Origin of the sequence: Mycobacterium sp. E3339 (assembly GCF_001666915.1) — a bacterium.
In the GTDB taxonomy this organism is placed as follows: domain Bacteria; phylum Actinomycetota; class Actinomycetes; order Mycobacteriales; family Mycobacteriaceae; genus Mycobacterium.
Genome location: NZ_LZIZ01000258.1, coordinates 1 through 57671 on the forward strand (window position 1 = coordinate 1; position 57671 = coordinate 57671).

The 57671-nt window shown below is 68.8% G+C and carries 50 protein-coding genes and 1 pseudogene (1 of these 51 running past the window's edge); 27 read left to right on the plus strand and 24 right to left on the minus strand.

Annotated elements, in window-relative coordinates:
- From A5702_RS24885 to A5702_RS24895, 3 genes are all read right to left on the minus strand, one after another.
- Positions 1-881, minus strand: an 881-nt coding sequence (locus tag A5702_RS24885) for an Nramp family divalent metal transporter (RefSeq protein ID WP_369817983.1), incomplete at its 3' end; no start/stop codon positions are given.
- An 87-nt stretch (positions 882-968) separates the two neighbouring features.
- Positions 969-2045, minus strand: coding sequence for a diacylglycerol kinase (locus tag A5702_RS24890; protein ID WP_068224658.1), 1077 nt, complete (start codon positions 2043-2045; stop codon positions 969-971).
- A 103-nt stretch (positions 2046-2148) separates the two neighbouring features.
- Entirely contained in the window at positions 2149-2940 is a 792-nt protein-coding gene (locus A5702_RS24895; protein ID WP_055404756.1) for an SDR family oxidoreductase, read from the minus strand.
- Positions 2941-3208: 268 nt separating this feature from the next.
- Between A5702_RS24895 and pstS (A5702_RS24900) the strand changes: the two genes are divergently transcribed.
- The 4 genes from pstS (A5702_RS24900) (at position 3209) to pstA (ending at position 7522) form a co-directional block, all read left to right on the plus strand.
- Positions 3209-4321: a phosphate ABC transporter substrate-binding protein PstS gene (pstS, locus tag A5702_RS24900; RefSeq protein WP_055404757.1), complete on the plus strand. Its 1113-nt coding sequence runs from the start codon at positions 3209-3211 to the stop codon at positions 4319-4321.
- A 184-nt stretch (positions 4322-4505) separates the two neighbouring features.
- On the plus strand, positions 4506-5618 hold the full coding sequence (gene pstS / locus A5702_RS24905; RefSeq protein WP_068224660.1) for a phosphate ABC transporter substrate-binding protein PstS: 1113 nt from the start codon (positions 4506-4508) through the stop codon (positions 5616-5618).
- A gap of 6 nt (positions 5619-5624) precedes the next feature.
- Complete coding sequence (gene pstC, locus A5702_RS24910; RefSeq protein ID WP_067822036.1) at positions 5625-6623, plus strand: phosphate ABC transporter permease subunit PstC; 999 nt, start codon at positions 5625-5627, stop codon at positions 6621-6623.
- Positions 6620-7522, plus strand: coding sequence for a phosphate ABC transporter permease PstA (gene pstA, locus A5702_RS24915; RefSeq protein WP_055404760.1), 903 nt, complete (start codon positions 6620-6622; stop codon positions 7520-7522). Before pstC ends, pstA begins: the two co-directional genes overlap by 4 nt.
- Before the next feature lie 10 nt (positions 7523-7532).
- Here the strand turns inward: pstA and A5702_RS24920 are convergent, their stop codons facing one another.
- Complete coding sequence (locus tag A5702_RS24920; RefSeq protein ID WP_068224663.1) at positions 7533-8441, minus strand: Ku protein; 909 nt, start codon at positions 8439-8441, stop codon at positions 7533-7535.
- A gap of 90 nt (positions 8442-8531) precedes the next feature.
- Entirely contained in the window at positions 8532-9467 is a 936-nt protein-coding gene (locus A5702_RS24925) for a carbohydrate kinase (RefSeq protein WP_068224666.1), read from the minus strand.
- Between the two features lie 36 nt (positions 9468-9503).
- Here A5702_RS24925 and A5702_RS24930 point away from each other — a divergent pair, with 36 nt between their 5' ends.
- Both A5702_RS24930 and A5702_RS24935 read left to right on the plus strand, forming a co-directional pair.
- Entirely contained in the window at positions 9504-11771 is a 2268-nt protein-coding gene (locus A5702_RS24930) for an ATP-dependent DNA ligase (protein ID WP_068224670.1), read from the plus strand.
- Positions 11768-13708, plus strand: a complete 1941-nt coding sequence (locus A5702_RS24935) for a fumarylacetoacetate hydrolase family protein (RefSeq protein WP_068224673.1) — start codon at positions 11768-11770, stop codon at positions 13706-13708. The genes A5702_RS24930 and A5702_RS24935 overlap by 4 nt, the downstream gene beginning before the upstream one ends.
- On the opposite strand, the gene A5702_RS24940 is transcribed toward A5702_RS24935, so the two are convergent.
- Positions 13705-14622 carry an SAM-dependent methyltransferase gene (locus tag A5702_RS24940; RefSeq protein WP_068224676.1) on the minus strand — a complete coding sequence of 306 codons (918 nt, stop codon included), beginning with the start codon at positions 14620-14622 and terminating at the stop codon, positions 13705-13707. The genes A5702_RS24935 and A5702_RS24940 overlap by 4 nt on opposite strands.
- An 83-nt stretch (positions 14623-14705) precedes the next feature.
- On the opposite strand from A5702_RS24940, the gene A5702_RS24945 reads away from it, so the two are divergent.
- Positions 14706-15503, plus strand: a complete 798-nt coding sequence (locus A5702_RS24945) for an enoyl-CoA hydratase/isomerase family protein (RefSeq protein ID WP_197506697.1) — start codon at positions 14706-14708, stop codon at positions 15501-15503.
- A gap of 66 nt (positions 15504-15569) precedes the next feature.
- On the opposite strand, the gene A5702_RS24950 is transcribed toward A5702_RS24945, so the two are convergent.
- From A5702_RS24950 to A5702_RS24965, 4 genes are all read right to left on the minus strand, one after another.
- Positions 15570-16436, minus strand: a complete 867-nt coding sequence (locus A5702_RS24950; protein WP_055402690.1) for an LLM class flavin-dependent oxidoreductase — start codon at positions 16434-16436, stop codon at positions 15570-15572.
- An 87-nt stretch (positions 16437-16523) separates the two neighbouring features.
- Complete coding sequence (locus A5702_RS24955; protein ID WP_231633805.1) at positions 16524-17291, minus strand: STAS domain-containing protein; 768 nt, start codon at positions 17289-17291, stop codon at positions 16524-16526.
- A 430-nt stretch (positions 17292-17721) separates the two neighbouring features.
- Entirely contained in the window at positions 17722-18711 is a 990-nt protein-coding gene (locus A5702_RS24960; RefSeq protein ID WP_231965212.1) for a DUF4873 domain-containing protein, read from the minus strand.
- Between the two features lie 224 nt (positions 18712-18935).
- Positions 18936-19841: a diiron oxygenase gene (locus A5702_RS24965; protein ID WP_055402692.1), complete on the minus strand. Its 906-nt coding sequence runs from the start codon at positions 19839-19841 to the stop codon at positions 18936-18938.
- A gap of 122 nt (positions 19842-19963) precedes the next feature.
- Between A5702_RS24965 and cobF the strand changes: the two genes are divergently transcribed.
- The 4 genes and pseudogenes from cobF (at position 19964) to A5702_RS24980 (ending at position 22367) form a co-directional block, all read left to right on the plus strand.
- On the plus strand, positions 19964-20707 hold the full coding sequence (gene cobF, locus A5702_RS24970; protein WP_067822048.1) for a precorrin-6A synthase (deacetylating): 744 nt from the start codon (positions 19964-19966) through the stop codon (positions 20705-20707).
- A 5-nt stretch (positions 20708-20712) separates the two neighbouring features.
- A pseudogene (locus A5702_RS27115) lies at positions 20713-20955 on the plus strand (DNA-formamidopyrimidine glycosylase family protein); the annotation flags it as partial.
- A 150-nt stretch (positions 20956-21105) separates the two neighbouring features.
- A complete protein-coding gene (locus A5702_RS27120; protein WP_231633807.1) occupies positions 21106-21576 on the plus strand; it encodes a zinc finger domain-containing protein in 471 nt (156 codons plus the stop codon).
- Between the two features lie 41 nt (positions 21577-21617).
- Positions 21618-22367: an SDR family oxidoreductase gene (locus A5702_RS24980; RefSeq protein WP_067822052.1), complete on the plus strand. Its 750-nt coding sequence runs from the start codon at positions 21618-21620 to the stop codon at positions 22365-22367.
- Here A5702_RS24980 and pgi read toward each other — a convergent pair.
- Together pgi and A5702_RS24990 are read right to left on the minus strand one after the other, a co-directional pair.
- The gene (pgi, locus tag A5702_RS24985; protein ID WP_055402701.1) at positions 22364-24028 is read right to left on the minus strand and encodes a glucose-6-phosphate isomerase; all 1665 of its coding nucleotides are present in this window, start codon (positions 24026-24028) and stop codon (positions 22364-22366) included. The genes A5702_RS24980 and pgi overlap by 4 nt on opposite strands.
- 181 nt (positions 24029-24209) lie before the next feature.
- Positions 24210-24539 (minus strand): chorismate mutase, encoded by a 330-nt coding sequence (locus A5702_RS24990; RefSeq protein ID WP_082459827.1) that lies wholly within the window; start codon positions 24537-24539, stop codon positions 24210-24212.
- A 544-nt stretch (positions 24540-25083) separates the two neighbouring features.
- Between A5702_RS24990 and pcrA the strand changes: the two genes are divergently transcribed.
- The gene (pcrA, locus tag A5702_RS24995) at positions 25084-27417 is read left to right on the plus strand and encodes a DNA helicase PcrA (RefSeq protein ID WP_068224691.1); all 2334 of its coding nucleotides are present in this window, start codon (positions 25084-25086) and stop codon (positions 27415-27417) included.
- Positions 27418-27438: 21 nt separating this feature from the next.
- On the opposite strand, the gene A5702_RS25000 is transcribed toward pcrA, so the two are convergent.
- Together A5702_RS25000 and A5702_RS25005 are read right to left on the minus strand one after the other, a co-directional pair.
- A complete protein-coding gene (locus A5702_RS25000; protein WP_067822058.1) occupies positions 27439-28005 on the minus strand; it encodes a hypothetical protein in 567 nt (188 codons plus the stop codon).
- A gap of 1 nt (position 28006) precedes the next feature.
- Complete coding sequence (locus tag A5702_RS25005; RefSeq protein WP_156669747.1) at positions 28007-29056, minus strand: M23 family metallopeptidase; 1050 nt, start codon at positions 29054-29056, stop codon at positions 28007-28009.
- A 323-nt stretch (positions 29057-29379) separates the two neighbouring features.
- Between A5702_RS25005 and sucC the strand changes: the two genes are divergently transcribed.
- From sucC to A5702_RS25020, 3 genes are all read left to right on the plus strand, one after another.
- Positions 29380-30543, plus strand: coding sequence for an ADP-forming succinate--CoA ligase subunit beta (sucC, locus tag A5702_RS25010; protein WP_068224698.1), 1164 nt, complete (start codon positions 29380-29382; stop codon positions 30541-30543).
- A 12-nt stretch (positions 30544-30555) separates the two neighbouring features.
- Positions 30556-31458: a succinate--CoA ligase subunit alpha gene (gene sucD, locus A5702_RS25015; RefSeq protein WP_055402714.1), complete on the plus strand. Its 903-nt coding sequence runs from the start codon at positions 30556-30558 to the stop codon at positions 31456-31458.
- Positions 31459-31568: 110 nt separating this feature from the next.
- The gene (locus tag A5702_RS25020; RefSeq protein ID WP_068224701.1) at positions 31569-33092 is read left to right on the plus strand and encodes an acetyl-CoA acetyltransferase; all 1524 of its coding nucleotides are present in this window, start codon (positions 31569-31571) and stop codon (positions 33090-33092) included.
- A gap of 39 nt (positions 33093-33131) precedes the next feature.
- Here A5702_RS25020 and A5702_RS25025 read toward each other — a convergent pair whose 3' ends face one another.
- Positions 33132-33980: an LLM class F420-dependent oxidoreductase gene (locus A5702_RS25025; protein ID WP_067822066.1), complete on the minus strand. Its 849-nt coding sequence runs from the start codon at positions 33978-33980 to the stop codon at positions 33132-33134.
- A 243-nt stretch (positions 33981-34223) separates the two neighbouring features.
- Here A5702_RS25025 and A5702_RS25030 point away from each other — a divergent pair, with 243 nt between their 5' ends.
- The 7 genes from A5702_RS25030 to A5702_RS25060 are packed head-to-tail and all read left to right on the plus strand — an operon-like array spanning position 34224 to position 43067.
- Positions 34224-35096: a DUF5336 domain-containing protein gene (locus tag A5702_RS25030; protein ID WP_055402720.1), complete on the plus strand. Its 873-nt coding sequence runs from the start codon at positions 34224-34226 to the stop codon at positions 35094-35096.
- Positions 35097-35135: 39 nt separating this feature from the next.
- Complete coding sequence (locus A5702_RS25035) at positions 35136-36503, plus strand: DUF6350 family protein (RefSeq protein WP_082956195.1); 1368 nt, start codon at positions 35136-35138, stop codon at positions 36501-36503.
- 21 nt (positions 36504-36524) lie between these two features.
- The gene (gene purN / locus A5702_RS25040) at positions 36525-37172 is read left to right on the plus strand and encodes a phosphoribosylglycinamide formyltransferase (RefSeq protein WP_055402724.1); all 648 of its coding nucleotides are present in this window, start codon (positions 36525-36527) and stop codon (positions 37170-37172) included.
- On the plus strand, positions 37169-38752 hold the full coding sequence (gene purH / locus A5702_RS25045) for a bifunctional phosphoribosylaminoimidazolecarboxamide formyltransferase/IMP cyclohydrolase (protein WP_055402725.1): 1584 nt from the start codon (positions 37169-37171) through the stop codon (positions 38750-38752). Before purN ends, purH begins: the two co-directional genes overlap by 4 nt.
- Before the next feature lie 41 nt (positions 38753-38793).
- Complete coding sequence (locus A5702_RS25050) at positions 38794-40179, plus strand: ATP-binding protein (protein WP_068224705.1); 1386 nt, start codon at positions 38794-38796, stop codon at positions 40177-40179.
- Complete coding sequence (locus tag A5702_RS25055; protein WP_068224707.1) at positions 40172-42163, plus strand: VWA domain-containing protein; 1992 nt, start codon at positions 40172-40174, stop codon at positions 42161-42163. Before A5702_RS25050 ends, A5702_RS25055 begins: the two co-directional genes overlap by 8 nt.
- A 55-nt stretch (positions 42164-42218) precedes the next feature.
- Entirely contained in the window at positions 42219-43067 is an 849-nt protein-coding gene (locus tag A5702_RS25060) for an aldo/keto reductase (RefSeq protein WP_068224709.1), read from the plus strand.
- Between the two features lie 9 nt (positions 43068-43076).
- On the opposite strand, the gene A5702_RS25065 is transcribed toward A5702_RS25060, so the two are convergent.
- The 7 genes from A5702_RS25065 to A5702_RS25095 all read right to left on the minus strand — a co-directional run bounded on the left by A5702_RS25065 (position 43077) and on the right by A5702_RS25095 (position 52171).
- Positions 43077-43679, minus strand: coding sequence for a DUF1707 domain-containing protein (locus A5702_RS25065; RefSeq protein ID WP_055402732.1), 603 nt, complete (start codon positions 43677-43679; stop codon positions 43077-43079).
- 106 nt (positions 43680-43785) lie between these two features.
- Entirely contained in the window at positions 43786-44565 is a 780-nt protein-coding gene (locus A5702_RS25070) for an enoyl-CoA hydratase family protein (RefSeq protein WP_068224711.1), read from the minus strand.
- The gene (locus A5702_RS25075; RefSeq protein ID WP_068224713.1) at positions 44565-45731 is read right to left on the minus strand and encodes an acyl-CoA dehydrogenase family protein; all 1167 of its coding nucleotides are present in this window, start codon (positions 45729-45731) and stop codon (positions 44565-44567) included. The genes A5702_RS25070 and A5702_RS25075 overlap by 1 nt, the downstream gene beginning before the upstream one ends.
- Complete coding sequence (locus A5702_RS25080; protein WP_068224717.1) at positions 45728-47710, minus strand: biotin carboxylase N-terminal domain-containing protein; 1983 nt, start codon at positions 47708-47710, stop codon at positions 45728-45730. Before A5702_RS25080 ends, A5702_RS25075 begins: the two co-directional genes overlap by 4 nt.
- A gap of 5 nt (positions 47711-47715) precedes the next feature.
- On the minus strand, positions 47716-49311 hold the full coding sequence (locus tag A5702_RS25085; protein ID WP_068224720.1) for an acyl-CoA carboxylase subunit beta: 1596 nt from the start codon (positions 49309-49311) through the stop codon (positions 47716-47718).
- Positions 49308-50456: an acyl-CoA dehydrogenase family protein gene (locus tag A5702_RS25090; RefSeq protein ID WP_068224723.1), complete on the minus strand. Its 1149-nt coding sequence runs from the start codon at positions 50454-50456 to the stop codon at positions 49308-49310. Before A5702_RS25090 ends, A5702_RS25085 begins: the two co-directional genes overlap by 4 nt.
- Positions 50453-52171 (minus strand): acyclic terpene utilization AtuA family protein, encoded by a 1719-nt coding sequence (locus A5702_RS25095; protein WP_068224726.1) that lies wholly within the window; start codon positions 52169-52171, stop codon positions 50453-50455. The genes A5702_RS25090 and A5702_RS25095 overlap by 4 nt, the downstream gene beginning before the upstream one ends.
- A gap of 291 nt (positions 52172-52462) precedes the next feature.
- Here A5702_RS25095 and rpmF point away from each other — a divergent pair, with 291 nt between their 5' ends.
- From rpmF to A5702_RS25120, 5 genes are all read left to right on the plus strand, one after another.
- The gene (rpmF, locus tag A5702_RS25100) at positions 52463-52636 is read left to right on the plus strand and encodes a 50S ribosomal protein L32 (protein ID WP_007168835.1); all 174 of its coding nucleotides are present in this window, start codon (positions 52463-52465) and stop codon (positions 52634-52636) included.
- A 66-nt stretch (positions 52637-52702) separates the two neighbouring features.
- Positions 52703-53392, plus strand: coding sequence for a two-component system response regulator MprA (mprA, locus tag A5702_RS25105; protein WP_055402744.1), 690 nt, complete (start codon positions 52703-52705; stop codon positions 53390-53392).
- A 16-nt stretch (positions 53393-53408) separates the two neighbouring features.
- The gene (locus tag A5702_RS25110) at positions 53409-54947 is read left to right on the plus strand and encodes a HAMP domain-containing sensor histidine kinase (RefSeq protein WP_067822098.1); all 1539 of its coding nucleotides are present in this window, start codon (positions 53409-53411) and stop codon (positions 54945-54947) included.
- 18 nt (positions 54948-54965) lie between these two features.
- Positions 54966-56498, plus strand: coding sequence for a S1C family serine protease (locus A5702_RS25115; protein WP_156669748.1), 1533 nt, complete (start codon positions 54966-54968; stop codon positions 56496-56498).
- Entirely contained in the window at positions 56498-57055 is a 558-nt protein-coding gene (locus tag A5702_RS25120) for a molybdenum cofactor biosynthesis protein B (protein ID WP_055402749.1), read from the plus strand. The genes A5702_RS25115 and A5702_RS25120 overlap by 1 nt, the downstream gene beginning before the upstream one ends.
- Before the next feature lie 16 nt (positions 57056-57071).
- Here the strand turns inward: A5702_RS25120 and mscL are convergent, their stop codons facing one another.
- Both mscL and A5702_RS25130 read right to left on the minus strand, forming a co-directional pair.
- A complete protein-coding gene (gene mscL / locus A5702_RS25125; RefSeq protein ID WP_067822104.1) occupies positions 57072-57530 on the minus strand; it encodes a large-conductance mechanosensitive channel protein MscL in 459 nt (152 codons plus the stop codon).
- 68 nt (positions 57531-57598) lie between these two features.
- Positions 57599-57671: the 3' portion of an SAF domain-containing protein gene (locus A5702_RS25130; protein WP_067822107.1), read on the minus strand. 590 nt of this gene lie beyond the right edge of the window; 73 of the gene's 663 nt are visible here — the last part of the coding sequence; its start codon lies beyond the right edge, outside the window; it ends in the stop codon at positions 57599-57601.

Consider the following 57671-nt stretch of genomic DNA (forward strand, 5'->3'; position numbering starts at 1 on the left):
ACGTCAGCGCCTCCATCGAGGGCGCCTACTCGGCGATCCACAACACGCTGGGCGCCACGATCGCGGTGCTGCAGGTTGATCGCGGCGACCAGCAGCATCGCGGCGTTCACCGTTCCCGCGACGGCCATGGCGAGCACCACGTCCAGTCGGGTGACCCGCAGCAGCAGGCGTCGATGCGAGCCCTCGGCGGGATGCCCGTGCCGGTCCAGGACCAGGCCGGAATGCATATAAACCGCGTGCGGCATCACGGTGGCGCCCAGGATGGCGGCGGCCAGCAGCACGCTTTCGGTGCCCTGGAATCGCGGCACCAGCCCGCCGAGCACGGCATCCGGCGGCGGGGTCTTCACGAAGAAGCTGGCCGCGAACCCGACGGCGATGACCAGCAGCAGCCCGGTGATGACGCGCTCGAAGATGATCTGCCCGCGCCGGTCCTGGATGGCCAGCAGCAGCAGGGACACCACCCCGGTGATGATCCCGCCGAGCAGCAGCGGGAAACCAAAGAGGATGCGCAAAGCGATTGCACCGCCGACGATTTCGGCCATATCGGTGGCGATCGCCACGAGTTCGGCCTGAACCCAGTACACCAGCCGCACCGGACGGCCCATCCGCTTGCCGATGGCCGCGGGCAGCGAGCGCCCGGTCACCAGACCGAGTTTGGCGGACAGGTACTGCACCAGCCCGGCCAGCGCGTTGGCCACCACGATGACCCACAGCAGCAGGTACCCGAACTGCGCGCCGGAACTGACGTTGGCCGCGACGTTGCCCGGGTCGACGTAGGCGATCGCGGCGACGAAGGCGGGCCCGAGCAGATACCAACTGCTTTTGAGCGAGTCCTGGCTGCTCCGCGTCAACGTGTCGCCCCTCGATTCTTGCGGCCGAATAGAAAAGTGAGGTTAGCCGAACACTACGGGTTCACCGGAGGGCTACCCGTCATTCGGCCGAATAAGCCTCGGCCGTCGGTGCGCCAGTCAACCGGGCAGGTAGAGCCCCTTGCCGGTGATCAGGGGGAGGTCCAGCGTGGTCACGATTCCCGGCGGGGCGGCCACCACGGCGGGGATCGCGTTGACTACCCGCATCGCGGTGGCGACCAGCCCGGCGTGGTTGTGGTCGCCCTTGCGGCTGCTCAGGCAGACGTCCATGGCATACGACGGTTCGCCGGTGATCTCGATCCGGTAGGAGCCGCCGTGCTGGGCGGGCTGCGGCCAATCCGGGCACAGGTCCTCGCGCAGCCGGGTGACGTGCTCGAGAACCACGACGGGGTCGCCGTCGACCATGCCGAACACCTCGAACCGCAGCGCGGCGGCGCTGCCCTTGGGGATGTGCCCCGACGCGATGTCGAAGTCCTCGGGCGCCGGCACGCGCACGTACTCCTGCGCGACCGAGTCGAGGGATAGACCCAGGCCCGCCGCCAGTTGCCGCACCACCGATCCCCACGCCAGGCTGAGCACGCCGGGCTGCAGCAGCATGGGTATCTCGTCGAGCGGCTTCCCGAAGCCCATCACGTCGAACATGACGGCCGCGCTGTCGTAGGTGGCGTAGTCGACGATCTCCATGCAGCGGATCTGCTGGATGTTCTGACAGGTGCCGGCCAGCGCCATCGGCAGCAGGTCGTTGGCGAAGCCGGGATCGATCCCGTTGACGTACACGCTCGAATTCCCTTCGCGCGCGGCGTCTTCGATGGGCTTGATGAGCTCCTCGGGGATCACCTCCCACGGGTACTGCAGAAAGACCGGACCGCTGCCGACGATGTTGATCCCGGCGGCCAAGACGCGCCGGTAATCCTCCAGCGCCTCGGGCAACCGGTTGTCGGCCAGCGCGTTGTAGACGGCGCACTGCGGGCCGGTGGCCAGCACGGCGTCCAGGTCGGTGCTGGCCAGCACGCCGGTCGAATCGTCAAGTCCGGCAAGCTCAGCCGCGTCCTTGCCGGCCTTGGCCTCCGATGACACCCAGACGCCTCTGAGCTCGAACTCGGGGTTGGTGATGAGCGCCCGCAGCGCGTGGACGCCGACATTGCCGGTACCCAACTGGACGACGGGGATGGGCATGACAGGCTCCTTCGGGGTGGTTGGTTCACGACCGCGAGCAGACGCAAAATCGCATGAACTGGGGGGGCGCAGGCGAGTTTGCGTCTGCTCGCGCGTCAAGGGGTCACAGGTCCGGGACGGGGATGTCGAGGTTGGGGTAGGTGAGGCCGCCGTCGACCTCGAGCGTCTTGCCGGTCAGGAAGCTGCCCGCCGGTGACGCCAAATAGACTGCGGCGGCGGCGATGTCGACGGGATCGCCGAGGCGGCGCAGCGGGGTCGCCTTTTCCATCGGTGCGCGCAGTTCGTCGTTGGACGCGACCACATCCAGCGCGGAGGTCAGGATCGACCCTGGCGCGATCGCGTTGACGCGGATGCGCGGGCACAGGTCCAGCGCGGCCGACCGGGTGTAGTGCGCCAGCGCTGCCTTGGCGGTGGCGTAGGCGGCGAAACCCCGTCCGGCCAGCCGGCCCATGGTCGAGGTGATGTTGATGATGCTGCCGCCGCCGGAGTGCTCCAGCATCAGGGGCACCGCCGCGATGGTGAGCGCGTGGGCGGTGGCGACGTTGAAGGTGAACGCGTCCTTGAGGTCTTTGGTCGAGGTGGTCAGCAGCGTGTTGGGCATGGTGCCGCCGACGTTGTTGACGACGATGTCTAGTTTGCCGAAGGCCTCGACGGCCTGGCCGGCCAGCTCCGCGGTCGCCTCCGGGTGGGCCAGGTCGGCGGCGACGATGTGCGCCCGGCGGCCGGCGGCGCGGACCTCATCGGCGACGGCTTCTAGTTGCGATTCCGTGCGCGAGGCGATCAGCACATCGGCGCCCGCCTCGGCGAAAGCCACCGCCATGGCCGCCCCGAGGCCGCGGCCGGCACCGGTGATGACGGCGACTTTGTCGTCGAGACGAAATCTGTCAAGGATCATTGCGGCCTCTCTTCGCCCAAGTTGTCAGCCGACACGGTAGCAAGCCCGGCCGTCTCGGATGCGGCATTTCTGGAACAGGTTCTACTTTTGCACATCGGCGGGGCGATGTAACGCCCCCTGCCCATCGGCCGCCGGACGGTCCGGCCGCCTTTCGCGTCCACTGCGAGATCATTCGCGCGGCGTTAGCCTTAGTGCTGAAAAGTTTGCCGGCGCGCGGCGGCTAGCGAATGGTGGCGATCATGGTTGAATTCTCCCGTCGGGAATCATATTGCGGCTGAAGCGATTTCGAGCGACGCTGGGCGTCGCGACCGTTGTTGCCCTGGCGTTGTCGGGCTGCGGAAGTAACGAGAACGGGGCCGGAGACCGCGGCGGGCCGGGCACGTCGACCAGCAAGGTGAGCTGTGGCGGGGCGAAGTCGCTGAAGGCGAGCGGTTCGACCGCCCAGGCCAACGCGATGACCCGCTTCATCAGGGCCTTCGAGCAGGCCTGCCCCGGCCAGACGCTGAACTACACGCCGAACGGGTCGGGCGCGGGTATCGGCGAATTCACGGGAAATCAAACGGATTTCGCGGGATCCGACTCGCCGCTCGCGTCCATCGAATACTTCGCGGCCCGGCAGCGCTGTGGTTCGCCGGCCTGGAATTTGCCGGTGGTGTTCGGCCCGATCGCGATCGCCTTCCACGTTGCCGGCGTCGCGTCGCTGAACCTGGACGGCCCCACGGCCGCGCGAATGTTCAAAGGCGCGGTCACCGCGTGGAACGATCCGGCCATTGCGGCGTTGAACCCGGGCGTCGCGTTTCCCGCCGAGCCGATCCGGGTGATCTTCCGCAACGACCAGTCCGGCACCACCGACAATTTCCAGAAGTACCTGGACTCGGCCGCCAACGGCGTCTGGGACAAGGGCACCGGAAAGACGTTCAACGGCGGCGTCGGTGAAGGGGTCAGAGGCAACGACGGCGCGTCCGCGGCGGTCAAGGCCACCGAGGGCTCGATCACCTATGTCGAGTGGTCGTTCGCCCAGGCGCAAAAGCTCGACATGGCCAAGGTCGTCACCTCGGCCGGGCCGGACGCCGTGGCCATCAGCGCCGACTCGGTCGGCAAGACGATCGCCGGCGCCGACTTCACCGAGGAGGGAAACGACCTGGTCGTCGACACCTTCTCCTTCTACAAGCCGACCCAGCCCGGCTCCTACCCCATCGTGCTCGCGACGTATGAGATCGTCTGCTCGAAATATCCCGACCCGCAGGTCGCCACGGCCGTAAAGGCGTTCCTGCAGAGCACCGTCGGTGCCGGTCAGGACGGCTTGACGAACAACGGTTACGTTCCCGTCCCGCAGTCGTTCAAGTCCCGGCTGTCGGTGGCGATCGACGCCATTTCGTGAGCACCCTCGCGCGGGCGTGCGGGGCTCCCTCAAGCCGCCTTGGCCAGCGACAATCAGCCGACAGCAATTTGCCCAACGTTAACCTTCTTGCTGTTAGCTTCCTTGCTGCGAGAGACGCCGGTCGACGCTCGATTGCCATCAGGACGTCGGCACACCTGTTTCCTCCCTACCGTTAGGAAGTGACTTGAAACTCAACCGATTCGGTGCCGCGCTGAGCGTCGTGACCGCCGGCGCGCTGGTGTTGTCGGGGTGCGGAAGTGACAAGAACGCCACGGGCGAGAGCGGTGCGACGAGTGGCTCGTCGGGCAAGGTCAGCTGCGGCGGGAAGAAGACGCTGAAGGCCAGCGGGTCGACCGCGCAGGCCAACGCCATGACGCGGTTCGTCAACGCCTTCGAACAGGCCTGCTCCGGCCAGACGCTGAACTACACGGCCAACGGCTCGGGTGCCGGAATCAGCGAATTCAACGGCAACCAAACCGATTTCGGTGGTTCCGATTCGCCGCTCGCCGCGAAGGAATACGCCGCGGCACAGCAGCGCTGTGGCTCGCCGGCGTGGAACCTGCCGGTGGTGTTCGGCCCGATCGCCATCACCTACAACGTCAAGGGGCTGAGCTCGCTGAGTCTCGACGGGCCCACGGCGGGGAAGATCTTCAACGGCGCGATCACGACCTGGAACGACCCGGCCATCGCGGCGCTGAACCCCGGCGTCGCGCTGCCCGCCGAACCGATTCACGTGGTGTTCCGCAACGACGAGTCCGGCACCACGGACAACTTCCAGAAGTACCTGGACGCGGCCTCCGACGGCGCGTGGGGTAAGGGCGCCGGCAAGACGTTCAAGGGCGGCGTCGGCGAGGGCGCCAAGGGCAACGACGGCACGTCGGCGGCGATCAAGGCCACCGAGGGGTCGATCACGTACAACGAGTGGTCGTTCGCCCAGGCGCAGAAATTGAGCATGGCCAAGGTCGTCACGTCGGCCGGCCCGGACGCCGTCGCGATCAGCTCCGACTCGGTCGGCAAGACCATCTCCGGGGCCAAGATCAGCGGCCAGGGCAACGACCTGGTGCTCGACACGCTGTCCTTCTACAAGCCGACCCAAGCCGGGTCCTACCCGATCGTGCTGGCGACGTACGAGATCGTCTGCTCGAAGTATCCCGATTCACAGGTCGGCACCGCCGTGAAGGCGTTCCTGCAAAGTACGATCGGTGCGGGGCAGAGTGGCCTGGCCGACAACGGGTACATTCCCATTCCCGACTCGTTCAAGTCGAGACTGTCGGCCGCTATTAACGCCATCACGTGATTTGAGGTGGTAGTGACCCGAGGAGCGGTAGCCAGCCCGTCGACCCCGAAAAAACCCGGGCTCAAGGCGCTGGGCGCGCCCTCCGCTCGGCGGGGGGACCGGCTCTTCAAGCTGACGGCCGCCGCCGCCGGGTCGACGATCGTGGTCGCGATCCTGCTGATCGCGGTGTTTCTGCTGATTCGTGCCGTTCCGTCGTTGCGGGTCAACCACGCGAACTTCTTCACCAGCGCACAGTTCAGCACCACCGACCCGGCGAAGCTCGCCTTCGGCATCCGCGATCTGTTGATGGTCACGGTGCTGAGCTCGCTGACCGCGCTGGTGCTCGCGGTGCCGGTGGCGGTCGGGATCGCGGTGTTCCTCACCCAGTACGCGCCCAAGCGGCTGGCCCGCCCGTTCGGCGCCGTCGTCGACCTGCTGGCCGCGGTGCCCTCGATCATTTTCGGGTTGTGGGGCATCTTCGTGCTGGCGCCCAAGATCGAGCCCGTCGCGGCGTTCCTCAACCGCAACCTGGGCTGGTTGTTCCTGTTCAGGCAGGGCAACGTGTCGCTGGCCGGCGGCGGAACCATCTTCACCGCGGGCATCGTCCTTTCGGCGATGATCCTGCCGATCATCACCTCGGTGTCCCGCGAGGTGTTCCGTCAGACCCCGCACATCCAGATGGAAGCGGCGCAGGCGCTGGGAGCCACCAAGTGGGAGGTGGTGCGGATGACCGTGCTGCCGTTCGGCCGCAGCGGTGTCATCGCCGCGTCGATGTTGGGGCTGGGCCGCGCGCTCGGCGAGACGGTGGCGGTGCTGATCATCTTGCGCTCGGCCGCGCGCCCGGGAAACTGGTCGCTGTTCGACGGCGGCTACACCTTCGCCTCCAAGATCGCCTCCGCCGCAGCCGAATTCAGCGAACCGCTGCCCACCGGCGCCTACATCGCCGCGGGATTCGCGCTGTTCGTCTTGACCTTCGTCGTCAACGCGCTGGCGCGGGCCATCGCCGGCGGGAAGGTCAACGGATGACGGCCAGCGTGTTCGACCGGCCGGTCAAGACCCAGGCGTTCCGGCCCGTGAGCTTCCGGCGGCGGATCACCAACAGCGCGGCCACCGTCTTCTTCGTCGCCTCCTTCCTCATCGCGCTGGTCCCGCTGGTCTGGGTGCTGTCGGTCGTGGTGGCCCGCGGCTGGTATGCGGTCACCCGGACCGGCTGGTGGACGCATTCGCTGCACGGCGTGCTACCGGAGCAGTTCGCCGGCGGCATCTATCACGCGCTGTACGGAACCGTGGTGCAGGCCGGGGTGGCCGCCCTGCTGTCCGTGCCGCTCGGGCTGATGACGGCCGTCTTCCTGGTGGAATACGGTTCCGGGCGGCTGGTGCGGCTGACGACCTTCATGGTCGACGTGCTCGCCGGGGTGCCCTCCATCGTGGCGGCGCTGTTCATCTTCAGCCTCTGGATCGCCACCCTGGGATTCCAGCAGAGCTCGTTCGCGGTGTCGCTGGCGCTGGTGCTGCTGATGCTGCCCGTGGTGGTGCGGTCCGCCGAGGAGATGCTGCGGCTGGTGCCCGACGATCTGCGGGAAGCCAGCTACGCGCTGGGCGTGCCTAAATGGAAGACCATCATGCGGATCGTGTTCCCGATCGCCATGCCCGGCATCGTCTCCGGGGTCTTGTTGTCGGTCGCCCGGGTCGTCGGCGAGACCGCCCCGGTGCTGGTGCTGGTCGGATACAGCCGGTCGATCAACGTCGACATCTTCCACGGCAACATGGCCTCCCTGCCGCTGCTGATCTACACCGAGCTCACCAACCCCGAACACGCCGGTTTCCTGCGCATCTGGGGTGCGGCGCTGAGCCTGATCATCATCGTCGCGGTGATCAACCTGATCGCTGCGGCGACCCGGTTCCTGGCGACCCGACGGCGCTGAGCGCGCTGGGTCAGGACTTCGAAGCGGCCTTCTTGGCCGGTGCCTTCTTGGCCGCGGTCTTCTTGGCGGCGGTCTTCTTCACGGCCGTTTTCTTGGCCGACGCCTTCTTGGCTGGAGCTTTTGCGCCACCGGAGCGCGCCTTGACGCTGGCCTCCAGCTTGGCCAGCAGGTCCGAGACGTCCTCGGTCTCGTCCAGCTCCTTGGGTTGCTCCTCGGTGGTAAACGCCTCTCCGCCTTCGAGTTTGGCGTCGACCAGCTCCTGCAGCTGCTCCTGGTAGGTGTCGTGGTAGCGGTCGGGGTTGAAGTCTTCGGCCATCGACTCCACGACCTGACCGGCCATCTTGAGTTCGGCCGGCTTGATCTCGACCTTCTTGTCCAGCACCGGGAAATCCGGGTCGCGGATCTCGTCGGGCCACAGCAAGGTGTGCACCACCATCACGTCGCGCTTCCCGAAGTCCTTGACGCGCAACGCCGCCAGCCGCGTCTTGTTGCGCAGCGTGAAGTGGACGATCGCCATCCGATCCGTCTCGGCGAGCGTCTTGGCCAGCAGCACATAGGATTTCGATGACTTGGAATCGGGCTCCAGGAAGTAGCTGCGGTCGAACAGCATCGGATCGACTTCGCTGGCCGGCACGAACTCCAGCACCTCGATCTCGCGGCTGCGCTCCTCGGGCAGGGTGGCGATGTCGTCGTCGGTGATGATGACCATCTGGCCGTCGTCGGATTCGTAGGCGCGGGCGATGTCGCGGTATTCGACGACCTCGCCGTCCAACTCGCACACGCGCTGATACCGGATGCGGCCGTTGTCCTTGGCGTGCACCTGATGGAACTTGATGTCGTGGTCCTGGGTGGCGCTGTACACCTTCACCGGGACGTTGACCAGTCCGAACGCAATCGAGCCCTTCCAGATGGAGCGCATGTAAGTCAGTATGCCCATACAGTTCGCCGGCTAACAGGACGCGGGGCCGTCGCGCCGCAGCTCGTGACCGCATCGAAGCCTGCCGGCGGGCTAGGGCCCGTTTGCCTGGGCGCGCAGCGCGGCGCGATCGGGGAGGTCCGCCCCGGCGCGGCCGACGGTCAGCGCCGACGACAGGCCGGCCGCCTCGAGCGCGGCCGTCAGGGCGTCGACGGGAATGTTGCGCAGGGCGGCTCGCCGGTCGGCGCCCAACACTCCCATTCCCCACAGCGCGTCGATCAGGCCGACCGTGAAGGCGTCGCCGGCGCCGACGGTGTCCACCACCCGCACCGGCCGGGCCGCCGCCCGCGCCTCGCCGGCCGCGCAGAACGCCAACGACCCGCGGGCGCCCATCGTCACGACGACGATCGCCGGCCCCGAGGCCAGCCAGCTTCTCGCGGTGCGTTCCGGTTGGTGATCGGGGTCGACCCACCTCAGGTCCTCGTCGCTGGCCTTGACGATGTCGCTGCGCTCCACCAGGTGCGCGATGCGCGCGCGGGCGAGCGTCGGGTCGGCGATCAGCGACGGGCGCACGTTGGGATCGAAGCTCACGGTGGCCGACACGTGGTACGCGTCGAGCAGCGCCGCGACGGCGAGGCAGCCGGGCTCGCGCACGGCGGCGATGGACCCGGTGTGCACCAACAGCGGCGGCGCGGCCTCGGGCGTACCGGCGAGCCGCCAATCCAGGTCGAATGTGTAGGTAGCCGTGCCATCCTCACCGATCGTCGCGCGCGCGGTCGGCGTGCGGCGCGCCGACGTGCTTCCCGGAACCAGCTGGACGCCAGCGGATGTGAGGTGTTCGGTGATGCGCCGCCCGGCTTCGTCGTCGGCGATGTGGGTCAAGAAGTCGATTTCGTGGCCGAGGCGGGCGAGCCCGACCGCGACGTTGAGCGGGCTGCCGCCGACATGCTCCGCGATTCCGCGCTCGGCGTCACCGGGGTTTTCGACCCTGTCGATCAGCGCCTCGCCGATCACCAGCCCGCGGGCCATAACCTCACCCCTCGCCAGACGACGTACGTTGACACTATGAGTGCGACGGCGGCGCCCCTGGTGCGGCTGACCAACGCCGAGAAGGTGCTGTACCCCGCCACCGGTACCACGAAGCGCGACGTCTTCGACTATTACACCCGGATCGCCGAGGTGATGATCCCGCACGTCGCGGGGCGCCCGGCCACCCGCAAGCGCTGGCCCAACGGCGTCGAGCAGGATTCGTTTTTCGAAAAACAACTGGCCTCGTCGGCGCCGGACTGGCTGCCGCGCGCCAGCGTGACGCACCGGTCCGGCACCACGACGTATCCGATCATCGACACCCCGGAGGGGTTGGCCTGGATCGCGCAACAGGCCGCCCTGGAAGTGCACGTGCCCCAGTGGCGATTCGTCGCCGAGTGGACGCGCAGCAAGGCCGAGGAGCTCAAGCCCGGCCCGGCCACCCGCCTGGTGTTCGACCTGGACCCCGGCGAAGGCGTGACCATGGCGCAGCTGTGCGAGGTGGCCCACGCCGTCCGCGATCTGATGGACGGGATCGGGTTGACGCTGTTCCCGCTCACCAGCGGCAGCAAGGGCCTGCACCTGTACGCGCCGCTGGCGGAGCCGGTGAGCAGCAAGGGCGCCACGGTGTTGGCGAAACGGGTTGCCCAGCAACTGGAGCAGTCGATGCCCAAGCTGGTCACGTCGACCATGACCCGCAGCCTGCGGGCGGGAAAGGTGTTCCTCGACTGGAGCCAGAACAACGGATCCAAGACGACCATCGCACCGTATTCGTTGCGCGGACGCGAACATCCTACGGTCGCGGCGCCCCGCACCTGGGCGGAGATCGGCGATCCGGAGCTGCGCCAGCTGCGCTACGACGAGGTGCTGGAGCGGGTGGCGCGCGACGGCGATCTGCTGGCGGCCCTCGACCAGGACGTCGCCGTCCCGGACCGGCTGAGCAAGTACCGCAGTATGCGGGACGCGTCGAAAACCCCAGAGCCGGTTCCGCGGACCAAACCCACCACCGGACAAGGCAATTCGTTCGTCATCCAGGAGCACCACGCCCGCCGTCTGCATTATGACTTTCGGCTGGAACGTGACGGCGTGCTGGTGTCGTGGGCGGTGCCGAAGAACCTGCCCGAAACCACCTCGGTGAACCACCTGGCGGTGCACACCGAGGATCATCCGCTGGAATACGCCACCTTCGAGGGCAACATCCCCAAAGGGGAGTACGGCGCCGGGAAGGTGATCATTTGGGACGCCGGCACCTACGAGGCGGAGAAGTTCCTGGAGGACGAGGTCATCGTCAACCTGCACGGCAGCAAGGTCTCCGGCCGCTACGCGCTGATTCAAACGAACGGCAACCAGTGGCTGGCGCACCGGATGAAGGAGCAGAAGGCCTTCGACTTCGACGGGATCGCGCCCATGCTCGCCACCCACGGCTCGATCGCGGCGCGCAAGGCGGGCCAATGGGCCTTCGAAGGCAAATGGGACGGTTACCGGCTGTTGGTCGAGATCGACCACGGCGACCTGCGGGTGCGGTCCCGGCGGGGCCGCGAGGTGACCAACGAGTATCCCCAATTGCGGGCGCTGGCAGCCGATCTCGCCGACCACCACGTGGTCCTCGACGGCGAGGCCGTCGTCTTGGACGCGCACGGGGTGCCGAGCTTTCACGCGATGCAGAACCGGGGGCGGGGGAGCCGGGTGGAATTCTGGGCGTTCGACCTGCTGTACCTGGACGGCCGGTCGTTGCTGCGGGCGCGCTACCAGGACCGCCGAAAGCTGTTGGAAACGCTGGCCAGTGGCGGCGGCCTCATCGTCCCCAAGTTGTTGCCGGGCGACGGCAAGCAGGCCCTGGAGCATTCCCGCAAGCACGGTTGGGAGGGCGTGGTCGCCAAGAAGCGCGACTCCACCTATCAGCCCGGCCGCCGCTCGGCGTCGTGGATCAAGGACAAACATTGGAACACCCAGGAAGTCGTGATCGGCGGGTGGAAGGCCGGGGAGGGCGGGCGCAGCAGTGGCATCGGCTCACTGCTGATGGGCATCCCGACCGACGGGGGCCTGCACTTCGCCGGGCGGGTTGGGACCGGCTTCACCGAACGCGACCTGGCCAACCTGAAGAAGACCCTCGCGCCGCTGCACACCGACCGATCCCCGTTCGACCCGCCCCTTCCCCGCAGCGAGGCCCGCGGCGTGACGTACGTCGAGCCCGTGCTGGTGGGCGAGGTGCGCTATAGCGAGTGGACCCCGGATGACCGGTTGCGCCAATCGAGTTGGCGCGGGCTGCGGCCGGACAAGGATCCGAGTGAGGTGGTGCGCGAATGAAATGGGTGACCTACGCCGACGCCGACGTTGAACGCACCGGGGTGCTCTCCGGTGACGCCATCCACGCCATGCCCGCGGGCGTGACGCTGCTCGAGCTGATCGGGCGCGGCGCCGACGGCTTGCGCGCGGCGGGCGAGGAGGCGCTGCGCGTCGCGGCGCCGGTGCCCGTGAATGGGGTGCGGCTGCTGGCGCCGATCCCGCGCCCACCGTCCATCCGCGACTCGTTGTGCTTTCTGGATCACATGCGCAACTGCCAGGCGGCGCTGGGCGCCGGGCGGACGCTCGCCGACACCTGGTATCGCATTCCGGCGTTCTACTTCGCCTGCCCTGCAACCGTTTTGGGCCCCTACGACGACGCGCCGACCGCGCCCGGAAGCGCGTGGCAGGACTTCGAATTGGAGATCGCCGCGGTCATCGGCACCGGCGGGCGGGACCTTTCGGTCGACGAGGCCGAACGGGCCATCATCGGCTACACCATCTTCAACGACTGGTCGGCGCGGGACCTGCAGCAAATGGAGAGCCAACTGGGGATCGGCCAGGGCAAGGGCAAGGACAGCGGCGTCACGCTGGGCCCGTACCTGGTGACGCCGGACGAGCTCGAGCCGTATCGACGAAACGGCAAGTTGGATCTGCAGGTCACCGCCCTGGTCAACGGCGCCGTGATCGGATCGGGTTCGACCGCCCAAATGGATTGGAGCTTCGGCGAAGTCATCTCCTACGCCTCGCGCGGCGTGACGCTCGCCCCCGGCGACGTCATCGGGTCGGGCACCGTGCCGACCTGCACGCTGGTCGAGCACCTGAACCCGTCGGCGCTGGACGCGTTCCCCGGCTGGCTGCACGACGGTGACGTCGTCACGCTGCAAGTCCAGGGACTCGGCGAGACCCGGCAGACCGTGCGCGCCAGCGGCGCGCCGCACCCGTTGGCGGCCCGGCCCAACCCGGACGCCGCGCCCGGCGCGCCCCGGGTGAACCGCGCGCCGGCGAAGGTGCCCTACACCCGCGGCCTGCACCTGGTCGCCGACCGGGTGTGGGCCTGGACGCTGCCGGACGGCGGCTACGGCTGGAGCAACGCCGGGCTGGTCGCCGGCGATGGGGCGTCGCTGCTCGTCGACACCCTGTTCGACCTGGCGCTGACCCGCGAAATGCTCACCGCCATGCGAGATCTCACCTCGACGGCACCCATCACTGACGCGCTGATCACGCACTCCAACGGGGACCACACCCACGGCAATCAACTGCTCGACGCCTCGGTGCGGATCATCGCCGCGCGGGGCACGGCCGAGGAGATCGCGCACGGCATGGCGCCTGAGATGCTGGCGATGGCGCAGACCGCGAACCTCGGGCCGGTCGCGACGCCCTACACGCGAGACCGGTTCGGGCACTTCGACTTCAGCGGCATCACGGTGCGCAACGCCGATCAGACCTTCGAGCGGGACCTGACCATCGAGGTGGGCGGGCGGCGCGTCGAACTGCTGAACCTGGGTCCGGCGCACACCGCCGCGGATTCGGTGGTGCACGTGCCCGATGCCGGGGTGCTGTTCGGCGGCGACCTGTTGTTCATCGGCTGCACCCCGATCGTGTGGGCCGGCCCGATCGCCAACTGGATCACCGCGTGCGACACCATGATCGGGCTCGACGCGCCGACGGTGGTGCCCGGCCACGGGCCCGTCAGCGACCCGGACGGAATCCGCGCCGTCCGTGGGTATCTCGCGCATGTGTCCGAACAGGCCGAGGCCGCTTATCGCCGCGGCCTGTCGTGGTCCGAGGCGGCGGACACCATCGACCTCGGCGAGTACGGGACCTGGCTGGACGCGGAGCGCGTCGTCGTCAACGTCTACCAGCGTTACCGCGAACTGGACCCCGAGACCCCGCAGCTGGAGGTGATGGCCTTGCTGGTGATGCAGGCCGAGTGGCTGGCCAAGCGGGGCGCCGGCTAAACCCGAACGGCCCGAACGAAATTGATCGTGGTCGCCGGAACCTGCTGGGCCGTCGGCCCCAGATCGGGCAGCCCCGCGGCGGCGAACAGATCGGTCAGCCGGGATTGGGTGGTGTCCCACCCGTTGTCGTGCAGATGCGCGGCGACGTCGGTGTGCTCGCCCGGGTACGTCAACTTGCCAAGGTCCATGTCGAGTCCCCATCGTCGCCAGCCCTCGTTCATCAGCCGGGCTTGTTCCTGGGCCTCCGGCGAAGTCCCGGTCACCGTTCCGTAGTCGGCGGCGAACCGGCTGCCCTCGGCGGACAGCGGGATGATGGAATCCAGCAACCGAACCTCGGCCTCCGGGGGCAGCCATCCGATCAGCACCCCCTCGGCGAGCCATGCGGTGGGATGGGCCGGATCGAAGCCCTCGTCCTGAAGCGCCGCCGGCCAATCCTCGCGCAGATCGATCCCGACCTCGCGAAGCTTGGCGGTGGGCGCCGCCCCGATCGCCGACATCGTCGCGGCCTTGAACGCGATCACCTCGGGCTGATCGATCTCGTACACGATCGTTCCGATCGGCCAGCGCAGCCGGTAGGCGCGCGAATCCAGACCCGACGCCACGATCACCACCTGCAGCAGCCCCGCTTCGCCGGCGGCGGCGAGGTAGTCGTCGAAATACCGCGCGCGGGCCGCGAACGTGTCGACCATCCGGGCGAAGCCCACGGTCCGCTCGAGTTCGTCGGGATCCAGTTCACCGCTGGCCAGCTTGGTGAAGACGTCCAACCCGACGGCACGCACCAAGGGTTCGGCGAAGTCATCCGTGATCACCGGCTGCGGCCGCTTGCTCGCGGCGGCCCGGGCGGCGGCGACCATGGTGGCCGTCGCTCCCACGCTGTTGGCCAGGTCCCAGCTGTCACCTTCGGTTCGCGCCATGGTTCTCCTTCGACGTCGCGGCAAAACCACCGTATGCCCCTTCCGTGAACTTCCGCGTCGCTACGGTTTCTCCCATGCCCGCAGTGGAATTGGAAACCCTCGAAGACGACATCGCCCTCGTCACCCTGAACCGGCCCGAGCGTCTCAACGCCATCGACGGATCGCTGATCGACGGCGTGCACACCGCCCTGGCCGAACTCGCCGCCGGCGAGTTCAGGGCCGCGATCCTGACCGGCGCCGGTCGCGGATTCTGCGCGGGTGCCGACCTGAGCGGCACCGGCGAGCCGTGGACCAAGCCCAGGCCGTCGACCCCGCCGTTCAAGGTCAACTACGACTCCCAGGTCCGGCTCGCCGACCTGTTCGTCCGGATCTACGAGTTGCCCATTCCGGTGGTCGCCGCGGTCAACGGCGTCGCCGTCGGGGGAGGGCTGGCGTTCACACTGGTCTCCGATGTCCGGGTCGCGTCCGAGCAGGCCAGGTTCGGGTCCGCGTTCATCAAGGCGGGCTTCTCGTCGATGGACATGGGCACCAGCTACCTCCTGCCGAAGATCGTCGGCGCGGGGGTGGCGCGCGAACTCATGCTGTCCGGACGGATCATCGACGCGGCCGAGGCCTACCGCATCAAGTTGGTGCACGAGGTGGTGGCCGCCGACGAGCTGATGGCGGCCGCGCTGAAGGTGGCCCGCTCGATCGCCGATAACAACGCCTACGGCGTGTGGCAGACCAAGATCGGCCTCAACGCGGCGCTGGACGCGCCGAGCTTGCGCCACGCCATCGAGATCGAGAACCGCACCCAGATCCTCAGCGGTTTCACCAACAATCCCGTCGAGGCGGCCATGGCGCACCGGGAGAAACGGGCCCCGAAGTGGGACCCGCTATAAGCGGCCGGGTTTGATGGCGGCGGCCCGCTCCGCCCGGCCTGATGGCGGCCGCGCTCGCGACCGCCGCTAGACCTTCGCGATCACGTTCTCGGCGAACATCTCCAGATTGCGGATCTTGGTCTCCAGCGGCTCGGTGTCCTTGCCCTTGATGTAGGGAATGCGGAAGCCGACGATGGCGTCGGTGACGCCCTTGTCCTCGAGGCGTTTGATGCCGTCGACGGTGTAGGCGTCGACCGAGATGACGTGAATCTGGAACGGCCCGGTCTTGCCGGCTTCCTCCCGATACCGCTTGAGCTTGGCGATCAGCCCGTCGAGTTCCTCCGGGTCCCCGCCGCCGTGCATCCAGCCGTCCAGCCGCGCGGCGCGGCGCAGCGCCGCGTCGGCGTGCCCACCGATCAGGATCGGGATCGGCTGGGTGGGCGCCGGCGTCATCTTGGTCTTCGGGATGTCGTAGAACTCGCCGTGGAACTCGAAGTAGTCACCCGTGGTGAGGCCCTGAATGATCTCGATGCATTCGTCCATGCGCTTGCCGCGCTTGGCGAACGGGACACCCAGCAGCTCGTAGTCCTCCGGCCAGGGGCTGGTGCCGACGCCGAAACCCACCCGGTTGTTGGTCATCGCCGCCAACGAGCCGATCTGCTTGGCCACCAGCGCCGGCGGCCGGATGGGCAGCTTGAGGACGAAGAAATTGAAGTGCAACTTCGTCGTCACCGCGCCCAAAGCCGCTGTCAGCACGAAGGTTTCGATGAACTCCTTGCCGTCCAGAAATTCGCGGTCGCCGTCCGGCGTGTACGGGTACTTCGAGTCGGACTCGAAGGGATAGGCGATGCTGTCGGCGATCGTCATCGCGTGATAACCCGCCGCCTCGGCCGCCTGGGCCAGCGGGATGTAGTACCGGTGGTCGGTCATCGCCTCCGCGTAGGTGAACCGCACGTCATCCGCCTTCCTGGAACGGGTCTTCACACGAGATTAGAACGTGTTCTAGTTCTACCCGTGCGCGGGTTCCCAGACAATAAGGCGTCAGAGCTGGTTTTCGGGGCCGATGACCGCCCACACCGTCTTGCCGGACGAGGTGGGGGTGCTGCCCCACGCCCGGGACAACGCATCGACGATCGCCAGGCCGGAGACGTCGATGCCGGGGCCCGGCGACGGCAGCCGCAGGGCTGGGGCGTGGCTGCTGTCGGACACCGCGATGGTCGCGGTCGCGCCGTGGCTCTCGATCCGCATCACGGGCATGCTCGCGGTGTGCTCCAGCACGTTCTCGACGAACACGTTGACCACGACTAGCGCGACGGGGATGAGCGTGGACTGCGACCAGGCGGTCAGCCATTCGCGGACCAGGCGCCGTGATTCGCGCAGGCTGGTCAGGTCGGCGGGCAGCTGCGCGTCGGCGCGGCGCACCGCACGCCGGCTCTGCTGACCCAGTGCCTTCATCGCCGCCTTCTCGGTCGAGTAGACCGGCATGAAGTAGGCGACGCCGCTGCGGGCGATCGCCTCGCGGGTGCCGCGGTGCGCGCAGACCAACACGATCGGCACATTGGGGTTGCTGCGGACTTGCCAGTGCGCCCCGATGAAGGTCGACCACGCCAGTTCGGCTATCACCTTGAGCGCCGAGATGTTGACGACGACGGCGGCGGGTTCGTCCAGCGTGGCCTGCAGGATGTGGTCGCGCAGGGCCGCGGAGTTGGTGGTGTCGAGCACGCCGTCGACGGTCAGCACGGTGACCGATTCGTCCGTCCGCGTCGCGACGGCCAGCGTGCTGGGGGACTCAGCTACCGAGCTCGCCACCGCGACCCCTCTCCATGGCCGGACCGCGTGGTGTCGAGGCGCTCGAATACCCGGGCGGGCGACGACGGATGGGACGTCGCAACGCGGCTGCCCACCTGGGTCCTGCCGTCGGGTTCCATCGCTGCTCCTCGAATCGCTGCCGGGCCGACTGCTTGAGTATCCGCCCTCAGCGGCAAAAGTCTAATTCGGGTGCAGCGGCCAAGACGCCAACGGAAAGAGCAGCCCACGGGCGCGGCGCCCCGAGCGCGCGACGCAGGGGGCGCGGTATGAGTGAGGCGCGTGCGAGTCCCCACCCGTTCGAGGCCCCCGCCTCTACCGCACCGAACATATCGTTCGAATTCGCTGCGCAGCACGCGCACTCGCCGGGGTTACCCCGTCGCGGGGGTCCCCAAACGCCCGGAAAATATCGCGATAAGCAGGCGAAAAGGGGTCAGCGGGATGCGTACGGCGGCGCGCCCACGCCGGCGATCGAGTGCGTGCCCCACGGCGTTTGTTCGACGATGCGCGCGGCGGCGCTGCGCCGGCCGACCGTCAGCGTCGCGGTCCTTGCTTGCTTGAGCGCATCGTCGGGCAGCGGCCGCGACGGCGAACCGGACACCGTTCCCTGCCAGTGGTAGCGGCCGTCGATCGGGTCGAGATGGCCGGCGAGCCGCACCCGGACCGGATGACGCGCGCCGGCGATCTCCAGCGTCGCCGCCCCGTCATAGGTGTCGTCGCGCTCGGGTGCGCTCGCCGACACGTCGAAGACCGCCGCGGCCGCGGGAGGCCGGTCGGGTGCCAGCTGGGCGCGGTCGTTGAACACCCGCAGGCTGCTGGCGCGCACCTCGATGCGGCTGCTGGACGTGCGCTCCATCAGCCGCAGGCACTCGGCGAGGTAGCGGGCCTGCGCGTCGGTGTCGGGGCCGGTGAGGAAGAAGTAGTTGGGAAATCCGCACACCGCCACCCCGTAGAACGGCTCCATGCCGTCGCGCCACGCCCGCCGGAGGGTCAGCCCGCCGGAACCGACGAGGGCTCGATCGGGCAGTTCGTCGGCGATCGAGAACCCGGTGCCGTAGACGATCGCGTCGAGGTGGTGCTCGACGCCGTCGCGGCTGCGCAGGCCCGTCGCGGTCACCGCGTCGATCGCCGAACTGGCCACCTTGACCGTTGGGCGCGCCGGCCGGATGCGGCGCCGCAGCCAGCGTTTGGCGCGGGTCGGCCACCGCGGGAGTTCGGTGACAACGCGGCGCGGCGAGTGCGCGAAGACGGTGACCGACGCCGCCGATTCGATCAGCCCGCGGATGTGGTGGCCGGCCGTGGCGTCGACGCCGACGACGGCGATGCGCTTGCCGGACGCATCGAAATCCGGGTCCCAGGCGGCGGCGTGAAACGACGCGCCAAGGAACTCATCGCGGCCCGCGATGTCCGGCAGCCAGGGCACGAACGGCGCCGGGCCGGCGGCGACGACGGCCCGCGCCTGCACGTCCTCCCCGTCGGCCGTGGTCAACAGCCAGGTATCGGTGGCGTCGTCGAACGTGCATTGGACCGCCGAGGGGACGACGACGAAGTCGGTGAGGCCGGCCGCCAGCAACGCCGAGCGGGGGCCGTCGGGCGCGCCGAGGACGGCGATCGGGTGGCGGGGCTCGCCGGGGCCGGGCGGCCGCGTCACAGAAACCTGCTGCGCTTCCAGCCGCGGCGTGCGAGGGGGCCCAGCAGCCCCACTTCGGTCAGGAACGCCGCCAGCGGGGCGAAGCCGGCGACCTGCATGTCGCGGCGATGCGGGCTGGTCCGCGCGGCCCGCCGCGCCCGCTTCGGGTCCAGGCCCGTGCGCGCGTACGGGATGGGGTTGCTGAACAGGTAATTGAAGAAGTACCCGCCCAGCCCGTTGATGTTGGCCATGAACCACCGGTTGAGGCGCGGCATCTCGGCGACGCGCTTGCGCGCGCCGTCGCGGGCGAACTGGATGTGGCGCGCTTCCTCGGTGACGTGAATTCGCATGAGCCGCTGGATGATCGGCTGTAACTCCGGGTCGTCCATCATCTGCCGCTGCAGCGAATCGAAGATCTCCTCACCGATCAGCGCCGCCACCCACAGCATCGAGCCGCGCTGGAAGGCCAGGGGCAGCGCGTTGATGATCGTGCGGTGAAACCGCCCGGGGCGCACCGGCTTTGCGCCAATGCGCTCGATGGCCTTACCGAACATGACCATGTGTCGGGTCTCGTCGCCGAGCTCGGTCAGCTTGTAGTGCGTCGACCGGCTGGTCGGGTCCTCGTGCAGGATCGTCCGCAGCAACGACTGATTGAGCATGTTCTCGAACCAGATCCCGGCCGACAGGGTGTTGACCAACTCCTGACGCGACAGCTCGATCTGCTGTTCGCGGGTCATCTCGTCCCACATCGGCGTGCCGTACAGCGACACCAGCCGAGGCGGCAGGTAGAACTTGTCGGGATCCAGCGGGGCGTCCCAGTCGATGTCGACGACCGGCTCGTAAGACTTCTTGACCGAGCCCTTCAGCAGACGCTCCGAGAACTCCTCCCGGCTGGGCCCATCCGGTTTTACCGCAGTAGTCATTCTCGCTGGCGTCCCTTCATTGGGTGCTGCAGACGGTACCCATGGTACTGGGTACTTTTGGTCCCGACTAGGCCCTTTCGATATCGATTCGGCAATCTGGGCTCAGCGAGGAGGAGGTTTTCGTGGGCCGGCACATCCACGTCATCGGCATCGGCGCCGGCGACCCCGACTACCTGACCGTCCAGGCGATCGAGGCGCTCAACGACACCCAGGTGTTCTTCGCGATGGACAAGGGCGAGCGCAAGAGCGACCTGGTGGCGCTGCGCCGGGCCGTCTGCGCCCGATTCATCCGCGAGCCCGGCTACCGCTTCGTCGAGCTGCCCGACCCCGAACGGGCGACCGACGCCGACTACCGCGAGGCGGTTTCGGACTGGCACGCGGCGCGGGCGCGGGTCTGGGCAGCGGCCATCGCCGCCGAACTGGGACCCGACGGCGTCGGCGCCTTCCTGGCCTGGGGCGATCCCTCGCTCTACGACAGCGCGCTGCGCATCCTGGACGCCGTCGGTGCGCAGCTCGACTTCACCTTCGACGTCATCCCCGGAATCACCGCGGTGCAGGCGCTGACCGCCCGGCACCGCATCCCGCTCAATGAGGTCGGCGAGCCGGTCCTGATCACCACCGGCAGGAAGCTGCGCGCGCACGGGCTGGCCGGCTCCGCGGTCGTCATGCTCGACGCCGAGTGCTCCTTTGCGGCGTGCCCGCCCGACACCCGGATCTGGTGGGGCGCCTACCTGGGCACCGACGACGAGCTGTTGGTGGCGGGAACGATCGGCGAGGTCGCGACGCGCATCGCGGAGCTGCGGGCGCAAGCCCGCGCGCGGCACGGCTGGATCATGGACACCTATTTACTGCGACCGGCAGACTGAAGAGCGTGCCCGAACTGCCCGAGGTCGAAGCGCTGGCCGACCATCTGCGCCGCCACGCCGTCGGCCTGACGATCGGACGCGTCGACGTCGGCGCGCTGTCCGTGCTGAAAACCTTCGACCCACCCATCAGCGCGCTGCACGGCCAAACCGTGACGGGAGCCCACCGCTGGGGCAAGTACCTCGGACTGCAGGCCGGCGAGCTGTACCTGATCGCACACCTGTCGCGGGCGGGGTGGTTGCGGTGGTCGGAAAAGCTGGCCGCCGCGCCGCTACGACCGGGTAAGGGCCCGATCGCGCTGCGCGTGCACCTGGGCACGCCCGGCGAGGCGCCCGGTTTCGACCTCACCGAGGCCGGCACCCAAAAGCGGCTGGCCGTCTGGCTCGTCGACGATCCGCAGCTGGTGCCGGGGATCGCCGCCCTCGGGCCCGACGCGCTGGAACTCAGCGCCGACGACCTCGCCGGCCTGTTGGCCGGAAACACCGGGCGGATCAAGACCGTCATCACGGATCAGAAGGTGATCGCCGGCATCGGCAACGCCTACAGCGACGAAATCCTGCACGTCGCCAAGATCTCCCCGTTCGCCACCGCGGGCAAGCTGACCGACGAGCAGCTCGCCACGCTGCACGACGCGATGGTGTCGGTGCTGCGCGACGCGGTGACCCGCTCCGTGGGCCAGGGGGCGGCCACGCTCAAGGGCGAGAAGCGTTCCGGCCTGCGGGTGCACGCCCGCACCGGCCTGCCCTGCCCGGTGTGCGGGGACACCGTGCGCGAAGTTTCCTTCGCGGACAAGTCTTTTCAGTACTGCCCCACCTGCCAGACCGGGGGCAAGGTGCTGGCCGACCGGCGGATGTCGCGGCTGCTCAAGTAGGCGGCGGCCCGCGAGTTGACACCTGTCGATATGCTGCCCGGGTGACTCGTCAGAAGATCCTCATCACGGGAGCCAGCTCCGGACTGGGCGCCGGCATGGCTCGCGCCTTCGCCGCCAAGGGCCGCGACTTGGCGCTGTGCGCCCGGCGCACCGACCGGCTCGACGAGCTGAAAGCCGAACTGTCGCAAAAGTATCCGGGCATCAAGATCGCCGTGGCCGCGCTGGACGTCAACGACCATGAGCAGGTGCCCAAGGTCTTCGGCGAACTGCGCGACGAGCTCGGCGGGATCGATCGGATCATCGTCAACGCCGGCATCGGCAAGGGCGCGAAGCTCGGCTCGGGCAAGCTGTGGGCCAACAAGGCCACCATCGAGACCAATCTGGTGGCCGCACTGGTGCAGATCGAGACCGCGCTGGAAATGTTCAACGACGCGGGCTCGGGCCACCTGGTGCTGATCTCCTCGGTGCTCGGCAACAAGGGGGTGCCGGGCGTCAAGGCCGCCTACGCCGCGAGCAAGGCCGGGCTGAGCTCGCTGGGTGAATCCCTGCGCGCCGAATACGCCAAGGGCCCCATCAAGGTTTCCGTCATCGAGCCCGGCTATATCGAGTCGGAGATGACCGCCAAGTCCAACAGCACAATGCTGATGGTGGACAACGAGACTGGTGTGAACGCGCTCGTCGCCGCCATGGAACGCGAGCCCGGCCGGGCGGCGGTGCCATGGTGGCCGTGGGCCCCGCTGGTGCAGGTGATGCGGGTGCTGCCGCCCCCGCTCACCAAGTGGTTCGCCTAGCTGGTGCGGCCGCGTTCGGTCCGGTAGCGGCGGACCAGCGCGTCGGTCGAGCTGTCCGACTGCGGCGCCGGTGAGTCGTCCGACGTGATCACCGGCAGCAGCGCCTTGGCCTGCGTCTTGCCCAGCTCGACGCCCCACTGATCGAACGAATCGATGCCCCACACCACGCCCTCGGTGAAGACCTGGTGCTCATAGAGCGCGATCAGCTGGCCCAGCACCGACGGCGTGAGGCGGTCGGCCAGGATCGAGGTCGTCGGCCGGTTGCCGGGCATCACCTTGTGCGGCACGATGTCGGCCGGCGTGCCTTCGTCGGCGATCTCCTCGGCGGTCTTGCCGAACGCCAGCACCTGCGTCTGGGCGAAGAAGTTGCTCATCAGCAGGTCGTGCATGCTGCCGGTGCCCTCGACGGTGGGCAGGTCGTCGAGGGGCTGGCTGAAGCCGATGAAGTCGGCCGGCACCAACCGGGTGCCCTGGTGCAGCAATTGGTAGAACGCATGCTGGCCGTTGGTTCCCGGCTCGCCCCAGAAGATTTCGCCGGTGTCGGTGGTGACGGGCGTGCCGTCGGCGCGGGTGGATTTGCCGTTGGACTCCATGGTCAGCTGTTGCAGATACGCGGCGAACCGCGCCAGGTCGTTGGAGTAGGGCAGCACCGCGCGTGACTGCGCGCCCATGAAGTTCGAGTACCACAGCCCGATCAGCCCCAGCAGCGCGGGCGCGTTCGATTCCAGCGGGGCGGTCTTGAAATGCCGGTCCACGATGTGGAATCCGGACAGGAAATCGGCGAAGGCCTCCTTACCGATGGCCGCCATCACCGACAGGCCGATCGCCGAATCGACCGAGTACCGTCCGCCGACCCAGTCCCAGAAGCCGAACATGTTGTCGGTGTTGATGCCGAAGTCGTCGACCAGGCGCTTGTTGGTGGAAACCGCCACGAAGTGCTTGGACACCGCGGCGTCGCCGAGGGCGTCGGTGAGCCAGCGGCGCGCGGCGGTCGCGTTGGTCAGCGTTTCCAGTGTGGAGAACGTTTTCGATGCGACGATGAAAAGCGTTGTGGCAGGGTCTAAGTCGGCCAGGGTGGCGATCAGGTCGGCCGGGTCGACGTTGGAGACGAACCGGGCCGAAATCCCGGCGTCGGCGTAGTGGCGCAGCGCCTGGTAGACCATCACCGGACCCAGATCCGAACCGCCGATGCCGATGTTGACCACCGTGCTGATTCTTTTCCCGGTCGCCCCGGTCCATTCACCGCTGCGTAACCGGTCGGTGAAGTCGCCCATCCGGTCGAGTACCTCGTGCACGTCCTCGACCACGTTGTGGCCGTCGACGATCAGCTCGGCGTCCCGGGGCAGCCGCAGCGCGGTGTGCAGCACCGCCCGGTCCTCCGAGACGTTGATGTGGGCGCCGGCGAACATCTCGTCGCGACGCTCTTCGAGGTTAGCCGTCCGTGCCAGATCGATCAGTAGCCGCAGCGTCTCTCGGGTGATGCGGTGTTTGCTGTAGTCGATGTAGAGGTCGCCCACCGAGACGGTGAGGTCGCGGCCGCGGTCGGGATCCTCGTCGAACAACTGGCGCAGATGGGTCGCGCCGATTTGTTCGTGATGCCTGCGCAGGGCGTCCCACGCTGGGGTGGCGGTGATGTCGGGGAGGCTTTGCAGGGAGGTCATGCTTTCGACCCTAGTGACGGTCGCAAGCGCGGCGTAGCCGGGCGCGGTGGGCCGTCACCATTGAAGCTAGTGACGGTCGCAAGCGCGGCGTTGGGGGCACCTCCCGCTTGCGGGGGACCGGGCGCGGCGGGCCGTCACCATTGAACCTAGTGACGGTCGCAAGCGCGGCGTTGGGGGCACCTCAGTGGCCGAGCCGGCCCCTGCCCAACCTCAGCAGCAGGATCGCGAGGTCCTTGCCGTCGGGACCCAGCTCGCTGTAGCGCTCGATCACCTTCATCTCGCGGCTGTGCACGAGCCGCGTGCCGCCGGACGCCATCCGTACCTTGCCGATCGCCTGCGAAACCTCGGTGCGCCGCTTCACCGCGGCGAGGATCTCGGCGTCCAACCGGTCGATCTCGTGGCGCAGGTCGTCGATGCTCAACTCTTCGGCGGCGGTCTGTGGGGTTTCCACCGTGTCAACCTTCATCTCTGCTAACTCCGCATTGTCGGGATGTGGGGGTTGTGGTCTCATCCGGTTTCGGGCCTCACAAAAGAGACGAGCCCCGATTTCGCCGAAGCGGACCACGGGGCTCTGGTGAAGCAGCTAGACCACGGGGACCGCGAACCGGTACCCGTAGAAAAATCGGCGGCAGTTCGGGGTGAAGGCCTGCCGACGGCACTGCGCGTTGAGCACAAAACGAGTGTGCCACTAAAAACGGCTTACACGCAAAAATGTATGCGTGAACTGGTGATTACATCCGGGCGCCGCGCGGCGTCCGAGGCCGCCTTCCGCGGGCGCCGCGGTGGCGTGCCGTTCTGGATTCCCTTAACAATGCGCGAAGTTCGCGCCCATTTCGATTCCACCCCGTCAGCGCCCGCGAGAAACTCGGATGCGTTTAGCGCGGCTTTTTGTACTCGCGTGTAATTGCGTCGCCAATTTGAAAGGGCCGAGCATTACCACGCGAAACACGCCATTTCCGATGGGCGGATTTGGCGGGCGAAGGCCGCTCGTGGCACTAGCCTGGTCTCACGCCTGGGCGCGTTGCGTCGGTGGGCGGCGGTAAGTTTGGACCAACATGAGTGTGTACGTAACCGATCCCAATCTGGCCTCCGAAGCAGATCAGCTGCTGGAAGGCCTCAACCCGCAACAGCGCCAGGCGGTGGTGCACGAGGGTTCGCCGCTGCTGATCGTGGCCGGGGCGGGCTCGGGCAAGACCGCGGTGCTCACCCGCCGCATCGCCTACCTGATCGCGGCGCGCGGAGTCGGGGTCGGCCAGATCCTGGCCATCACCTTCACCAATAAGGCCGCCGCGGAGATGCGCGAGCGGGTGGTGCGCCTGGTGGGCAACCGGGCCCGCGCCATGTGGGTGTCCACCTTCCACTCGACGTGTGTGCGGATCCTGCGCAACCAGGCGTCGTTGATCGAGGGCCTCAACTCCAACTTCTCCATCTACGACGCCGACGATTCCCGCCGGCTGCTGCAGATGATCGGGCGGGACATGGGGCTCGACATCAAGCGCTACTCGCCCCGGCTGCTGGCCAACGCCATCTCCAATCTGAAGAACGAGCTGATCGATCCCGCGGACGCCGTGGCCAAACTGACGGATGAGTCCGACGACCTGGTTCGCACCGTGGCCTCCGTGTACGGCGAATACCAGCGGCGGCTGCGCGCGGCCAACGCGTTGGACTTCGACGACCTGATCGGCGAAACCGTCGCCGTGCTGCGGGCCTTCCCGCAGATCGCCCAGCACTACCGGCGCCGATTCCGCCATGTCCTCGTCGACGAATACCAGGACACCAACCATGCGCAGTACGTCCTGGTGCGCGAACTCGTCGGTCACGGCGTCACGGAATCGGCCGACGATGTGCCCCCGGCGGAGTTATGTGTGGTCGGCGACGCCGATCAGTCGATCTATGCCTTCCGCGGCGCCACCATCCGCAACATCGAGGACTTCGAGCGCGACTACCCGGACGCGACAACCATTCTGCTGGAACAGAATTACCGCTCGACGCAGAACATCCTCTCGGCGGCCAACTCGGTGATCGCCCGCAACTCCGGGCGCCGGGAGAAACGGCTGTGGACCGACGCCGGCGCCGGCGAGTTGATCGTCGGCTACGTCGCGGACAACGAGCACGACGAGGCCAGGTTCGTCGCCGAGGAGATCGACGCGCTCGCCGACCGCGGCGAGATCACCTACAACGACGTGGCGGTGTTCTACCGCACCAACAACTCGTCGCGGTCGTTCGAAGAGGTGTTCATCCGCGCGGGCATTCCGTACAAAGTCGTTGGGGGAGTGCGCTTTTACGAGCGCAAGGAGATTCGCGACATCGTCGCCTATCTGCGGGTGCTGGACAACCCCGGCGATGCGGTCAGCCTGCGGCGCATCCTCAACACCCCGCGCCGTGGCATCGGGGATCGCGCCGAGGCCTGCGTCGCGGTGTACGCCGAGAACACCGGCGCCAGTTTCGCCGACGCGCTGGTGGCCGCCGCCGAAGGCAAAGTGCCGATGCTGAATTCGCGCGCGGAGAAGGCGATCGCCGGTTTCGTCGAACTGCTCGACGAGCTCAGGGGCCGCCTCGACGAGGATCTCGGCGACTTGGTCGAGTCGGTGCTGGAGCGCACCGGATACCGCCGCGAGCTTGAGTCCTCCACCGATCCCCAGGACCTGGCCCGCCTGGACAACCTCAACGAACTCGTCAGCGTCGCACACGAATTCAGCACCGACAGGGCCAACGCGGCCGCGTTGGACGAGTCGTTGCAGGCGCCCGACGACGAAGACGTGCCGGACACCGGTGTGCTGGCGGAGTTTCTGGAGCGGGTTTCGCTGGTTTCCGACAGCGACGACATCCCCGACGACGGCGCCGGCATGGTCACCCTGATGACGTTGCACACCGCCAAGGGTCTGGAGTTCCCGGTGGTGTTCGTCACCGGCTGGGAGGACGGCATGTTCCCGCACATGCGGGCGCTGGACGATCCGACGGAACTGTCCGAGGAGCGGCGGCTGGCCTACGTCGGCATCACCCGCGCCCGCCAGCGGCTCTACCTGAGCAGGGCCATCGTCCGGTCGTCTTGGGGGCAGCCGATGCTGAACCCGGAATCGCGCTTCCTGCGCGAGGTTCCGCAGGAACTCATCGAGTGGCGGCGCACCGCGCCGGCCCCGTCGTTCAGCGCGCCGGTGAGCGGCGCGGGCCGATTCGGCGCGCCGCGCGCCGCGCCTACCCGGTCGGGCGCGGGCAAGCGCCCGCTGCTGGTGCTCGAGCCCGGCGACCGGGTGACGCACGACAAGTACGGGCTGGGCCGCGTCGAGGAAGTGTCCGGGGTGGGCGAATCGGCCATGTCGCTCATCGACTTCGGCAGCGCGGGGCGGGTCAAGCTGATGCACAACCACGCCCCGATCAGCAAGCTCTAGCAGCCGCGGGCGCCGGGCCCGCTAGGCCTCCAGCCAGCGCTTGGTTCGCGGGTGCAGGGCCAGCACCACGCTGGCGATCGGCAGGAGCGGCAGCAGGTGCACGATCCACGCGACCCGGGCGCCGGCGATGAACACCCCGATGTAGGTCAACACCGCGACCACCGCGCCGACCACGATGAGCCAGCGCCCAAAGGGCCGGCGCTGCAGCAACATGATCACGCCCGAAATGGTGGCCGCGGCGAACACCAGGGCCAGAAACGCGACGGCGGTGCAGAACAGCCGGTCGGACCGCCACCAGCCGGCGATCAGGTCGGTCGCCACCACCGAGGTCGCCCAGCCGCTGACGATGCTGACGGCGCAGGCGGCGGCGGCCGTCCGGCCGCCCGGCTCGCCCGCCAGAGCGGGTCGGGGCCCGGCGCCGGGAGCGGCATAGGGCGGCGGTTGCGGCGGAATATGGGTGGTCGGTGACTCCGGCGCGATGGGGAGCGGTCCGGTGGGTGCGCGGCGGATGATCCGCGTCTTGGAGTCCGACGGCGACGTGGACTCGGGCGGTTGCGGACCGGGAGGTGGCTGGTTCGGCGCGGTCACCTCAACCAGCGTAGTTACCGACCATAAGACCCCGCTTAGCCAACCATGGCACGGGATCGATGCGTTCGGTGCCGCCCTGGAGCACCTCGAAATGCAGGTGCGGACCGGTGGAGTTGCCCCGGTTGCCCATGGTGGCGATCTGGTCGCCGGCCATCACGCGCTGGCCGACGCTGACGAGGGTGGTGTTGACGTGGCCGTAGAGGGTCACCGTGCCGTCGACGTGGCGCAACTTGACCAGCGCCCCGTAGCCGGCGGCGGGACCGGCATCGATGACCACGCCGTCGGACACCGCGTAGATCGGCGTCCCGATGGAGTTGGCCAGGTCGATGCCGGCGTGCAGCACCCCCCAGCGGTAACCGAAGTTGGAGGTGAAGATGCCCTTGGTCGGCATCACGTACAGCGGCTGCTGCAACCGCGCCTCGCGCTGGGCGCGGTCGTTGGCGAACGCGACGCCCTTGGCGAGCTCCTGGTTGTGCAGCGCGGCGGTCGCGGCCGGCTCGAGGGCGACCACCTGGGCGCCGCGAATGGTGTTGTTGCCGGAGCCGCCGGTGAGCGCCGACGCGTTCGCGGTCAGCACGGCCTCGGTCTTGGGGGTGTCGGCGTGGCTGGTGGCGGTGTGGGCCGCAGCGGCGGCGGCGCCGGCGGCCATCGCGGAGATCAGCAGGCGACCCCGGGCCGCGCTGGTCGGTTGCTTGCGATGCTGCCCGCCCTGCCGTGCCACCCCGACCACGTCGGTGGTGTGCGCGCGTCCGAGCCGCGGCGCGGCGGCGGATGCGATGACCACCCGCGGCAGCACCTCGGTCACGGGTGCGGCCAGCCACCGGGGGGACGGTTCGTCGTCGTCGTTCAGGTCGTCGAGCTCGGGGGCCAGCAGCACCTGCGCCGCGTTGTCGAACGTGGAGTCGTTGCTGTAGTCGAGGTCGCCGAGATCGCCCGCCTCGTCACGCCAATCGAGGTCGTCGAAGTCGAAGCCGTCGAGTGGGAGGATTTCGGTGACTTCGTTCCGATGGGGCTCGATACCCCGGCCGCCGGCGGCACGACCAACCCTCACCACGCCTGCTGTTTCGGCAGCAAAAGGTGCCAAACGGTGCTGGGACAAGCTGAAATGTCCTCGTATCGTGACCATAACGTTATCTGGACCCTAGGACGGTATCCGCTGACTCGCGGAACTGGCAACCTCGTCGCGCAATCCGGTCGAAATTGTGATTTGGGTCACGAACCGGGTACGCCGTTACGCCGTGAGCTGTGCCACATCGCCGGACGCGCCCGTAAGAGCCGGTTGGCCAGTGGATACAGTTCGTCCGTGCGAGTTGCCGAACGCGGCACCGCCCATCAAGAGGCCTAGCAGTTGAGTCGAGCGAAGACAGAGAGCCCATGGACCTTTTCGAGTATCAAGCCAAAGAATTGTTCGTCAAGCACAACGTACCGACCACGCCGGGGCGGGTGACCGACACCGCCGAGGGCGCGAAGGAAATCGCAACCGAGGTCGGCGCGCCGGTAATGGTCAAGGCGCAGGTCAAGGTTGGTGGGCGCGGCAAGGCGGGCGGCGTCAAATACGCGGCGACCCCGGACGACGCCTACGAACACGCCAAGAACATCCTCGGTCTCGACATCAAGGGCCACGTCGTCAAGAAGCTGTTGGTCGCCGAGGCCAGCGACATCGCCGAGGAGTACTACATCTCCTTCCTGCTCGACCGCGCCAACCGCACCTACCTCGCGATGTGCTCGGTCGAGGGCGGCATGGAAATCGAGGAGGTCGCCGCCACCAAGCCCGAGCGGCTGGCCAAGGTCCCGGTGGACGCCGTCCAGGGGGTCGACCTGGCGACCGCGCGCTCCATCGCCGAACAGGGCCACCTGCCCGCGGAGGTGCTCGACGCCGCCGCGATCACCATCCAGAAGCTCTGGGAGCTCTTCGTCGCCGAGGACGCGACGCTGGTCGAGGTCAACCCGCTGGTGCGCACCCCCGACGACCGCATCCTGGCGTTGGACGGCAAGGTCACCCTGGACGCCAACGCCGACTTCCGCCAGCCCGGCCACGCCGAGTTCGAGGACCGCGACGCAACCGACCCGCTCGAGCTCAAGGCCAAGGAGCACGACCTCAACTACGTGAAGCTGGACGGCGCCGTCGGCATCATCGGCAACGGCGCGGGCCTGGTCATGTCGACCCTCGACGTCGTCGCCTACGCGGGCGAGAAGCACGGCGGAGTGAAGCCGGCCAACTTCCTCGACATCGGTGGCGGTGCGTCGGCCGAGGTGATGGCGGCGGGGCTGGACGTCATCCTGAACGACAAGCAGGTCAAGAGCGTGTTCGTGAACGTGTTCGGCGGCATCACGTCGTGCGACGCCGTCGCCAACGGCATCGTGACCGCCCTCAACATGCTCGGTGACGAGGCCAACAAGCCGCTCGTGGTGCGGCTGGATGGCAACAACGTCGACGAAGGCCGGCGCATCCTGGCCGCGGCCAACCACCCGCTGGTGATCCAGGCCGACACGATGGACGCCGGAGCCGACAAAGCCGCCGAGCTGGCGAACAAGTAAGGGAGCCAACACATGTCGATCTTCCTGAACAAGGATTCCAAGGTCATCGTCCAGGGCATCACCGGCGGCGAGGGCACCAAGCACACCGCGCTGATGCTGAAGGCCGGCACTCAGGTGGTCGGTGGCGTGAACGCGCGCAAGGCGGGCACCACGGTCTCGCACGTCGACCCAGTCGGCAAGGACGTCGAACTGCCGGTGTTCGCCACCGTCGCGGAGGCGATGAAGGAGACCGGCGCCAACGTTTCCGTGGTCTTCGTGCCGCCGAAATTCGCCAAGGACGCGATCATCGAGGCGATCGACGCCGAGATCCCGCTGCTGGTCGTCATCACCGAGGGAATCCCGGTGCAGGACACCGCTTTTGCGTGGGCCTACAACGTCGATAAGGGGCAGAAGACCCGCATCATCGGGCCGAACTGTCCGGGCATCATCACGCCGGGCGAGGCGCTGGCGGGTATCACCCCGGCCAACATCACCGGTCCGGGACCGGTCGGGCTGGTGTCCAAGTCGGGCACCCTGACCTACCAAATGATGTACGAGCTGCGCGATTTCGGGTTCACCACGTCGATCGGTATCGGCGGTGACCCGGTGATCGGGACGACGCACATCGACGCCATCGAGGCCTTCGAGAAGGACCCCGACACAAAGGTCATCGTGATGATCGGCGAGATCGGCGGGGACGCCGAGGAGCGGGCCGCCGACTACATCAAGGCCAACGTCTCCAAGCCGGTCGTCGGCTATGTCGCGGGATTCACCGCGCCGGAGGGCAAGACGATGGGCCACGCCGGCGCCATCGTGTCCGGCTCGTCGGGCACCGCGGCCGCCAAGAAGGAGGCCCTGGAGGCGGCCGGCGTCAAGGTCGGTAAGACCCCGTCGGAGACCGCGGCGCTGGCCCGGGAGATCCTGCAGAGCCTGTAGTTGCCCACTGGGACCGTGGTCAGATCGCGAATCCGCGAACTGGCCACGGTTTCGTTTCGGCCTCAGCCATCCGTTAGCCTGTCGAACTAACAGTTGCCAGGAGGTTCGTCATGCCGGTGGATCCGCGTACTCCGGTGCTCGTCGGGGTCGGCCAGTTCACCGAGCGCATCGATGATCCCGACTATCGGGGCATGTCGGCGGTCGACCTCGCGACCGCGGCCGCGCGAGCGGCTCTTGCGGATGCCGGCGCCAAAGGCGTCGCCAAGGCCGTCGACACCGTCTTCGGGCTGCGGCAATTCGAGATCTCCGGACCGATGCCGGCGACGCTGGGCAGGTCCAACAACTACCCGCGTTCGGTGATGAACCGGCTGGGCGGCGACCCAGCCCGCGTGGTGCTCGAACCGGTCGGGGGGCAGGGTCCGCAGAAGCTTGTCACCGAGGCGGGCAATGCCATCGTGGCCGGCGACGCCGAAGTCGTGCTGATCATGGGCTCGGAGCCGGGGTCGACGGCTCGTTACTTCGCCAACCGTGATGACAAGCCCGACTTCACCGAGCACGTCGAGGGTCAGCTGGAGGACCGGGGTCACCAGATCTCCAGCTACATCGACGAGTACACGATCCAGCACGGCCTGACCGGCGCCCCCGTGCAGTACGGGCTTCTGGAGAATGCCCGCCGCGCCCGCCTTGGGCGCAGCGTGGCCGACTACCGGCGCGAAATGGCCGAACTGTTCGCCCCGATGTCGAAAGTGGCTGCCAAGAACCCGTTTTCGTCATCACCGGTCGAGCGGTCGATCGAGGAGATCATCACGATCACCGACGACAACAGGATGATCAGTGACCCGTACCCGCGTCTGCTCGTCGCCCGCGATCAGGTCAATCAGGGCGCCGCGGCGGTGTTGATGTCGGTCCAGGCGGCGAGGAGCCTCGGGGTGGCCGAGGACAACTGGGTCTATCTGCACGGCCACTCGGACATGGTCGAGCAGGCGATGCTCGATCGCGCCGACCTGGGCGCCAGCCCGGCCGCCGTCCATGCGGCGCGCGAAGCGCTGCGGGTGGCCGGAATCGGCGTCGACGACGTCGCCACCTTCGATCTGTACAGCTGCTTTCCGTTTCCGGTGTTCGTCATCTGCGAAGCCCTGGGCATCGCCGGCGACGACCCGCGCAGCCTGACCCTGACCGGCGGATTGCCGTATTTCGGCGGCCCCGGCAACAGCTATTCGCTGCATGGTATCGCTGAGACGGTCGCCCAGATGCGGGACAGGCCAGGGCAATTCGGGTTCGTCGGCGCCAATGGCGGCATCATGAGCAAGTACTCGGTCGGTATTTACTCGACCACGCCGGTGGACTGGCGCAGCGACAACTGCGCGGAGCTGAGAACGCAGATCGCCGCACTCCCGAAGGTCGCCGTCACGAAGAAGGCCGACGGTGCGGCAACCATCGAGACGTACTCCGTGCGCTACGACTGGCCGGTCCGCACCGGCATCATCGTCGGCAGGCTCGCCGCGGACAACACGCGATTCATGGCCACCACCGACGACGACGATCTCGTGGCGTTGATGTGCGACGGCGACCCCCTCGGCGCGGAGATCTTCGTGTGGTCAACCGACAACGGCAACCGGGCTTCGCTGGGGTAGGCCCGGCCGTGGTTTATGCCTCGCGGATCCGACCCGGCGTCAGACCAGGGCGGCCAGCTTGCCGGCCAGCCGCTCGACGTAGGCGGCGACCTCGTCCTCCGAGCGGTCCGGTAGGCCGAACAGCACCTCGGTCACCCCGAGCTCGGCCCACTTGGCGAGCTTCTCGGGCACCGGCTTGAAGTCCAGCGCCACGATCTGCGGGGCGCCGTCGCGGCCGGCCGCCGCCCAGGTGTCCTGCAGCAACTTCACCGGCTCGTCGATGTCGAAGTCGCGCGGGGTGGTGATCCAGCCGTCGGCGCTGCGGGCGATCCATTTGAAGTTCTTCTCCGTGCCGGCCGCGCCGACCAGCACGGGAATGTGGGCCTGCACGGGCTTGGGCCACGCCCAGCTCGGCCCGAACTTCACGAACTCGCCGTCGTAGGCGGCCTCCTCCTTGGTCCACAGCTCGCGCATCGCCTCGATGTATTCGCGCAACATCGTGCGGCGCCGGGCGGGCGGCACGCCGTGGTCGGCGAGCTCGTCGGTGTTCCATCCGAATCCGACGCCGAGGCTCACCCGCCCGCCGGACAAATGATCGAGCGTGGCAATGCTTTTCGCCAACGTGATCGGGTCATGTTCGACGGGCAGCGCCACCGCGGTGGACAGTCGCACCCGCGACGTCACGGCGCAGGCCGCGCCCAGGCTTACCCATGGGTCTAGTGTCCGCATGTAGCGGTCGTCGGGCAGCGATTCGTCACCCGTCGTCGGATGGGCCGCCTCCCGCTTGACCGGGATGTGGGTGTGTTCCGGCACGTAGAAGGTGGTGAAGCCGTGTTCGTCGGCAAGCTTCGCGGCCGCCGCCGGGGAGATGCCACGGTCGCTGGTAAAAAGCACAAGCCCGTAATCCATGCAGAGAATTAGAACGTGTTCTACCTCCGCGGAGCAAGCGGCCGCCCTGACGGCATGGATCGGTGCCCAAGCCGGTGGTCACGGCGCGGGCGTTCGGAAGTGCGCTAGCGTGGTTGATCGATCGCGTCGCGACGCACCCGCCGGGCACGGCGGTTACGGAACGGCGCGCCCGCAAGCACAGCGCCGCGATGCAACCGCGGTGGCCGCACCGGCACTTCAAAGGCACAGCAACAGGAGGAGCCAATGACCTACTCGCCCGGTAGCCCCGGATACCCGCCCGCGCAGCCCGGCGGCTCCTACACCGGCGGCACGCCGTCGTTCACCAAGGACGACGACGGCACGTCGAAGCTCCCGCTCTACCTGACCATCGCGGTGGTAGTGCTGGGCCTGGCGGTGTATCTGCTGAACTTCGGGCCGACGTTCACCATCGGCGCCGACCTGGGCCCGGGCGTCGGCGGACGCGCCGGCGACGCGGGCACCGCCGTCATCGTCGCGCTCCTGGCCGCGCTGCTCGCGGGGCTGAGCCTGGTGCCCAAGGCCAAGAGCTACACCGGAATCGTCGCGGTCATCGCGGTTTTGGGTGCGTTGTTGGCCATCACCGAGACGATCAACCTGCCCACCGGCGTCTCGATCGGCTGGGCGATGTGGCCGCTGGTGGCGTGCAGCGTGCTGCAGGCGATCGCCGCCGTCGTCGCCGTCCTGCTGGAGGCCGGCGTCATCACCGCGCCGGCACCCCGGCCGAAATACGACCCCTACGCCCAGTACGGCCAGTACGGGCAGTACGGCCAGTACGGCCAGCAGCCCTATTACGGTCAGCAGCAGTCGCCCCAGCACCCCGGCTACGGATCGCAGTACGGCGGCTACCAGCCCAGCCAGGCCCCGACCCAGACCGCGGTGCAGACCGGCGGCTTCGGCGCCCAGCCGCAGTCGGGCCCCCAGCCGGCCGCGCAGCAGGGACCCAACACGCCGCCCACCGGCTTCCCCAGCTTCAGCCCGCCGCCCGCGGCCGGTTCCGAGGGTTCGGCGCCCAATTACTCCGGACAGGGCGGCGGCCAGCAGCCCTACGGCCAGGAGCAGCAGCCGCCCTCGTCGCCGTCTGGTCCAGCGCCCTCCTAACCGTGCGCCCTCGCGGCTAGTCGGGACGTACGCCAAAGAGTGAAGAGGGTGTCGGAAGGCGCGGACAACCGGCCGGCGGGCGCTCGCCAGGCGCGTGACCTCGTCCGTGTCGCGTTCGGCCCGGCGGTGGTGGCCCTGGTCATCATCGCCGCCGTCACGCTGCTGCAGCTGTTGATCGCCAACAGCGACATGACCGGTGCGCTGGGCGCGATCGCCAGCATGTGGCTCGGCGTGCACCAGGTGCCGATCTCGATCGGCGGCCGCGAGCTGGGCGTCATGCCGTTGCTGCCGGTGCTGCTGATGATCTGGGCGACCGCGCGCAGCACCGCCCGGGCCACCTCCCCGTATTCCTCCTGGCTGGTGATCCGCTGGGTCGTCGCGTCGGCGCTGGGCGGGCCGCTGCTGATCGCGGCCATCGCTCTGGCGGTCATTCACGACGCGTCGTCGGTGATCACCGAGCTGCAGACGCCCAGCGCCCTGCGCGCATTCGCCAGCGTGCTCGTCGTGCACGCCCTCGGCGCCGCGATCGGCCTGTGGTCGCGGGTGGGGCGGCGGGCGTTGGCGGCGGCGTCGCTGCCGCTTTGGCTGGGCGATGCGCTGCGCGCCGCGTCGGCCGGGGTGCTCGCGCTGCTCGGGCTTTCCGGCCTGGTGACCGCGGGCTCGCTGGTGGTGCATTGGGCAACGATGCAAGACCTTTACGGCATCACCGATTCGATCTTCGGGCAGTTCAGCCTCACGGTGCTGTCGATCTTGTACGCGCCCAACGTCATTGTGGGCACCGCGGCGATGGCGGTCGGGTCCAGCGCTCATGTGGGCTTCGCGACGTTCAGTTCGTTCACCGTCTTCGGTGGCGACATTCCGGCGCTGCCGATCCTGGCCGCGACCCCCCGGCCGCCGCTCGGGCCGGTATGGGTGGCGCTGCTGATCATCGGCGCCTCGGCCGGGGTGGCCGTCGGGCAGCAGTGCGCCCGGCGGGCGCTGCCGCTGATCCCCGCGATGGCCAAGCTTCTGGTCGCGTCGGTGATCGGGGCGCTGGCGATGTCCCTGCTCGCCTACGGCGGCAGCGGCCGGCTGGGAAACTTCGGTGACGTCGGCGTCGACCAGGGGACCCTGCTGGGCGGGGTGTTCTTCTGGTTCGCGGTCGTCGGCGGGATCACGGTGGTGATGAGCGGGGGCATCCGGGCGCGGCCGCGGCGGCCCAAGCCCGCGCCGCCGCAGGAACCGGCGGACTTCGCGGAGGCGTTCGATGGGCCGGACGGCGAGGCGCCGACCGGTGTTCCCGACCCGGACGATGTCGCCGAGCACGACGCGCCGGTCAGCGACGACGACGCCCCGGTGGGCGACGACGACGGGCCGCCCCCCGACGAGGCGAAGCCGACCGCGCCCGACCGCGAGACCGGCGAGTAGCTCCCACTAGGCTCTGTCCCTGTGGCCGAACAGCTTCAGGTGCCCCCGAGTGCGCCGGCACGGGTGGTGGTGCTGGCATCGGGCACCGGCTCGCTGTTGAGCTCCCTACTCGAGGCCGCCGTCGGCGACTACCCGGCCCGCGTGGTCGCGGTCGGCGCCGACCGCGATTGCCTGGCCACCGAGATCGCCGCGGGGGCGGCGCTGCCCACCTTCACGGCCCGGCTCGGCGATCATCGGGACCGGAGCGCCTGGGACGCGGCCATCACCGAAGCCACCGCCGCGCACTCCCCGGATTTGGTGGTGTCCGCGGGATTCATGAAAATACTTGGGCCGCAATTTCTTTCCCGGTTCTACGGCCGGATCATCAACACCCACCCCGCGCTGTTGCCGGCCTTCCCGGGCGCACACGGCGTGGCCGACGCGTTGGCCTACGGCGTCAAGGTCACAGGCTGTACGGTGCACCTGGTGGATGCCGGCACCGACACCGGGCCGATCCTGGCGCAGCAATCCGTGCCGGTGCTCGACGGTGACAGCGAGGAGACCCTGCACGAACGCATCAAGGTCACCGAACGGAAGCTCCTGGTGGACGTGGTGGCCGAGATCGCGACCGGCGGCCTGACCCTGGTCGGGAGAACAGCGACGATCGGACGAAAGGCGACCAATCGATGAGCACCGACGACTGGCCGGAGACGGCGAAAAGGCCGATCCGCCGCGCGTTGATCAGCGTCTACGACAAGACCGGGCTCGTCGAACTCGCCCGGGGACTGGCGGACGCGGGCGTGGAGATCGTCTCGACCGGGTCGACGGCGAAGACCATTGCCGAGAAAGCGATTCCGGTCACCAGGGTGGAGGAGCTGACCGGCTTCCCCGAGGTGCTCGACGGCCGGGTCAAGACGCTGCACCCGCGGGTGCACGCCGGCCTGCTGGCTGATCTGCGCAAACCGGAACACGCCGCGGCGCTCGAGGAACTCGGGATCGCGGCGTTCGAACTGGTCGTCGTCAACCTGTATCCGTTCAGCGAGACCGTCGACTCGGGCGCCAGCATCGACGAGTGCGTCGAGCAGATCGACATCGGCGGCCCGTCGATGGTCCGCGCGGCCGCGAAGAACCATCCCAGCGTGGCGGTGATCACCGACCCGCGCGGCTATGACGGCGTGCTGGCGGCGGTGCGCCACGGCGGCTTCACCCTCGCCGAGCGCAAAAAGCTGGCCGCGCTGGCGTTTGCGCACACCGCGGAATACGACATCGCGGTGGCGGGGTGGATGGAGTCGACGCTGGCGCCCGAGCATCCTCCGACGGCGTTCCCAAAGTGGTTGGGGCGCAGCTGGAGTCGCTCGACAATGCTGCGCTACGGGGAGAACCCGCACCAGCAGGCGGCGCTCTACAGCGACCCCGGCGCCTGGCCGGGCCTGGCGCAGGCCGAGCAGCTGCACGGAAAAGAGATGTCCTACAACAACTTCACCGACGCGGACGCGGCCTGGCGGGCCGCCTTCGACCACGAGCAGACCTGCGTCGCCATCATCAAGCACGCCAACCCCTGCGGGATCGCCATTTCGTCGGAATCGGTGGCCGACGCGCACCGCAAGGCCCACGAATGCGACCCGCTGAGCGCCTTCGGCGGCGTCATCGCGGCCAACACCGAGGTCAGCCTTGAGATGGCCGAGTACGTGAGCACCATCTTCACCGAGGTGATCATCGCCCCCGCCTACGCGCCCGGGGCGCTGGAGGCCCTGACGCGCAAGAAGAACGTCCGGGTGCTGGTGGCCTCCGAGCCGCTGACCGGCGGCACCGAGCTGCGGCCCATCAGCGGCGGGCTGCTGGTGCAGCAACGCGACGAGCTCGACGCGCACGGCGACAACCCGGCGAACTGGACGCTGGCGACCGGCTCACCGGCCGATCCGGCCACGCTGACCGACCTGGTCTTCGCGTGGCGCGCGTGCCGCGCGGTCAAGTCGAACGCCATCGTGATCGCCGGCGGCGGCGCGACCATCGGCGTCGGCATGGGCCAGGTGAACCGGGTCGACGCCGCGCGGCTGGCGGTCGAACGCGGCGGCGACCGGGTGCGCGGCGCGGTCGCGGCCTCGGACGCGTTCTTCCCGTTCCCCGACGGCCTCGAGACGCTGACCGCCGCCGGGGTGAAGGCGATCGTGCACCCGGGCGGGTCGGTGCGCGACGAGGAGGTGACGGCGGCGGCAGCCAACGCCGGCGTCACGTTGTATCTCACCGGGGCCCGCCACTTCGCCCACTGAACGCTCAGCGCGTGAGCCGGTTGGGCAACGCGTAGCGTGGAGTGGTGCCATCACCCAGCAATCTGCCCCGCACCGTCGGCGAACTGCGTGCCGCCGGTCACCGCGAGCGGGGAGTCAAACAGGAAATCCGGGAAAACCTGCTGACGGCGTTGGCCGAGGGTGACGAGGTCTGGCCGGGGATCCTGGGTTTCGACGACACCGTGCTGCCCCAGCTGGAGCGGGCGCTCATCGCGGGTCACGACTTCGTCCTGCTCGGCGAGCGCGGCCAGGGCAAGACGAGGCTGCTGCGGGCCCTCGTCGGCCTGCTCGACGAGTGGACGCCGGTGATCGCCGGGGCCGAACTGGGCGAGCATCCCTATTCGCCGATCACACCGGAATCCATCCGCAAGGCCGCGACGCTGGGCGACGACCTGCCGGTTGAGTGGCGGCACCGCAGCGAGCGGTACACCGAGAAGCTGGCCACCCCCGACACCAGCGTCGCCGACCTGGTCGGCGACATCGACCCGATCAAGGTGGCCGAGGGCCGCAGCCTCGGCGACCCGGAAACCATCGCCTACGGGTTGATCCCCCGCGCCCACCGCGGCATCGTCGCGGTCAACGAGCTGCCCGACCTGGCCGAGCGCATTCAGGTGTCGATGCTCAACGTGATGGAGGAGCGCGACATCCAGGTCCGGGGGTACACCCTGCGCCTGCCGCTGGACGTGTTGGTGGTCGCCAGCGCCAACCCCGAGGACTACACCAACCGCGGCCGCATCATCACCCCGCTCAAGGACCGGTTCGGCGCGGAGATCCGCACCCACTACCCGCTGGAGCTCGAGGCGGAGGTCGGGGTCATCGTCCAGGAGGCGCACCTGTCCGCGCAGGTGCCCGACTACCTGATGCAGGTGATCGCCCGGTTCGCCCGGTACCTGCGGGAGTCCAACTCCGTCGACCAACGCTCCGGGGTGTCGGCGCGGTTCGCGATCGCGGCGGCCGAGACCGTGGCGGCGGCCGCCCGGCATCGCGGCGCGGTGCTGGGGGAGACCGACCCGGTGGCCCGGGTGGTGGACCTCGGCACGGTGATCGACGTGCTGCGCGGCAAGCTGGAATTCGAGTCCGGCGAGGAGGGCCGCGAGCAGGCCGTGCTCGAACACCTGCTGCGCCGCGCGACGGCCGATACCGCGTCGCGGGTGCTCGGCGGCATCGATGTCGGATCGTTGGTGTCCGCGGTCGAGGGCGGCTCGGCGGTCACGACGGGCGAGCGGGTGTCGGCCAAGGACGTGCTGGCCGCGGTTCCGGCCCTGCCGGTGGTGGACAAGATCGCGGCCAAGGTCAACGCCCAGTCCGAGGGCGAGCGCGCCGCAGCGCTGGAGCTAGCGCTGGAGGCGCTCTATCTGGCCAGGCGCATCGACAAGGTGTCCGGGGAGGGCCAAACCGTCTATGGCTAACCCTGTTTCGAGGGGTCACTCCTCCAGGTACTCGGCGTACACCGGCGGGCCCGACCCGCTGGCCCCGCCGGTGGACCTGCGCGAGGCCCTCGAGCAGATCGGCCAGGACGTCATGGCCGGCACGTCGCCGCGCCGCGCGTTGTCCGAGCTGTTGCGCCGCGGCACCAAGAACATGCCCGGCGCCGACCGGCTGGCGGCCGAGGCGAACCGGCGGCGACGGGAGTTGTTGCGTCGCAACAACTTGGACGGCACCCTGCAGGAGACCAAGAAGTTGCTCGACGAGGCCGTGCTGGCCGAGCGCAAGGAACTGGCGCGGGCACTCGACGACGACGCCCGCTTCGGCGAACTGCAGCTCGACGCGCTGCCCGCCTCACCCGCCAAGGCCGTCCAGGAGCTCTCCGACTACAACTGGCGCAGCAACGAGGCCCGCGAAAAGTACGACCAGATCAAGGATCTGCTCGGACGCGAGATGCTCGATCAGCGTTTCGCCGGAATGAAGGATGCGCTGCAGGGCGCCACCGACGAGGACCGCCAGCGCGTCAACGAGATGCTGAACGACCTCAACGAGCTGCTCGACAAGCACGCCCGCGGTGACGACACCCAGCAGGACTTCGACGAATTCATGGACAAGCACGGCGAGTTCTTCCCGGAGAACCCGCGCAATGTCGACGAGCTGCTCGACTCGCTGGCCAAGCGCGCCGCCGCCGCGCAACGCTTCCGCAACAGCCTGAGCCCCGATCAGCGCGCCGAGCTGGATGCCTTGGCGCAGCAGGCATTCGGGTCGCCCTCGCTGATGCAGGCGCTGAACCGGCTCGACGCGCACTTGCAGGCCGCCCGGCCGGGGGAGGACTGGACGGGGTCCGAGCAGTTCTCCGGCGACAATCCGTTCGGCATGGGTGAGGGCACCCAGGCGCTGGCCGACATCGCGGAGCTCGAGCAACTGGCCGAGCAGCTTTCGCAGAGCTACCCGGGCGCCACCATGGACGACGTCGATCTCGACGCGCTGGCGCGCCAACTCGGGGACCAGGCCGCCGTCGACGCCCGCACCCTCGCCGAATTGGAACGCGCCCTGGTCAGTCAGGGCTTCCTGGACCGCGGTTCCGACGGCCAGTGGCGGCTTTCACCCAAGGCCATGCGCCGGCTCGGCGAGACGGCGTTGCGCGATGTGGCGCAACAGCTTTCCGGCCGACGCGGTGAGCGCGACCATCGGCGGGCGGGCGCGGCCGGTGAACTGACCGGTGCCACCCGGCCCTGGCAGTTCGGCGACACCGAGCCGTGGAACATCTCCCGCACCCTGACCAACGCGGTGCTGAGGCGTGCGGGCACCGCCACGCTGGACGACGCCGCCGGATCGTTGAACATCACGGTCGACGACGTCGAGGTGTCCGAGACGGAGACGCGCACCCAGGCCGCGGTGGCGCTGCTGGTCGACACTTCGTTCTCGATGGTGATGGAGAATCGGTGGCTGCCGATGAAGCAGACGGCGCTGGCGCTCAACCATCTGGTGTGCACGCGATTTCGCTCGGATGCCCTGCAGATCATCGCGTTTGGACGGTACGCGCGGACGGTGACGGCCGCCGAGCTCACCGGTCTGGAGGGCGTCTACGAGCAGGGCACCAACCTGCATCACGCGTTGGCGCTGGCCGGTCGTCACCTGCGGCGGCATCCCAACGCGCAGCCCGTCGTGCTGGTGGTGACCGATGGCGAGCCCACGGCTCACCTGGAGGACTTCGAGGGCGAAGGCACTACCGTGTTCTTCGACTACCCGCCGCATCCGCGGACGATCGCGCACACCGTGCGCGGGTTCGACGACATGGCCCGCCTCGGCGCGCAGATCACCATCTTCCGCTTGGGCAGCGACCCCGGCCTGGCCCGCTTCATCGACCAGGTCGCCCGGCGCGTCGAGGGTCGCGTCGTGGTACCCGACCTCGACGGCCTGGGTGCGGCGGTGGTGGGTGACTACCTCCGGTCCCGCCGCCGCTGATCCCAGGGATAGGTGCTCACTCGACCGGGTACACGGAGCGAGAAGGAGGAGACGCATGAGCAAGGTTCCGACGATCGAACTCAACAATGGTGTCAGCATCCCGCAACTTGGCTTCGGGGTGTTCCAGATCAAGCCCGACGAGACGGCCGCGGCGGTCAAGACCGCGCTGGAGATCGGCTACCGACACATCGACACCGCCGAGATGTACGGCAACGAAGCCGAAGTGGGACAAGGCATTCGCGATGCCGGACTGGATCGCGCCGACGTCTTCGTCACCAGCAAGCTCAACAACGGTTTTCACAAACCCGACGACGCGCGCCGCGCGTTCGACCGAACGCTGAAGGCGCTGGAATCCGATTACGTGGACCTGTTTCTCATCCACTGGCCGCTGCCGACGCTGTACGACGGCGACTTCGTCTCGACTTGGAAGGTTTTCGAGGAGTTCGCCCGGGACGGGCGCGCCCGCAGCATCGGTGTCTCGAATTTCCAAGTGGCGCACCTGGAACGGCTCGCCAGCGAAACCGACACGGTGCCGTCGGTCAACCAGATCGAGCTTCATCCGTACTTCGGTAACAAGGAGGTCCGGGCGTACGGACGCGAGCACGGCATCGCCACCGAGGCGTGGGCGCCCATCGCGCAGGGCAAGGTGCTCGACGACCCGGTGATCAACCGCATCGCCGATGCCCGGGGTAAGTCGGCGGCGCAGGTGGTGTTGCGCTGGCACATTCAGCGGGGCGACATCGTCTTTCCGAAGTCGGTGACCCCGGAGCGGGTCAAAGAAAACTTCGAGCTTTTCGACTTCGAGTTGGACGATTCCGACATGGACGCGATTTCAGCCCTGGACAAGGGCGAGTCGGGACGCAACGGGCCCAACCCCGACAAGTTCGACTACGTGCCGGGCTGAGACGCGCGGCTACCCGCGCGGCCGGCGCGCCTTGCGGAGGATGCCGACACCGCCCCAAAGCGACCAGCCGCGAATGCGCACCGTGGGTGCGCCGGGCGTGCCCTGGCCGAGGACGCTGCGGTCGAAGTTGCCCATCACCCCGCGGCCGTGGATTTCGACGTTGACTTCGGGCGGCAGCAAAATGTTCTGCACGCCCATGATGGACATCGCGTGGATGTCGACCTCGGTCGAGGTGAAGTCGGCGTAGCGCAGATCGACCACCCCGCTGCCCCACAGCGTGAAGGTGGTGAGCTTCTTGGGCACGTTCCATCGACCCCGCCGCTCGAAGCCGCTCAGCAGGGCCAGCAGCAGTGTGGACGGCGCCGGGTTGGGCTTGCCGCCCCGGCGCGGGTTGACCGGTGCGCCCGGCAGGTCGGCCCGCAGCTGGTCCAGTTCCGCGTACGTTGTCGCGGCATAGGCCTTGGTCAAGCGGTCTTCGTAGTCCTTGAGCTGCAGGCGGCCCTGCTCGGCCGCGTAGGCCAGCAACTGCGCGATCTGGATGCGATCGGTGTCGGCCGCGCGCGACGATTCGTCGCGCGTGTCGTTCGCATCGGGTTGTGCAGAGTTGCTCATCACCCACGAGCCTACGACGTCCGGCTATTGCCGCAAGAGGATTGGTCAAACTGCAATGTTGCCCCGCGCCGCCCCGTCCGCGCGGGGGCGGTTGTTTGACACCTGGCTAACTTGCCCAGCTAGGGGCGCGCTTCTGCAGGAACGCCAGCATGCCTTCGCGGGCTTCGTCGGACACGAAGAGGCGGGCCGATTCCTCGGCGAGCCGTTCCGCGTCGCGGTCGAACCCCTCCAGCACCGCGGCCGTCGTCAGCGCCTTGGAGGCCGCCAACCCCTGCGGCGAACCGCGGCCCACGTCGGCGAGCAGTGCACCGACCGCGGCGTCGACGTCCTCGGCGGCGATCGTGATCAGCCCGATCTCCGCCGCGGCGCCGGCGTCAAACGTCTCGCCGGTCAGGTAGTAGCGCGCCGCGGCGCGCGGCGCCAGTTTCGGCAGCAGCGTCAGCGAGATGATCGCCGGCGCGACGCCGATGCGGGCCTCGGTCAGGGCGAAGGTGCTGCGCGGGCCGGCGACGGCGATGTCACACGCGCCGACGAGCCCGAACCCGCCGGCGCGGACGTGCCCGTTGATCGCGGCGATCACCGGCCGCGGCGAGGACACGATGGCCCGCAACACCGCCGTCAATTCCCGGGCGCGGGCGAGAGCGAGGTCGAATGGGCTGCCGCCGCTGGCCTCCCCGAGGTCGGCCCCGGCGCAGAACGTGTTGCCGGTGTGCGCCAACACCACCGCGCGCACGGCCGGGTCCGCCGCAGCGTCGCGTAGGCCCCGGTGCAACTGCTCGACGAGCGCGGTCGACAGCGCGTTGCGGTTGTGGGGCGAGTTCAGCGTCAGGCGCGCGAACGGTCCGCCGCTGTCGGCGGGACCGGCGTATTCGACCAGCGTCTCCATCAGTACGACCGGGGCAGACCCAGCGATGTCTGCGCCACGAAGTTCAGCACCATCTCCCGGCTGACGGGGGCGATGCGGCCCAGCCGCGCCGAGGCGAGCATGGCGGCAACGCCGTACTCCTTGGTCAGCCCGTTGCCGCCCATCGACTGCACGGCCTGGTCCACCGAGCGGGTGGCCGCTTCGGCCGCAGCATATTTCGCCATGTTGGCCGCCTCCGCTGCGCCCGCGTCGTCACCGCTGTCATACAGCGCGGCGGCCTTCTGCATCATCAGCTTGGCCAGTTGCACCTCGATGTGGCACTGCGCCAACGGGTGCGACAGCCCCTGGTGCGCCCCGATCGGCGTGCCCCACACCTGGCGGGTCTTGACGTAGTCGGCGGCCTTTTCGAGCGCGAACCGACCCATACCGACCGAGCTGGCGGCGCCCATGATCCGTTCGGGATTCAGCCCCGCGAAGAGCTGCGCGATCGCGGCATCCTCCGAACCCACCAGCGCGTCGGCCGGCAGCCGGACGTCGTCGAGGAACACCTGGAACTGCCGCTCGGGACTGATCAGCTCCATTTCGATTGGCGTGTAAGTGAATCCGGGGGCGTCGGTGGGCACCACAAACAGCGCGGGACGCAGCTTGCCGGTCTTGGCCTCCTCGGTGCGGCCCACCACCAGGACGGCCTGCGCCTGGTCGATGCCGGAGATGTACACCTTCTGTCCTTTGAGGATCCAGTCGCCGCCGTCGCGCCGGGCGGTGGTCGTGATCTTGTGCGAATTGGACCCGGCGTCGGGCTCGGTGATGGCGAAGGCCATCGTCAGGGTGCCGTCGGCGATGCCGGGAATCCAGCGTTTCTTCTGCTCGTCGGTGCCGAACTTGCTGATGATCGTGCCGTTGATCGCCGGCGATACCACCATCAGCAGCAGCGCGCTGCCCGCCGCCGCCATCTCCTCCATCACCAGCGACAGCTCGTACATGCCGGCGCCGCCGCCGCCGTACTCCTCGGGCAGGTTCACCCCGAGGAAACCGAGTTTGCCTGCCTCCGACCACAATTCGTCGGTGTGCTGCTGCGCGCGGGCCTTCCTCAGGTAGTACTCGCTGCCGTAGTTGGCGGCCCAGGCGGCCACCGACTTGCGCAGGGCCCGCCGCTCCTCGCTCTCGATGAAGCTGGTGTCGGTCATGCTGGATCTCCTTCTGCTTGCGGCGCTTCCACCCTTGCCAGGACGGCGCCCACCTCGACTTGCTGACCGGTCTTGACGTTGAGTTCGACGAGTACCCCGTCGGCCGGTGCGGTGATGGTGTGTTCCATCTTCATCGCCTCGAGCCAGATCAACGCCTGGCCGGCCTCGACGGTGTCGCCGACCGCGGCGCCGATCCGAATCACGTTGCCGGGCATCGGCGCCACCAGGGACCCCTGTTCGACGGCCGACCCCGGTTCCGGGAAACGCGGCAGCGCGACCAGGTGCACGGGCCCGGGCGCCGAGTCGACGTAGACGTCGTCACCGTAGCGCGCGACCGTGAGGGCGCGCGCCACCCCGGAGCCGTCGGCCAGCACCACCTCGTCGGGCGTGGCCGAGACGAGCTGGACCTGTTCGTCGTCGGACAACCGCAATCCGGTTCTGGTGAAGCGGTATTCGACGCGGTGCTCACCGCCGTCGGCATCGCGGTAGGTCTTCACCTGGTAGCCGGACGGCAGGTTTCGCCAGCCGCTGGGCAGCGTGCCCAGGACGGGCGCGGCCGCGCGGTTGTGCGCGGCGTCGGAGAGCGCGGCCGCGATCGCGGACAACCGGACGGTGGCGGCGTCGGCCAGGGGGGCGGACAGCTTCTCCAAGCCGTGTGTGTCGAAAAACGCGGTGTCCGTGGCGCCGTCGAGAAAGGCGGGGTGGCGCAGGACGTTGACCAGCAACTCGCGGTTGGTGCGCAGGCCGTGCAGGCGGGTGCGGGCGAGCGCGTCGGCCAGCACCAGCGCCGCTTGGCGGCGCGTCGGCGCGTAGGAGATGACCTTGGCCAGCATCGGGTCGTAGTGGATGGACACCGTGGATCCGGCGGCGATGCCCGAATCGAGCCGGATGCCGGTCCGGCGCGCCAACGTGGTGAACCGCGCACCGACGCCGGGCACGTCGACGGTGTGCACGCGGCCCGCCTGCGGCTGCCAGCCCTGTGCGGGATCCTCGGCGTAGAGGCGGGCCTCGATCGAATGGCCCTGCGCGGGCGGGGGTTCGGTGTCGAGCCGACCGCCGTCGGCGACGGTGATCTGCAGTTCGACGAGGTCGAGCCCGGTGGTCTCCTCGGTCACCGGGTGCTCGACCTGCAGCCGGGTGTTCATTTCGAGGAAAAAGAACTCGCCGTCATCGTCGGCGAGGAATTCAACCGTCCCGGCGCCCGTGTAGCCGATGGCCTCGGCGGCCAGTCGGGCCGCGTCGAACAGCTTGGCCCGCATGCCGGGTGTGCGCTCGACCAAGGGGGAGGGAGCCTCCTCGATGATCTTCTGGTGCCGGCGCTGAATGGAGCATTCGCGTTCCCCGACGGACCAGACGGTGCCGTGGGCGTCGGCCATCACCTGCACCTCGATGTGGTGCCCGGTGGGCAGGTAGCGCTCGCAAAACACGGTCGGGTCGCCGAACGCGGATTGCGCCTCCCGGCGGGCTGCCTCTACTTCGCTTGCGAGAGAGCCTAATTCGCGGACGACCCGCATCCCGCGGCCGCCGCCGCCGGCGGAGGCCTTGACCAGCACCGGCAGCTGCGCTTCGGTGACCGTGTCGGGGTCGAGCTCGTCGAGCACCGGAACTCCGGCGGCGGCCATCAGCTTCTTGGACTCGATCTTGGAGCCCATCGCCCGCACCGCGTCCACCGGCGGCCCGATCCAGGTCAGGCCCGCGGCCTGCACGGCGGCGGCGAATTCGGCGTTCTCCGAGAGGAACCCGTATCCCGGATGCACGGCGTCGGCGCCCGCGGCGCGGGCGGCGGCGATGATCGCCTCCGCGTTGAGGTAGTCGTTGGTCTTCGGCAGCCGGACCCGGGCGTCGGCCTCGGCGACGTGCGGCGCGGCGGCATCCGGGTCGGTGTAGACCGCGACGGTGCCCAGGCCCAGCCGCCGGCAGGTGGCGAACACCCGTCGGGCGATCTCGCCCCGGTTGGCGACCAGCACTCGAGTGACCATGGGGCTCACATCCGGAAGACGCCGAAGTTCGACGTCCCCTTGATCGGGCCATTTGCGATGGCGGACAGACACATTCCCAACACGGTGCGGGTGTCGCGCGGGTCGATCACCCCGTCGTCGTACAGCATCCCGGACAGGACCAGCGGCAGCGACTCGGCCTCGATCTGCCCCTCGACGGCGGCTCGCATCGCGGCGTCGGCGTCCTCGTCGACCTGCTGGCCGCGGGCTTCGGCGGCGGCCCGCGCCACGATCGACAAGACGCCCGCCAGCTGGGCGCCGCCCATCACCGCGGACTTGGCGCTGGGCCAGGCGAACAGGAACCGGGGGTCATAGGCTCGCCCGCACATGCCGTAATGGCCGGCGCCGTAGGAGGCGCCGATCAACAGCGAGATGTGCGGGACGGTCGAGTTGGAGACCGCGTTGATCATCATCGAGCCGTGCTTGATCATCCCGCCCTCTTCGTAGTCCCTGCCCACCATGTAGCCGGTGGTGTTGTGCAGGAACAACAGTGGGGTGTTGGAGCGGTTGGCCAGCTGGATGAACTGGGTCGCCTTCTGCGATTCCTCGCTGAACAGCACGCCGCGCGCGTTGGCCAGGATGCCCAGCGGGTAGCCGTGCAGGCGGGCCCATCCCGTCACCAGCGATGACCCGTACATGGCCTTGAATTCGTCGAATTCGGAGCCGTCGACGATGCGGGCGATCACCTCGCGTGGGTCGAACGGGATGCGCAGATCCGCGGGCACGATGCCGATCAGCTCTTCGGCGTCGAACAACGGATCGATGACCGGCCCGGGCGCCGGGCCCTTTTTGCGCCAGTTGAGCCGGGCGACGATACGGCGGCCGATGCGAATGGCGTCCAGCTCGTCGACGGCGAAGTAATCCGCCAAACCGGATACGCGGGAATGCATTTCGGCCCCGCCCAGCGATTCGTCGTCCGACTCCTCGCCGGTGGCCATCTTCACCAGCGGCGGGCCGGCGAGGAACACCTTCGAGCGTTCCTTGATCATCACCACGTGGTCGGACATGCCGGGAATGTAGGCACCACCGGCGGTGGAGTTGCCGAATACCAGGGCGATGGTGGGGATGCCGGCGGCCGACAGGCGGGTCAGGTCGCGGAACATCCGCCCGCCGGGGATGAAGATCTCCTTCTGGGTGGGCAGGTCCGCCCCGCCGGACTCCACCAGGGAGATGACCGGCAGCCGGTTTTCGAACGCGATCTGGTTGGCGCGCAGGATCTTTTTCAGGGTCCACGGGTTGCTGGTGCCGCCCTTGACGGTCGGGTCGTTCGCGACGATCAGGCATTCCACCCCGCACACCACGCCGATCCCGGTGACCGTGCTGGCGCCGACGGTGAACGCGGTGCCGTAGGCCGCCAGCGGGCTGAGCTCCAAGAACGGGGAGTCGGGGTCCACGAGCAACTCGATGCGTTCGCGGGCGGTCAGCTTGCCGCGGGCGTGGTGGCGCTCGACGTACTTGGGGCCGCCGCCCGCAAGCGCTTTGGCGAGTTCGGCGTCGATCTCCTCGAGCCGGGAGGTCGCGGTCGACGCCGCGTCGGAGTAGGCGGCCGATTGCGGGTCGAGGGTGGACTGCAGGACGGTCATGATTGATATCCAAGCGTTTTCGCGGCCAGTGCGGTCAGTATCTCGGTGGTTCCGCCGCCGATGCCCAGGATCCGCATGTCGCGGTACTGGCGTTCGACTTCGGATTCGGCCATGTAGCCCATGCCGCCGAACAGCTGCACCGCCTGGTTGGCCACCCATTCGCCGGCCTCGACGGCGGTGTTCTTGGCGAAGCACACCTCGGCGATCAGGTTGGTCTCGCCGGCGAGCTGGCGCTCGACCACGTTGCGGGAGTAGACGCGGGCGACGTCGATGCGCCGGGCCATCTCGGCGAGCGTGTTCTGCACCGACTGGCGTGAGATCAGTGGCCGGCCGAAGGTCTCCCGGTCGCGGCACCACTGCAGCGTCAGGTCCAGGCACCGCTGGGCGCTTGAATACGCCTGTGCGGCAAGGCCGATCCGCTCGGCCACAAAGGCCTGCGCGATTTGCAGGAAGCCGCTGTTCTCGGCGCCGACCAGGTTGGCCGCCGGCACCCTGGCGTCGACGAAGGACAGCTCGGCGGTGTCGGAGGACCGCCATCCCATCTTGGCCAGCTTGCGGCTCACCTCGAAACCCGGTGTGCCCTTCTCGATCACCAGCAGGGACACCCCCGCCGCCCCGGGGCCACCGGTGCGCACCGCGGTGACGACGTAGTCCGCGCGGACCCCGGAGGTGATGTAGGTCTTGGCGCCGTTGACCACGTAGTGATCCCCGTCCCGCACCGCCGAGGTTCGCAGGTGCCCGACGTCCGAACCGCCGCCGGGCTCGGTGATGGCCAGCGCGCCGATCTTGTCGCCGGCCAGCGTCGGCCGGACGAACTCCTCGATCAGCCGTTGATCGCCGGAGGCGATCATGTGCGGCACCGCGATGCCACAGGTGAACAGCGACGCGAAAACACCACCGGGAGCGCCGGTCTGGTGCACCTCCTCGCAGATGATCACCGCGTCCGCGCCGTCGCCCCCACCCCCGCCTACCGCCTCGGGAAAGTTCGCGCCCAGCAGCCCGGCCGCCCCGGCGCGCCGGTGCAGTTCGCGCGGGAGCTCGCCGACGCGTTCCCACTCGTCGACGTGGGGCAGGATCTCCCGTTCGGTGAAGGAGCGCAACGTCTTTCGCAACTCTTCGCGCTCCGGCGTCGTCCAAAGATTCATAGGAGCCTTTCGGGGATCTCGACGTGGCGGCCGCGCAGCCATTCACCCAGCCCCTTGGCCTGGGGGTCGAACCGCGCCTGATAGGCGACGCCCTGGCCGAGGATGCCGTCGATGACGAAGTTGACCGCGCGCAGGTTCGGCAGCACGTGGCGGGTGACGTCGAACTCCGCCGCTTCCGGCAGCAGCTCCCTGAGCTTCTCGACGGTCAGCGTGTTGGCCAGCCAGCGCCATTGTTCGTCGGTGCGGGCCCAGACCCCCACGTTGGCCGAGCCGCCCTTGTCGCCGCTGCGGGCCCCGGCGATGCGGCCCAGCGGCACGCGGCGGGTGGGCCCATTGGGCAACGATTCCGGCAGCGGCGGGGGGTCGGCGGGCGCAAGCTCCAAAGTGTCTGCGGCGCAGGGGATCTCGACTCGGGTACCGTCGGCGTGCACCGCGACGTGCGGCACCTCCTTGGCGTCCACGTAGCCCGCGGTGAACACCCCGTAGACCTGGCCGTCACCCGGCGGGGTGGTCACGTGAAAGCCCGGGTAGCTGGCGAGCGCCAATTCCACGGCGGCCGAGGAGAATTGGCGCCCGACGTTCGCGGGATCGGGATCGCGGACCACGCAGTGCAGCAGCGCGCTGGCCGCTTCCTCGGTGTCGGCGTCGGTGTGGTCGGTGCGTGCGAGCGACCACTGCAGCTCCGCGGGCTTGACCGTGAGCGCGGCCTCGAGTTGCCGGCGCACCAAGTCGGCTTTGGCCTCGATGTCGAGACCGGTCAGCACGAACGTCATGGAATTGCGGAATCCGCCGATGCTGTTCAGCGACACCTTATAGGTGGGCGGCGGGGCCTCCCCGCGCACGCCGCTGATGCGCACCCGGTCGGGGCCGTCCGCGGACAGCTCGACGGTGTCCATCCGGGCGGTGACGTCGGGGTTGGCGTAGCGGGCGCCGCTGATCTCGTAGAGCAGCTGCGCCGTGACGGTGTCGACGCTGACGAGCCCGCCGGTGCCCGGGTGCTTGGTGATCACCGAGGAACCGTCGGCGTGGACCTCGGCCAGCGGGAAGCCGGCGTGGCCCAGGTCGGAAATTTCGGTGAAGAAGGAGTAGTTGCCGCCGGTGGCCTGCACCCCGCACTCGATGACGTGGCCGGCCACCACCGCCCCGGCCAGCCGGTCGTAGTCGGTGCGCCCCCAACCGAAGTGCGCGGCGGCCGCCCCGACGATCACCGACGCGTCGGTGACCCGGCCCGTGACGACGACGTCGGCGCCGTCGTCCAGGCAGTCGACGATGCCCCAGGCGCCCAGGTAGGCGTTGGCGGTCAGGGGGGTGCCCAGCCCGAGTTCGGCGGCGCGCCCCAGCAGGTCGTCGCCCTCCACGTGTGCGACGCGGGCCGGGATGCCGAGCCGCTCGGCCAGGGCGCGGATCGCGTCGGCCAGGCCGGCCGGGTTGAGGCCGCCGGCGTTGGCGACGATGCGGACGCCCCGGTCGCGGGCCTCGCCCAGGCAGTCCTCGAGCTGGGTGACGAAGGTCTTGGCGTAGCCGCGTTCGGGATGCTTCATCCGGTCGCGGCCCAGGATCAGCATGGTCAGTTCGGCCAGGTAGTCGCCGGTCAGGTAGTCCACGGGGTCATTGGAGCCGCCGGTGAGCATCTCGCGCATCGCCGAGAGCCGATCGCCGTAGAAGCCGGAGCAGTTCGCGATCCGGACCGCGCCACGACCAGGGGCAGAGGCCACGGCGTCCTCCCATCTGCGATTCACCGGTGAGCGCAAACCAACCAACCAACCGGTAGGTTAGCGGGTCGCGCCGGCGCCGCGTCAAGGACGCCCCCGCCGCTTCCCGCGCCGAGATTGCCGCCATGGTCGTGGTCCGCGCCCGGATCACGGCCGCCACGGCAATCTCGACGCCCCCGGGCGCCATTTTGGTGCGCGGCAGGCCACCGACTATCCTGGTAGCAATCGTCGCACGTTCGGCCGCACCGGCCACGCCGCGCGACAAGCCCCCGAGACGAGGAGTTGGGCCCGACCATGGCCGTACCCAAGCGCAGGATGTCGCGCGCGAACACCCGTAGCCGTCGCGCGCAGTGGAAGGCCACCAAGACCGAGCTCGTCGGTGTGACGGTCGCGGGCCAGAAGCACAAGGTGCCCCGCCGGCTGCTCAAGGCCGCCCGCCTCGGCCTGATCGACCTCGACCGCCGTTAGTTAATCTCGGCAAATACGCGGCGCGCCTCTCAGCCCGCTCTCAGGCGTCGGGACGACACTAGGCCCGTGCGGATACTGGTCGTCGACGACGATCGCGCAGTGCGTGAATCGCTGCGCCGGTCGCTTTCCTTCAATGGCTACTCGGTCGAGTTGGCCCACGACGGGGTGGAGGCGCTGGAGCTGATCGCCAGCGACCGGCCCGACGCGCTCGTGCTCGACGTGATGATGCCGCGGCTCGACGGCCTCGAGGTGTGCCGTCAGCTCCGCAGCACCGGCGACGACCTGCCGATCCTGGTGCTCACCGCCCGCGATTCGGTTTCCGAGCGGGTCGCGGGCCTGGACGCCGGCGCGGACGACTACTTGCCCAAGCCGTTCGCGCTCGAGGAGCTGCTGGCCCGGATGCGGGCACTGCTGCGCCGCACCAAGCCCGACGACGAGGACGCCGAATCGGTGGCCATGACGTTCTCCGATCTCACGCTGGACCCGGTGACCCGGGAGGTCACCCGCGGGCAACGCCAGATCAGCCTGACCCGCACCGAATTCGCTTTGCTGGAGATGCTGATCGCCAATCCGCGCCGCGTGCTCACCCGCAGCCGGATTCTGGAGGAGGTGTGGGGATTCGACTTCCCCACCTCCGGCAACGCGCTGGAGGTCTACGTCGGCTATCTGCGCCGCAAGACCGAGGCCGACGGAGAACCACGACTCATCCACACGGTGCGCGGCGTGGGCTACGTCCTCCGGGAGACGCCGCCGTGACCAGCCACCCTCGCCGATGATCCGGTACCAACGGCCGCAACGCGTACCGCTGCGCGCCACCAGCTCGTTGTCCCTGCGGTGGCGCGTGATGCTGCTGGCGATGTCGATGGTGGCGATGGTCGTCGTGCTGATGGCGTTCGCCGTGTACGCGGTGATCTCGGCCGCGTTGTACAACGACATCGACAATCAGCTGCAAAGCCGGGCGCAGCTGCTGATCGCCAGCGGTTCGCTGGCCGCCGACCCGGGGAAGGCCATCGAGGGCACCGCCTACTCCGACGTCAACGCGATGCTGGTCAATCCCGGCCACTCGATCTACACGGCGCAGCAGCCGGGCCAGACGCTGCCCGTCGGCGCGCCGGAGAAAGCGGTGATCCGCGGTGACCTGTTCATGTCGCGGCGCACGGCGGCCGATCAACGGGTCCTGGCCATCCACCTGCCCAACGGCTGCTCGCTGTTGATCTCCAAGAGCCTCAAACCGACCGAGGCGGTGATGACCAAGCTGCGCTGGGTGCTGCTGATCGTCGGCGGCGTCGGCGTCGCGGTCGCGGCGGTGGCCGGCGGCATGGTCACCCGGGCGGGGCTCCGCCCCGTGGCCCGCCTCACCGAAGCGGCCGAACGGGTGGCGCGCACCGACGACCTGCGGCCCATTCCGGTGTTCGGTAGCGACGAATTGGCCCGGCTCACCGAGGCATTCAACTTGATGCTGCGCGCGCTGGCCGAGTCGCGCGAGCGGCAGGCGCGGCTGGTCACCGACGCCGGGCACGAATTGCGCACCCCGCTCACGTCGTTGCGCACCAACGTCGAGCTGCTGATGGCGTCGATGGAACCCGGGGCGCCGCGGCTGCCCGAGCAGGAGATGGTCGGCCTGCGCGCCGACGTGCTGGCGCAGATCGAAGAGCTCTCCACGCTGGTCGGCGATTTGGTGGACCTGACCCGTGACGACGCCGGCCAGGTGGTGCACGAACCCGTCGACATGTCCGAGGTCGTCGAACGCAGCCTCGAGCGAGTCCGGCGGCGGCGCAACGACATTCACTTCGACGTCGACGTGACGCCCTGGCAGACGTTCGGCGACGCCGCCGGGCTGTCGCGGGCGGTGCTTAACCTGCTGGACAACGCGGCCAAGTGGAGCCCGCCGGGCGGCCACGTCGGCGTCAGGATGCGGCAACTCGACCCGTCGCACGCGGAGTTGGTGGTGTCCGACCACGGCCCCGGCATTCCGCCGCACGAACGCCGCCTGGTGTTCGAGCGGTTCTACCGTTCGACGACCGCCCGCGCGATGCCGGGGTCCGGGCTCGGGCTGGCGATCGTCAAGAAGGTTGTGCTCAACCACGGCGGATTGCTCCGGGTCGAAGACACCGTGCCGGGCGGTCAGCCGCCGGGGACCTCGTTCTACGTGCTGCTGCCCGGGCGGCCGATGCCGCCGCCGGCGTACCCCGCACCCGCCAACAAGGAATCGGGCACCGACCCCACCGTTCCCGTGGCGACCGGGGAGTCGAACTCTCGGGAACCGGCGAACGTTATCTCAGTGGACTCTCAGTCCGCGCGGGCAACCTAGGTCTGCGGCTAGGGTTGAATGGCCCAGTCGAGCCGCCGAGCCGAATACATAGAGGAAGAGCGACGTAGCGACATGACGAATGACCCGAGGTATTCGCCACCGCCGCAGCAGCCGGGATATCGTCCTGCGCCGAATCAGCCTGCGCCCACCCCGAGCCACCCGGGGAACTCCGCTTATGGCCAGGGGCAACCGTACGGCCAGCCGTTCGACTGGCGGCAGCAATCGCAGCCGACCGGCCAGTTCCGGCAGCCCTACGACCCGTTCAGCGCCACCGGCCCGGGCCGGATCCCCGGCGGCACCGGGGTAGGCCCGATTCCCGGGGCCACGGGGACGGGCCCGATTCCCGGCATGCTGCCGCCGATGCCCCCGGGGCCCCAAAAACGGCCCCGCGCGGGGCTGTTGGCCGTGGGCGCCCTGGCCATCGCGGTGGTGTCGGCCGGCATCGGCGGCGCCGCGGCGACGGCCGTCGAGCTGGGCACGCATTCGAACAACGGCAGCGGGCACAGCATCACCGGCGGCGGCGCGCCCAGCGTCCCGGCGGCGAACATGCCGCCGGGCAGCGTCGAACAGGTCGCCGCCAAGGTGGTGCCCAGCGTCGTCATGCTGGAGACCGACCTGGGCCGGCAGTCCGAGGAGGGCTCCGGCATCATTCTTTCGGCCGATGGGTTGATCCTGACCAACAACCATGTGGTCGCCGCGGCCGCCGGGACGCCCAAGCCGCCCGCTCCTCCCGGTGCGCCCCCCGGCGGTCCGCCCGGAGGTCCCGGTGGCGGACCGGGTGGTCCCGCCCCGAAGACCACGGTGACCTTCGCCGACGGTCGCACCGCGCCGTTCACGGTTGTCGGCGCCGATCCCACCAGCGACATCGCCGTGATCCGCGTGCAGGGCGTCTCCGGCCTCGCCCCGATTTCCCTGGGCTCCTCGTCGGATCTGCGCGTGGGCCAACCGGTGGTGGCCATCGGGTCGCCGCTGGGCCTGTCGGGAACCGTCACCACCGGAATCGTCAGCGCGCTGAACCGGCCGGTGTCCACCACGGGCGAGTCGGGCAACCAGAACACCGTGCTGGACGCGATCCAGACCGACGCCGCCATCAACCCGGGTAACTCGGGCGGCGCGCTGGTCAACATGCAGGGTCAACTGGTCGGCGTCAACTCGGCGATCGCCACCCTGGGTGCGGATTCGCCGGACGCCCAGAGCGGTTCGATCGGGCTCGGTTTCGCGATCCCCGTCGACCAGGCCAAGCGCATCGCCGACGAGCTGATCAGCAGTGGCAAGGCGTCCCACGCCTCACTGGGCGTGCAGGTGACCAACGACAAGGGTTCGCCGGGCGCCAAGGTCGTCGACGTCGTGCCGGGCGGGGCGGCCGCGACCGCCGGGGTGCCCAAGAACGTGACCGTCACCAAGGTCGACGACCGCCCGATCAGCAGTGCCGACGCGTTGGTCGCCGCCGTGCGGTCCAAGGCGCCCGGCGACAAGATCTCGCTGACCTTCCAGGATCCCGCTGGTGGCAGCCGTACCGTGCCGGTAACCCTGGGGAAGGCGGATCAGTAATGCGAGTCGAAGAACCCTCCGCGGCGGGATTGTCGGAGCTCGGTTATACCGTGGCACCCATGGAAACGGGCGCGGAGTTGGTCGTTGGCCGGGCCCTGGTCGTCGTGGTCGACGATCGCACGGCCCACGGGGACGAGGACCACAGCGGGCCGTTGGTCACCGAGCTGCTGACCGAGGCGGGTTTCGTCGTCGACGGCGTGGTTGCGGTCGCGGCGGACGAGGTCGAGATCCGCAACGCGCTCAACACCGCGGTGATCGGCGGGGTGGACCTGGTGGTCTCCGTCGGCGGGACGGGTGTGACGCCGCGCGACGTCACCCCTGAGGCCACCCGCGAGATCCTGGATCGCGAAATCCTCGGCATCGCCGAAGCCATCCGGGCGTCGGGACTGTCCGCGGGCATCACCGACGCCGGGCTGTCACGCGGCCTGGCCGGGGTGTCCGGCAGCACGTTGGTGGTGAACCTGGCGGGTTCCCGCTATGCCGTGCGTGACGGCATGGCGACGCTGAACCCCCTGGCCGCCCAGATCATCGGGCAGCTGTCGAGCCTGGAAATCTAGGCGCCGCAGCGCGCGCTCACTGCTCGGCGTCCGCGCGCGGGCCGTGCTCCGGGGGCGGCGTAGTGGCCGCCGCGCCGCCGTGCCTGCCCGATGAATCCCCGTTGGTCTGCGCGAGCAGGTCGCGGATCTCGGTCAGCAAGACCACCTGCGCGTCGTCGGCCTGCTCGACCTCACCGCGCTTGCGCAACGTGTTGTAGGGCAGCACGACGAAGAAATACACGACCGCGGCGATGAGGATGAAGTTGATCGCGGCGGACAGCAGGATGTTCAGGTCGATCGTCTGACCGCCGCCGATGCCGATCTTCAGGGCGCCGACATTGGATTGCTGATTGACGCCGATCCGGTTGATCAGCGGCGTGATGATGCTTTCGGTGAACTTGGTGACCAGCGCGGTGAATGCGGTACCGATGACCACCGCGACGGCCAGGTCGACGATGTTCCCCCGCGACAGAAACTCCTTGAACCCTTTGAACATTGAAGATGTCCTTCCTGGGATTGGACAGAGTTTGCTCCTCGGCTGCTTGGCCAACCGCGGCGGGGCGCTCAGTGCAGGGTGAGGGTGACCGCCTGGCCCAGCGCCGAGCCCGCCACCGTGTTCGCCACGCGGGCCGGCAGC

Excerpts from the sequence above, each read along its gene's own strand:
- A5702_RS24890 (WP_068224658.1), bottom strand. The coding sequence starts at position 2,045 with ATGCCCATCCCCGTCGTCCAGTTGGGTACCGGCAATGTCGGCGTCCAC.
- A5702_RS24895 (WP_055404756.1), bottom strand. The coding sequence starts at position 2,940 with ATGATCCTTGACAGATTTCGTCTCGACGACAAAGTCGCCGTCATCACC.
- pstA (WP_055404760.1), top strand. The coding sequence starts at position 6,620 with ATGACGGCCAGCGTGTTCGACCGGCCGGTCAAGACCCAGGCGTTCCGG.
- A5702_RS24920 (WP_068224663.1), bottom strand. The coding sequence starts at position 8,441 with ATGCGCTCCATCTGGAAGGGCTCGATTGCGTTCGGACTGGTCAACGTC.
- A5702_RS24925 (WP_068224666.1), bottom strand. The coding sequence starts at position 9,467 with ATGGCCCGCGGGCTGGTGATCGGCGAGGCGCTGATCGACAGGGTCGAA.
- A5702_RS24930 (WP_068224670.1), top strand. The coding sequence starts at position 9,504 with ATGAGTGCGACGGCGGCGCCCCTGGTGCGGCTGACCAACGCCGAGAAG.
- A5702_RS24935 (WP_068224673.1), top strand. The coding sequence starts at position 11,768 with ATGAAATGGGTGACCTACGCCGACGCCGACGTTGAACGCACCGGGGTG.
- A5702_RS24940 (WP_068224676.1), bottom strand. The coding sequence starts at position 14,622 with ATGGCGCGAACCGAAGGTGACAGCTGGGACCTGGCCAACAGCGTGGGA.
- A5702_RS24965 (WP_055402692.1), bottom strand. The coding sequence starts at position 19,841 with ATGACTACTGCGGTAAAACCGGATGGGCCCAGCCGGGAGGAGTTCTCG.
- pgi (WP_055402701.1), bottom strand. The coding sequence starts at position 24,028 with ATGACCTCCCTGCAAAGCCTCCCCGACATCACCGCCACCCCAGCGTGG.
- A5702_RS24990 (WP_082459827.1), bottom strand. The coding sequence starts at position 24,539 with ATGAGACCACAACCCCCACATCCCGACAATGCGGAGTTAGCAGAGATG.
- pcrA (WP_068224691.1), top strand. The coding sequence starts at position 25,084 with ATGAGTGTGTACGTAACCGATCCCAATCTGGCCTCCGAAGCAGATCAG.
- sucC (WP_068224698.1), top strand. The coding sequence starts at position 29,380 with ATGGACCTTTTCGAGTATCAAGCCAAAGAATTGTTCGTCAAGCACAAC.
- sucD (WP_055402714.1), top strand. The coding sequence starts at position 30,556 with ATGTCGATCTTCCTGAACAAGGATTCCAAGGTCATCGTCCAGGGCATC.
- A5702_RS25020 (WP_068224701.1), top strand. The coding sequence starts at position 31,569 with ATGCCGGTGGATCCGCGTACTCCGGTGCTCGTCGGGGTCGGCCAGTTC.
- A5702_RS25025 (WP_067822066.1), bottom strand. The coding sequence starts at position 33,980 with ATGGATTACGGGCTTGTGCTTTTTACCAGCGACCGTGGCATCTCCCCG.
- A5702_RS25030 (WP_055402720.1), top strand. The coding sequence starts at position 34,224 with ATGACCTACTCGCCCGGTAGCCCCGGATACCCGCCCGCGCAGCCCGGC.
- purH (WP_055402725.1), top strand. The coding sequence starts at position 37,169 with ATGAGCACCGACGACTGGCCGGAGACGGCGAAAAGGCCGATCCGCCGC.
- A5702_RS25055 (WP_068224707.1), top strand. The coding sequence starts at position 40,172 with ATGGCTAACCCTGTTTCGAGGGGTCACTCCTCCAGGTACTCGGCGTAC.
- A5702_RS25060 (WP_068224709.1), top strand. The coding sequence starts at position 42,219 with ATGAGCAAGGTTCCGACGATCGAACTCAACAATGGTGTCAGCATCCCG.
- A5702_RS25065 (WP_055402732.1), bottom strand. The coding sequence starts at position 43,679 with ATGAGCAACTCTGCACAACCCGATGCGAACGACACGCGCGACGAATCG.
- A5702_RS25070 (WP_068224711.1), bottom strand. The coding sequence starts at position 44,565 with ATGGAGACGCTGGTCGAATACGCCGGTCCCGCCGACAGCGGCGGACCG.
- A5702_RS25075 (WP_068224713.1), bottom strand. The coding sequence starts at position 45,731 with ATGACCGACACCAGCTTCATCGAGAGCGAGGAGCGGCGGGCCCTGCGC.
- A5702_RS25080 (WP_068224717.1), bottom strand. The coding sequence starts at position 47,710 with ATGGTCACTCGAGTGCTGGTCGCCAACCGGGGCGAGATCGCCCGACGG.
- A5702_RS25085 (WP_068224720.1), bottom strand. The coding sequence starts at position 49,311 with ATGACCGTCCTGCAGTCCACCCTCGACCCGCAATCGGCCGCCTACTCC.
- A5702_RS25090 (WP_068224723.1), bottom strand. The coding sequence starts at position 50,456 with ATGAATCTTTGGACGACGCCGGAGCGCGAAGAGTTGCGAAAGACGTTG.
- rpmF (WP_007168835.1), top strand. The coding sequence starts at position 52,463 with ATGGCCGTACCCAAGCGCAGGATGTCGCGCGCGAACACCCGTAGCCGT.
- A5702_RS25110 (WP_067822098.1), top strand. The coding sequence starts at position 53,409 with ATGATCCGGTACCAACGGCCGCAACGCGTACCGCTGCGCGCCACCAGC.
- A5702_RS25115 (WP_156669748.1), top strand. The coding sequence starts at position 54,966 with ATGGCCCAGTCGAGCCGCCGAGCCGAATACATAGAGGAAGAGCGACGT.
- A5702_RS25120 (WP_055402749.1), top strand. The coding sequence starts at position 56,498 with ATGCGAGTCGAAGAACCCTCCGCGGCGGGATTGTCGGAGCTCGGTTAT.
- mscL (WP_067822104.1), bottom strand. The coding sequence starts at position 57,530 with ATGTTCAAAGGGTTCAAGGAGTTTCTGTCGCGGGGGAACATCGTCGAC.